General features: G+C 70.9%; 40 protein-coding genes. 14 read left to right on the forward strand and 26 right to left on the reverse strand.

Annotated features, from left to right (window positions below):
• Positions 1-106: 106 nt before the first annotated feature.
• Positions 107-2,683, reverse strand: a complete 2,577-nt coding sequence (gene pepN / locus ABD932_RS30020; protein ID WP_345017334.1) for an aminopeptidase N — start codon at positions 2,681-2,683, stop codon at positions 107-109.
• 120 nt (positions 2,684-2,803) lie between these two features.
• On the opposite strand from pepN (ABD932_RS30020), the gene ABD932_RS30025 reads away from it, so the two are divergent.
• The gene (locus ABD932_RS30025; RefSeq protein WP_345017336.1) at positions 2,804-3,280 is read left to right on the forward strand and encodes a DUF1203 domain-containing protein; all 477 of its coding nucleotides are present in this window, start codon (positions 2,804-2,806) and stop codon (positions 3,278-3,280) included.
• A gap of 8 nt (positions 3,281-3,288) precedes the next feature.
• On the opposite strand, the gene ABD932_RS30030 is transcribed toward ABD932_RS30025, so the two are convergent.
• Together ABD932_RS30030 and ABD932_RS30035 are read right to left on the reverse strand one after the other, a co-directional pair.
• Complete coding sequence (locus ABD932_RS30030; RefSeq protein ID WP_345017338.1) at positions 3,289-4,383, reverse strand: barstar family protein; 1,095 nt, start codon at positions 4,381-4,383, stop codon at positions 3,289-3,291.
• 83 nt (positions 4,384-4,466) lie between these two features.
• Positions 4,467-5,483, reverse strand: a complete 1,017-nt coding sequence (locus tag ABD932_RS30035) for an aspartate-semialdehyde dehydrogenase (protein WP_345017340.1) — start codon at positions 5,481-5,483, stop codon at positions 4,467-4,469.
• Positions 5,484-5,832: 349 nt separating this feature from the next.
• Between ABD932_RS30035 and ABD932_RS30040 the strand changes: the two genes are divergently transcribed.
• Both ABD932_RS30040 and ABD932_RS30045 read left to right on the forward strand, forming a co-directional pair.
• Complete coding sequence (locus tag ABD932_RS30040; RefSeq protein ID WP_175647408.1) at positions 5,833-6,384, forward strand: sigma-70 family RNA polymerase sigma factor; 552 nt, start codon at positions 5,833-5,835, stop codon at positions 6,382-6,384.
• Between the two features lies 1 nt (position 6,385).
• On the forward strand, positions 6,386-7,177 hold the full coding sequence (locus tag ABD932_RS30045) for a hypothetical protein (protein WP_345017343.1): 792 nt from the start codon (positions 6,386-6,388) through the stop codon (positions 7,175-7,177).
• Positions 7,178-7,228: 51 nt separating this feature from the next.
• On the opposite strand, the gene ABD932_RS30050 is transcribed toward ABD932_RS30045, so the two are convergent.
• A complete protein-coding gene (locus ABD932_RS30050) occupies positions 7,229-10,513 on the reverse strand; it encodes a S8 family serine peptidase (RefSeq protein WP_345017345.1) in 3,285 nt (1,094 codons plus the stop codon).
• A gap of 225 nt (positions 10,514-10,738) precedes the next feature.
• Here ABD932_RS30050 and ABD932_RS30055 point away from each other — a divergent pair, with 225 nt between their 5' ends.
• The 3 genes from ABD932_RS30055 to ABD932_RS30065 all read left to right on the forward strand — a co-directional run bounded on the left by ABD932_RS30055 (position 10,739) and on the right by ABD932_RS30065 (position 14,595).
• Positions 10,739-11,197: an NUDIX hydrolase gene (locus tag ABD932_RS30055; RefSeq protein ID WP_345017347.1), complete on the forward strand. Its 459-nt coding sequence runs from the start codon at positions 10,739-10,741 to the stop codon at positions 11,195-11,197.
• A gap of 230 nt (positions 11,198-11,427) precedes the next feature.
• Entirely contained in the window at positions 11,428-13,218 is a 1,791-nt protein-coding gene (locus ABD932_RS30060; RefSeq protein ID WP_345017349.1) for a TIGR03767 family metallophosphoesterase, read from the forward strand.
• Between the two features lie 141 nt (positions 13,219-13,359).
• Positions 13,360-14,595 (forward strand): serine hydrolase domain-containing protein, encoded by a 1,236-nt coding sequence (locus tag ABD932_RS30065; RefSeq protein ID WP_345017351.1) that lies wholly within the window; start codon positions 13,360-13,362, stop codon positions 14,593-14,595.
• A 21-nt stretch (positions 14,596-14,616) separates the two neighbouring features.
• Here ABD932_RS30065 and pdxR read toward each other — a convergent pair whose 3' ends face one another.
• Positions 14,617-16,026, reverse strand: a complete 1,410-nt coding sequence (pdxR, locus tag ABD932_RS30070; protein ID WP_345017353.1) for a MocR-like pyridoxine biosynthesis transcription factor PdxR — start codon at positions 16,024-16,026, stop codon at positions 14,617-14,619.
• Positions 16,027-16,104: 78 nt separating this feature from the next.
• Between pdxR and ABD932_RS30075 the strand changes: the two genes are divergently transcribed.
• A complete protein-coding gene (locus tag ABD932_RS30075) occupies positions 16,105-16,281 on the forward strand; it encodes a hypothetical protein (RefSeq protein WP_345017355.1) in 177 nt (58 codons plus the stop codon).
• A gap of 191 nt (positions 16,282-16,472) precedes the next feature.
• Here ABD932_RS30075 and ABD932_RS30080 read toward each other — a convergent pair whose 3' ends face one another.
• Positions 16,473-17,519, reverse strand: a complete 1,047-nt coding sequence (locus ABD932_RS30080) for a hypothetical protein (RefSeq protein ID WP_345017357.1) — start codon at positions 17,517-17,519, stop codon at positions 16,473-16,475.
• A gap of 209 nt (positions 17,520-17,728) precedes the next feature.
• Entirely contained in the window at positions 17,729-20,314 is a 2,586-nt protein-coding gene (pepN, locus tag ABD932_RS30085) for an aminopeptidase N (RefSeq protein ID WP_345017359.1), read from the reverse strand.
• Between the two features lie 156 nt (positions 20,315-20,470).
• Here pepN (ABD932_RS30085) and ABD932_RS30090 point away from each other — a divergent pair, with 156 nt between their 5' ends.
• Positions 20,471-21,109 carry a mycothiol-dependent nitroreductase Rv2466c family protein gene (locus ABD932_RS30090; protein WP_345017361.1) on the forward strand — a complete coding sequence of 213 codons (639 nt, stop codon included), beginning with the start codon at positions 20,471-20,473 and terminating at the stop codon, positions 21,107-21,109.
• A 23-nt stretch (positions 21,110-21,132) separates the two neighbouring features.
• Here the strand turns inward: ABD932_RS30090 and ABD932_RS30095 are convergent, their stop codons facing one another.
• The 10 genes from ABD932_RS30095 to ABD932_RS30140 form a co-directional block, all read right to left on the reverse strand.
• Positions 21,133-21,357 (reverse strand): hypothetical protein, encoded by a 225-nt coding sequence (locus ABD932_RS30095; RefSeq protein WP_345017363.1) that lies wholly within the window; start codon positions 21,355-21,357, stop codon positions 21,133-21,135.
• On the reverse strand, positions 21,354-22,424 hold the full coding sequence (locus ABD932_RS30100; RefSeq protein WP_345017365.1) for a glycerophosphodiester phosphodiesterase family protein: 1,071 nt from the start codon (positions 22,422-22,424) through the stop codon (positions 21,354-21,356). The genes ABD932_RS30095 and ABD932_RS30100 overlap by 4 nt, the downstream gene beginning before the upstream one ends.
• A 43-nt stretch (positions 22,425-22,467) precedes the next feature.
• A complete protein-coding gene (locus ABD932_RS30105; RefSeq protein ID WP_345017367.1) occupies positions 22,468-23,892 on the reverse strand; it encodes an FGGY family carbohydrate kinase in 1,425 nt (474 codons plus the stop codon).
• A 171-nt stretch (positions 23,893-24,063) separates the two neighbouring features.
• A complete protein-coding gene (locus ABD932_RS30110) occupies positions 24,064-25,092 on the reverse strand; it encodes a 2-hydroxyacid dehydrogenase (RefSeq protein WP_345017369.1) in 1,029 nt (342 codons plus the stop codon).
• Positions 25,089-26,171: an ABC transporter ATP-binding protein gene (locus ABD932_RS30115; RefSeq protein ID WP_345017372.1), complete on the reverse strand. Its 1,083-nt coding sequence runs from the start codon at positions 26,169-26,171 to the stop codon at positions 25,089-25,091. The genes ABD932_RS30110 and ABD932_RS30115 overlap by 4 nt, the downstream gene beginning before the upstream one ends.
• Positions 26,149-26,991, reverse strand: a complete 843-nt coding sequence (locus tag ABD932_RS30120; protein WP_126392242.1) for a DeoR/GlpR family DNA-binding transcription regulator — start codon at positions 26,989-26,991, stop codon at positions 26,149-26,151. The genes ABD932_RS30115 and ABD932_RS30120 overlap by 23 nt, the downstream gene beginning before the upstream one ends.
• A complete protein-coding gene (locus ABD932_RS30125; RefSeq protein ID WP_345017375.1) occupies positions 26,988-28,073 on the reverse strand; it encodes an ABC transporter ATP-binding protein in 1,086 nt (361 codons plus the stop codon). The genes ABD932_RS30120 and ABD932_RS30125 overlap by 4 nt, the downstream gene beginning before the upstream one ends.
• Positions 28,070-28,912, reverse strand: a complete 843-nt coding sequence (locus ABD932_RS30130) for a carbohydrate ABC transporter permease (RefSeq protein WP_345017377.1) — start codon at positions 28,910-28,912, stop codon at positions 28,070-28,072. Before ABD932_RS30130 ends, ABD932_RS30125 begins: the two co-directional genes overlap by 4 nt.
• The gene (locus tag ABD932_RS30135; protein ID WP_345017379.1) at positions 28,909-29,790 is read right to left on the reverse strand and encodes a carbohydrate ABC transporter permease; all 882 of its coding nucleotides are present in this window, start codon (positions 29,788-29,790) and stop codon (positions 28,909-28,911) included. The genes ABD932_RS30130 and ABD932_RS30135 overlap by 4 nt, the downstream gene beginning before the upstream one ends.
• 4 nt (positions 29,791-29,794) lie before the next feature.
• Positions 29,795-31,216, reverse strand: a complete 1,422-nt coding sequence (locus tag ABD932_RS30140; RefSeq protein ID WP_345017381.1) for an ABC transporter substrate-binding protein — start codon at positions 31,214-31,216, stop codon at positions 29,795-29,797.
• Positions 31,217-31,379: 163 nt separating this feature from the next.
• Between ABD932_RS30140 and ABD932_RS30145 the strand changes: the two genes are divergently transcribed.
• The 3 genes from ABD932_RS30145 to ABD932_RS30155 are packed head-to-tail and all read left to right on the forward strand — an operon-like array spanning position 31,380 to position 34,270.
• Positions 31,380-32,840 (forward strand): FGGY-family carbohydrate kinase, encoded by a 1,461-nt coding sequence (locus ABD932_RS30145; RefSeq protein ID WP_345017383.1) that lies wholly within the window; start codon positions 31,380-31,382, stop codon positions 32,838-32,840.
• Positions 32,837-33,478 (forward strand): histidine phosphatase family protein, encoded by a 642-nt coding sequence (locus ABD932_RS30150; protein ID WP_345017385.1) that lies wholly within the window; start codon positions 32,837-32,839, stop codon positions 33,476-33,478. Before ABD932_RS30145 ends, ABD932_RS30150 begins: the two co-directional genes overlap by 4 nt.
• A 12-nt stretch (positions 33,479-33,490) precedes the next feature.
• Positions 33,491-34,270, forward strand: a complete 780-nt coding sequence (locus ABD932_RS30155) for an SAM-dependent methyltransferase (RefSeq protein ID WP_345017387.1) — start codon at positions 33,491-33,493, stop codon at positions 34,268-34,270.
• A gap of 154 nt (positions 34,271-34,424) precedes the next feature.
• Here the strand turns inward: ABD932_RS30155 and ABD932_RS30160 are convergent, their stop codons facing one another.
• The 8 genes from ABD932_RS30160 to ABD932_RS30195 all read right to left on the reverse strand — a co-directional run bounded on the left by ABD932_RS30160 (position 34,425) and on the right by ABD932_RS30195 (position 43,211).
• Entirely contained in the window at positions 34,425-35,066 is a 642-nt protein-coding gene (locus ABD932_RS30160; protein ID WP_126392234.1) for a superoxide dismutase, read from the reverse strand.
• Positions 35,067-35,187: 121 nt separating this feature from the next.
• Complete coding sequence (locus tag ABD932_RS30165) at positions 35,188-36,594, reverse strand: amino acid permease (RefSeq protein WP_345017390.1); 1,407 nt, start codon at positions 36,592-36,594, stop codon at positions 35,188-35,190.
• Positions 36,595-36,715: 121 nt separating this feature from the next.
• Entirely contained in the window at positions 36,716-37,618 is a 903-nt protein-coding gene (locus ABD932_RS30170) for a TauD/TfdA dioxygenase family protein (protein ID WP_345017392.1), read from the reverse strand.
• Positions 37,619-37,629: 11 nt separating this feature from the next.
• Positions 37,630-38,973, reverse strand: coding sequence for an LLM class flavin-dependent oxidoreductase (locus tag ABD932_RS30175; RefSeq protein WP_345017394.1), 1,344 nt, complete (start codon positions 38,971-38,973; stop codon positions 37,630-37,632).
• Between the two features lie 198 nt (positions 38,974-39,171).
• Positions 39,172-39,906 carry an ABC transporter ATP-binding protein gene (locus ABD932_RS30180; RefSeq protein ID WP_345017396.1) on the reverse strand — a complete coding sequence of 245 codons (735 nt, stop codon included), beginning with the start codon at positions 39,904-39,906 and terminating at the stop codon, positions 39,172-39,174.
• The gene (locus ABD932_RS30185; protein ID WP_345017398.1) at positions 39,882-40,727 is read right to left on the reverse strand and encodes an ABC transporter permease; all 846 of its coding nucleotides are present in this window, start codon (positions 40,725-40,727) and stop codon (positions 39,882-39,884) included. The genes ABD932_RS30180 and ABD932_RS30185 overlap by 25 nt, the downstream gene beginning before the upstream one ends.
• Positions 40,728-40,732: 5 nt before the next feature.
• Entirely contained in the window at positions 40,733-41,800 is a 1,068-nt protein-coding gene (locus ABD932_RS30190) for an ABC transporter substrate-binding protein (protein ID WP_345017399.1), read from the reverse strand.
• Positions 41,801-42,008: 208 nt separating this feature from the next.
• Positions 42,009-43,211 (reverse strand): ROK family transcriptional regulator, encoded by a 1,203-nt coding sequence (locus ABD932_RS30195; protein WP_345017401.1) that lies wholly within the window; start codon positions 43,209-43,211, stop codon positions 42,009-42,011.
• Positions 43,212-43,675: 464 nt separating this feature from the next.
• On the opposite strand from ABD932_RS30195, the gene ABD932_RS30200 reads away from it, so the two are divergent.
• Together ABD932_RS30200 and ABD932_RS30205 are read left to right on the forward strand one after the other, a co-directional pair.
• On the forward strand, positions 43,676-44,257 hold the full coding sequence (locus ABD932_RS30200; protein WP_345017403.1) for a biotin transporter BioY: 582 nt from the start codon (positions 43,676-43,678) through the stop codon (positions 44,255-44,257).
• Positions 44,258-44,448: 191 nt separating this feature from the next.
• Positions 44,449-45,102: a DNA alkylation repair protein gene (locus ABD932_RS30205; RefSeq protein ID WP_425587535.1), complete on the forward strand. Its 654-nt coding sequence runs from the start codon at positions 44,449-44,451 to the stop codon at positions 45,100-45,102.
• 79 nt (positions 45,103-45,181) lie between these two features.
• Here ABD932_RS30205 and ABD932_RS30210 read toward each other — a convergent pair whose 3' ends face one another.
• A complete protein-coding gene (locus tag ABD932_RS30210) occupies positions 45,182-45,907 on the reverse strand; it encodes a hypothetical protein (protein ID WP_250088067.1) in 726 nt (241 codons plus the stop codon).
• Between the two features lie 277 nt (positions 45,908-46,184).
• On the opposite strand from ABD932_RS30210, the gene ABD932_RS30215 reads away from it, so the two are divergent.
• Positions 46,185-47,938 (forward strand): serine/threonine-protein kinase (locus ABD932_RS30215; protein ID WP_345017409.1); only part of this gene is annotated, 1,754 nt, incomplete at its 3' end.

Consider the following 47,938-nt stretch of genomic DNA (forward strand, 5'->3'; position numbering starts at 1 on the left):
ATGCCTCGGACGCCCCGCGCCGCGTCGCCGCCGACGCGGGGCGCCCGTGTGCGAAAGGGCGCCCGGTGTTGCACCGGGCGCCCCATCGACGTACGTACGACGACCGTTACTGCTCCGCCGCCGCGTCCGCCGCCTGGGCCCTCAGGGCCCGCTCGATGCCCGCTCGGGACTCCGAGACCAGGCGTCGCAGGGCCGCGTTCGGTTCTGCCGACGACAGCCAGGCGTCCGTCTTGCGCAGCGTCTCCTCGGAGACCTGGATCGCCGGGTACAGGCCGATCGCGATCTGCTGGGCGATCTCGTGGGAGCGGGAGTCCCAGATGTCCTTGACGACCTCGAAGAACTTGTCCGCGTAGGGGGCGAGGAGTTCGCGCTGGTCGGTCTGGACGAAGCCGCCGATCACCGCTTCCTGCACGGCGTTCGGGAGCTTGTCGGAGTCGATGACCGACGACCAGGCCTCGGCCTTGGCCTCGGGCGTCGGGCGGGCGGCACGAGCCGTGGCGGCGTGGCGTTCACCGGCCGCCGTCCTGTCCCGCTCGTACTCGCCCGCGATCTCCGTCTCGTCGAAGCGGCCCACTGCCGCCAGGCGCTGCACGAACGCCCAGCGCAGCTCCGTGTCGACGACCAGGCCCTCGATCTCCTGGGAGCCGTCCAGCAGGCCCTCCAGCAGGTCCAGCTGCTCCGGCGTGCGGGCCGTCGCCGCGAACGCCCGCGCCCACGCCAGCTGGTGGTCGCTGCCCGCCTCCGCCGCGCGCAGGTGGGCCAGCGTGGCGTCCGTCCAGCGGGTCAGCAGGGCCTCGCGGGCCGCCGGGGCGGCGTACAGCTCGATCGCCAGCTTCACCTGGCGCTGCAGCGACTGCACCACGCCGATGTCGGACTCCTTGCCGATGCCCGACAGGACCAGGGAGAGGTAGTCGCGGGTGGCGAGCTCGGCGTCGCGCGCCATGTCCCAGGAGGACGCCCAGGACAGGGCCCGGGGGAGCGAGGCCTCGAAGTCGCCGAGGTGGCGCGTCACGAACGCGAGCGACGCCTCGTCCAGGCGGACCTTCGCGTACGACAGGTCGTCGTCGTTGAGCAGGATCACATCCGGACGGGGCTTGCCCGACAGCTGCGGTACGGCCGTCAGTTCGCCGTCCACGTCCAGCTCGATCCGCTCGGCGCGCACCAGCTTGCCCGACGTGGCGTCCAGGTTGTACAGGCCCACCGCCACGCGGTGCGGGCGCAGCGTCGGCTCGCCCTTCGCGCCGGCCGGCAGCGCCGGGGCCTCCTGGCGGATCGCGAAGGACGTGATCACACCCTCCGAATCCGTCCCGATCTCGGGGCGCAGGATGTTGATGCCCGCCGTCTCCAGCCACTGCTTCGACCAGGTCTTCAGGTCACGGCCGGAGGTCTCCTCCAGGGCGCCCAGCAGGTCGGACAGGCGCGTGTTGCCGTACGCGTGCCGCTTGAAGTACGCCTGGACGCCCTTGAAGAACGCGTCCTGGCCGACGTACGCCACGAGCTGCTTGAGGACCGAGGCGCCCTTGGCGTAGGTGATGCCGTCGAAATTGACGAGCACGTCGTCCAGGTCGCGGATCTCGGCCATGATCGGGTGCGTCGACGGCAGCTGGTCCTGGCGGTACGCCCACGTCTTCATCTGGTTGGCGAAGGTGGTCCACGCCTGCGGCCAGCGCGACTCGGGGGCGTGCGCCTGGCAGGCGATGGACGTGTACGTGGCGAACGACTCGTTCAGCCACAGGTCGTTCCACCACTCCATGGTGACCAGGTCGCCGAACCACATGTGGGCCAGCTCGTGCAGGATCGTCTCCGCGCGGCCCTCGTACGCCGCGCCCGTCACCTTGGACCGGAAGACGTACTGGTCGCGGATGGTCACCGCGCCCGCGTTCTCCATCGCGCCCGCGTTGAACTCCGGCACGAACAGCTGGTCGTACTTCTTGAACGGGTACGGGTAGTCGAACTTCTCCTGGAACCAGTCGAAGCCCTGCCGGGTCACCTCGAAGATCGCGTCCGAGTCGAGGTACTCGGCGAGCGAGGGGCGGCAGTAGACGCCGAGCGGGACGGACTGGCCGTCCTTCTCGTAGACGCTGTGCACGGAGTGGTACGGGCCGACGATGAGGGCCGTGATGTACGTCGAGATGCGCGGCGTCGGCTCGAAGGACCAGACGTTGTCCTTGGGCTCCGGGGTGGGCGAGTTGGAGATGACCGTCCAGCCCTCCGGGGCCTTCACGGTGAACTGGAAGGTCGCCTTCAGGTCGGGCTGCTCGAAGGACGCGAAGACGCGACGGGCGTCCGGCACCTCGAACTGGGTGTACAGGTACGCCTGCTGGTCGACCGGGTCGACGAAGCGGTGCAGGCCCTCGCCGGTGTTGGTGTACGCGCAGTCGGCGACCACACGCAGGACGTTGGGGCCCTCCAGGAGGCCCGTGAGCGCAATCCGGGAGTCCTTGAAGACCTGGTCCGGGTCGAGCGGGTCGCCGTTGAGCGTCACCTCGTGGACGGTCGGGGCCACCAGGTCGATGAACGACTCCGCGCCGGTCGCGGCGACGTCGAAGCGCACCGTGGTGACAGACCGGTAGGTACCGCCCTCCTGCGCGCCGGAGAGGTCGAGATCGATCTCGTAGGACTCGACGGTGAGCAGCTGAGCCCGCTGCTGAGCCTCGTCGCGAGTCAGGTTTGTGCCAGGCACGCGGTCATCTCCTCGATATGTGTAGGTTCGGCGGTTCGGCCATCCTTCCACGTGACCTGCACGGAGCGCGATGTCCGTTTACCGCCGGTGGGCGGAGCACGAGCGCGTGAGGCTGAGTGCATGACGATCTACCACGCACGCCCCATCGATCCGACGGCCCTGAAGGAACTGCGCTCCGTTGACGACGCGGGACGCCGGATGGTTCCCGTGACCGACGAGGAGGGCGGGGCGCCCCTGCGCTGCTGTCTGCGCCGCAGTGCGGTGGGCGAGCGGATCGCCCTCGTCTCGTACGCTCCGCTGCGGCGCTGGGCCGCCGGGAACGGGGTCGATCCGGAGGCGTACGACGAGCAGGGGCCCGTCTTCGTCCATGCGGAGGAGTGCGCGGGGCCGGACGGGGAAGGGCTGCCCTTCACGAACGCCCACCGCACGGTGCGCCGCTACTCGGCCGACGGGCGCATCCTGGGCGGGCGGCTCGTGCCGGAGCACGGGGAGTTCGAGGCGGCGTTCCGGGAGGCGTTCGACGACGCGGCCGTGGCGCTCGTCCACGTCCGGGCCGTCGAGTACGGCTGTTTCCTCTATGAGGTGCGCAGGTCCTGACCGCCGGTTCACGCGAGGGTGACGTGCATCCCGCCCTCGGCCAGGACTTCGAGCACCAGGGCGAGCAGGTCGTACGACTCGCCCTCCGGCGCCAGGACGCGGGACAGGTGCTCGCGTGCTGCCGCCGCGTCCCGCCAGAGCAGGGATGCGGGGGCGGTGTGGCCGAAGTCGCCGCGCAGACAGTCCACGAGGGCGTCCAGGCAGCCGCCGAAGTAGCCGCCCGGCCCGTTCACGGCCTCGCCGAGAGCCAGATAGAGGCCCGGTTCATCGGTGATGTGCCGGCCGTCCAGCTCGTACGCCTGTCCGGGCGGCCGGTCCTGGTGCCCGATCCGGCAGCCCCGCTCGCGGACGAGATCGAGCCAGGCTCCGCGCTGCCGGGTGTCGAGGCCGGCCCATGCGCCGGGAGTCTCCGGAGGGCCGGTCAGCCAGCGGCGCCACGTGGGCCAGGCGTGTTCCGGTACGGGTTCGAGCTCTCCGTCGAGTTCCAGATCGATCAGATCCGTCCCGCGGGAGGAGGCGCGCCACGAGCGGATTCTGGGCCGCAGGAGTCGGTCGGTGAGCGGCTCGCCCCGATCGTCCCGTATCTCCAGCCAGGCCTCCTCCAGGTCCCGCGCGCGCCGGGTGCCCGCCGCCAGGGCCCGCCCGAGCCGGTCACTCGGGGCGAGCCCGCGCAGGACGAGCGGGGGCGGTGCGTGCTCGGGCGGCAGGACGCGGGCGAACTCCCGGCAGGAGCCCAGCCACCGGCGTCCGTCGTGCAGTCGGACGGGGCCCCGGTATCCCTCGGGCGGGCCTTCGTAGTCATCCAGGCCGGTGAGCACGAGACCGTCCGGTCCCGGGTACGGGGCGAGGCTCTCCGCGTCCTCCAGGAGCCAGGGATCGAGCGTCCGGTCGTCCGGCACCAGCCACACCCGGCTCCCGACCCAGCCGCGCACCTCGGCGCCCTCCGGAACCCAGCCGAACAGTTCGTACGTCCCGCGCCGGGGTTCCCCGAACAGTCCCTCCGCCTCGGCGCAGACGCCCCAGACATGGCCGTCTTCCGTGTCCGTCAGCCGGTACCGCCCCTGCCCGCGCTGCTCCCCGTCCTCATGCACGGTGATCATCATGCCCGGGCGAGGAGCCGTAGGAGGGCAGAAGGGGCGGGGCACCTTCGCAGTGCCCCGCCCCCCTCCCGTCGATGTCGCGGGCGTCAGCCCTTCAGCTCGGCCGCCACCAGCTCCGCGATCTGCACCGCGTTCAGCGCGGCACCCTTGCGGAGGTTGTCGTTGGAGAGGAAGAGGGCGAGGCCGTGCTCGACCGTCTCGTCGGTGCGGATGCGGCCGACGTACGACGGGTCCTGGCCGGCCGCCTGGAGCGGGGTCGGGACGTCGGTGAGGGCCACGCCGGGGGCGCCGGCCAGCAGTTCCTTGGCGCGCTCCACGCTGATCGGGCGGGCGAAGCGGGCGTTGACCTGCAGGGAGTGGCCGGAGAAGACCGGGACGCGCACGCAGGTGCCGGATACCTTCAGGCCGGGGATCTCCAGGATCTTGCGGGACTCGTGGCGGAGCTTCTGCTCCTCGTCGGTCTCGTTCAGACCGTCGTCGACGATCGAACCGGCCAGCGGCAGGACGTTGTACGCGATCGGCGCGACGTACTTGTTCGGGGCCGGGAACTCCGCCGCCGAGCCGTCGTGGGTCAGCTTGGGCGCGTCGTCGCCGACCTTCTTGACCTGCTCGAACAGCTCGTCGACGCCGGCCAGACCGGAGCCGGAGACGGCCTGGTAGGTGGCGACGACAAGGGCCTCGAGGCCGGCCTCGGCGTGCAGCGGCTTCAGCACCGGCATCGCGGCCATCGTCGTGCAGTTCGGGTTGGCGATGATGCCCTTGGGGCGGTCGGCGATCGCGTGCGGGTTGACCTCGGAGACGACCAGCGGGACCTCGGGGTCACGGCGCCAGGCCGAGGAGTTGTCGATCACCACGGCGCCCTGCGAGGCGACCTTCGGCGCCAGGGCCTTCGAGGTGGAGCCGCCCGCCGAGAACAGCACGATGTCCAGGCCGGAGTAGTCGGCCGTCGTCGCGTCCTCCACGGTCACGCCGTCCAGGACCGTCCCCGCCGAGCGGGCCGAGGCGAACAGGCGCAGCTCGGTGACCGGGAAGTCGCGCTCCTTGAGGATCCTGCGCATGACCGTGCCGACCTGACCGGTGGCTCCGACGATTCCGACCCTCACGGCGACTCCTTTTACGTGGCTTGCGTGGATTGTGTGTGACTGCTGCATGGCCGAGGTGTTTCCATCATGCGGTCAGCCTCGGTCCGCCTGTCCAATCGTTTGACCGGACAGCTCAAACATTGGGACGCGACCGACCCGGGCCCGGCTCCGGTTCTCCGGCTCTCACCCCGGCTGAGCTGGAGAAATTCGCCCTACGGCGGCCCCGCGCCGCAAGCTCGCCTGCCCGCCCGCCACCGGGCTACGCGGCGATGTGACGTACACCTCTGCGCGGCGGCGGAAAATCCCGCCGAACGCCGCCGAACGTTTTGGCCCACCCCGGCGTCATAGGCACAACACGGCGAGGGGAGGGGTGGCTGTGCTGCGCAGAAAGGCACGCCGCGGCCAGGGGGGCGGAGCCGTCCAGGACGTACTGGACGATCCGCTGGACGCGGCCCAGGAGCGTCGGGTGCGGGCGGTGCTCGCGCTGGGCGGGGTGCCGCAGGCGGACCTGCTGGACGGGGTACAGCAGGTCCGCCTGCGACTGCTGGAGCGGGCCGCGAGCGGGCGTGAGGCGCCGCGGGACGTGTCGGCGTGGGCGGCTGTGGTCGCCTCCAACCTCGCCATGGACTGGCACCGGGCCAAGAAGCGCCAGGAACGGCTCGGGGAGCGGCTCGCCGCCCTGCGCCAGCCCGCCGCACACCCCTCCGGCGAGGACACCAGCCTGCTCTCCCTCGCCGTCGCCCAGGGCCTGGACGACCTGCCCGACGCCCAGCGTCAGGTCCTCGTCCTGCGCTTCTTCGCCGATCTGTCGGTGCGCGGGATCGCCGAGGAGCTCGGCATCCCGGAGGGCACGGTCAAGAGCAGGCTGCACACGGCGGTACGGGCCCTGCGCGCCCGCCTGCACGAGGACGAGGTGGTGTGACGTGACCGCCGAGAACGAAAGCCGTAAGGATCGCGACGGACGCGACGGACGCAACGGCTACGACGGCCGCTCCGGCGCCGACGCGCTGATGGCCGCGATCACCGACGAGCCGCTCACCGACGAGGCCCGCGCGGATGCCGCCTTCATGGCCGAGCACCGCTCCGCCGTCGCCGACGTGGCGCTGCTGCGGGAGCAGCTCGGGATCATCGGGCACACGCTCGCCGAGCCGCCGGCACCGGCTCCGCAGCCCGAGCCGGCGCCCCGCCCCGCTCCCGTACGACGGCCCTCCCGCGCCCGGCGCCGCTTCTTCTCCGTCGCCCTCGGCTCCCTCGCCGTGGCCGCCGCCGGGTCGGTGCTGGTCGGCATGGGCTGGCTGCTGACGCAGAACGGGGGTGCCGACAACGACTCCGGGGCGAGCACCGCGGACAAGTCGGCCCCCTCGCTGGAGTCGGGCGGTGTCGCCTTCGGCAGCCCCGACTACCTCGCCTGCTCCCGCCTGGTCGCCGAGGGCACCGCCACCGAGGTGGAACGGCTCCCCGGGACCACGTCCCTGCGCGTGACCCTGCACATGACGCGCTACTACAAGCCGGAGGAGGGCGACGAAAAGCTGACCTTCGTGGTCGACGAGAACCTCGTCCCGGGTGTCCGCAAGGGCGATCACGTGCTCATCGGCATCCCGCAGGGCGCCCGCCAGCCCGATTTCTGGGCCGTCGGCGAGCAGAACATCGCCCTCGAACGGGCCTGGATCACCGCCTCGCTGCCCAAGTCGCGCGACAGGACCTGCGGCGGATGAAAAAGAGGGCGGGCGCCCACACGGACGCCCGCCCCACAGCCGTACCAAGGACTACGGCGTGACCTTCTCGATCTTCACGCTGCCCAGGCCCGCGACCGTGCCGCGCGCGTTCACCAGCCGCACCTGGCCGAAGAACTCACGGCCCTCCGGAGCGGCCGCCTGCGCGGTGACGCTGCCTGCGACCGTGGCCGACTCACCCGTGCCGAGCTTCACCGGCGACTCGTCCACCGTGACGGTGCCGAGCGCGGCGGAGAAGAACACGTCCAGGTAGTCGTACGCCGTCGAGCCGGCCGGCACCGCGTAGCCGATGACGTCGATCGTGTACGTCCCGGCGGCCGGGTTCGCGACCGAGACCGACTCCTCCGAGTCACCGTCGGCGGAGCTGCCCACCTCGGTGCCGGACGCGTCGTGGACGACCAGGTCGAGGTCGGCGGCGGCGTCGGAGACATTGCCGATGGTGACGTCGAGCGACGTGGCGCCCGCGGGCACCTCGACCGTGGTGGTCTGCGTGACGCCCTCGGCGATGGTCGGACGCGCCGTCTTCGAGGAGCCGAGCGGGCCGCCGGCCAGCTTGCCGTCGATCGCGGCGTAGTTGTTGGTCACCTTCCAGGAGGCGGCGGCCGGGGTGCCGACCTTGGCCTCGGGGACGGTCACGGTCTCCGGGTCGAAGGCCGCGCCCAGGACGGTGACGTCCAGCTTGAACGGGTTGTCGAGCAGCGGCGACGTACGGCGCGACTCGACCTCGATCTCCCAGACGCCGGGCTGCGGGTCGGCGTACGAACGCACGTCGGGCTTGCAGCCGTTGCCGGCGAGGTAGTTGTTGTAGCAGTTCGGCGTGCCGGTGGGGTCGGACGGGACGCCGTACGGGTGGATGGCGATGAACCGGGTCTGGCTCTTGTCCTTCAGCCCGCCGATCGCGACCTCCAGCGACTTCGCGCCCTCCGGGACGGTCACGAAGTACGACTTGTTGCTGTTGCGCTGCACCGAACCGGACGCCGAGTAGCTGTACTTCAGCGGCGCCGAGACCACGACCGTGTTGAGGACCTGCTTGTCGATGCCCTCGGTGCGCGGGTCGTCGACCTCCAGGATCGCGCTCTTGATGCCGGCCGAGGACGGCTTGGCGGCGACCTGGACGGTGACCGGCTTGTTCAGGCCGAGGCTGATCTCGTCCGAGCCGACGATCCGGAAGGTGTCACCGGCGTTGTTCTCGAGGTGCAGCTCGTGCCGGATCGCCTTGTCCGCGCCGGACGTACGCGTGATGGTGACGTCGTACGTCTTCTTCTGGCCGGCCTTGAGGCCGCCCTCGCGGTCGTAGACGCCGGTGCCGTAGCCCGGGGTCTTCAGGAACTGGTCGATCGCGGTGTCGACCGGCGCCTTGACCGTGTACTCGTGGGCGGTGGCGCCGTCGCGGATCGAGTCCCAGGCGTCCTCGATGTTGATGAGGCCGGCACCCTCCTCGTACGCCTGAACACCCTTGATGTGGTCGGCGGTCGAGGTCAGCGCGGTGCGCAGCTTCGCCGGGGTGAGGGCTATGCCCTTCTGCTTGGCGGCGCTCAGCAGCAGCGCGGACGCGCCCGCCGCCTGCGGGGACGCCATCGAGGTGCCCTGGAGCATGCCGTAGCCGGCCGGCAGCGTGTAGCCCGACTCGGCGACCGGGGCGCCCGGCAGCCAGGTCTGGATGGTGTTGATCGAGGCGCCCGGCGCGGAGAGCGTCGGGGTGAAGCCGCCGTCCTCACGCGGGCCGCGCGAGGAGAACGGCATCATCGCGTACGGCTTGGACACGACCGAGCCGTAGTTGGCGGCCCAGGTCTCCTTGGAGATGGTCGCGCCGACCGAGATGACCTTGGCGGCCAGGGACGGGTCGCCGATGGTGTTGGCGCCGGGGCCGGAGTTGCCGGCCGAGATGACGAGCTGGACGCCGTAGGTGTCGATGAGCCGCGTGTACAGCTCGGCACGGGCGTTGTTGCCGTCGTTCAGCGCCGGGAGACCGCCGATGGACATGTTGACGATGTCGACGCCGCGGTTGACGACGAGGTCGATCATGCCCTCGGTGAGCGCGACGTTGGTGCAGCCGCCGGTCCAGGTGCAGGCACGCGAGGAGACGAGCTTCGCGCCCGGGGCCGCGCCGTTCATCTCGCCGCCGAACAGGCCGTTCGCGGCGGTGATGCCGGCGACGTGCGAGCCGTGCTCGGACTCGATGACGCCGATGTTGACGAAGTCGCGCTTCTGGCCGACCCAGTCCCCGCCGAACGGGTCCATCGGGACGTCCTTGCGGATCTCCACGACGAACGGCTGCCGCTCGGCGACGTCGGTGGCCGGGTCGTCGGTGCCGAAGTACCCGATCTGGAAGCCGTCCTTGTACGGCTTCATCGGGGTGTCGTCACCGAAGTCGTTGTTGTTGTTGAGGTCGACCCGGACCGTGCCGTTCGCGGCGTCGTAGAGGACGCCCCACGAGTCGGTCTTGTCGCCGTCGCGGTTGGCGTCGCCCGCCGCGTCGCCCCCGGTGGTGTACGACTCCAGGAACGTGCTGATCTGGTACGAGCCCGCGGGCGCCGTCCAGGTCTTGCCGCCGAAGGTGAAGGTGGGCCCGGAGACCGAGGTCACCATCGGGCGCCAGGTGCGGTCGCTGTCGACGATCGGGTCGGTGGCCGTGACCCAGTCGACGATCTTCCGCTCGCCGGTGGTGGTCTTCTGCAGCGCCGGGTGGCCGAGGTCGACGCCGGAGTCGAGGATGCCGATGGTGATGCCGCGGCCGTCCGCCTTCGGGTGGTCCTCGACGAAGTCGACGGCGCCGGTCTCGAAGGACGGGTTGTACGGGTTCTCGGCCGGGGTCTTCTTGCTCGGCCCGGTGTACGAGGTCGCGGCGGCCGTCGACTTCTTGGTGTCGACGGCGGGGTCGTCCAGCGGTATCTCCTCGCGCAGGTCGATGCCGTGCACCGAGGAGAGCTTCGTGGCGGCCGCGATGGCCTTGTCGGCCTTGCCGGTGGGCACGGTGGCCCGGACGTAGCCGAGCTTGTCGTAGGTGCGGCCCACCGAGCCGACCGCGTCCAGCTGCTCGGCGACCTTCTCGGTCTGGCCGGGCGCGGTCGCGACCATCATCGTGACGTTCTTGTCGCCGTCGGCCTTGGCCTCGGCGAGCAGGTCGGCGTCGTTCGAACCGAGCTTGTCGTGCGCGGACTTGACGCTCGGGTCAGAAGCGGCGGGCGCGGTGTCCGCGGCGACGGCCATGGGTATCGGCCCGGCCGCGGAGAGCGCGGCGACGAGACCGGCGGCCACGGCTATGAGGGCCGCGCGTCTCGGGCCCGGCTTCGGATCGCGCTGGGGGGTGAGGGTCATCGGCATCCCTTGGAAGTAAAGGAGCATGGAGCGTCCGGTATGTGATCCCGGACGACCGCACAGCCTTACGCAAGGGAAGGATGTTTGGGAAGAGTTGACCGAATCGAAATGGACGGATGGGGAAAACCCGCTGTTCATTTGGGTCGGTAGGTGACAAAGAGGGCATGCCACGCGCAAGCCGAATATTCACCTGCCGATCCGGTCCCGGCGCTCTACTGTCCGTGTGTGCGGAAGAAGTTGAGGGTGGCGGCCTACGCCATTTGCGTGCGTGACGGACAACTCCTCCTCGCCCGGTCCCCGGCGCCCGGCGGAGGCTTCGAGTGGGTGCTGCCGGGCGGCGGCATGGAGCACGGCGAGGATCCCTACGACACGGTCGTGCGGGAGGTGGACGAGGAGACCGGCTATGTCGTCGAACCCGCCGGCCTGCTCGGGATCGACTCCTCCCGCCGCACCTTCCCGCGCCGCTTCGGCCGGAGCGTCGACCATCACGGCGTACGGCTCGTCTACGAGGCCCGGATCGTGGGCGGAGAGCTGCGCTACGAGGCGAACGGCTCCACCGACATGGCGGCGTGGCATCCGATGGACGACGTGCCGGAGCTGACCCGCGTCTCCATGGTCGACAAGGGGCTGTCGCTGTGGCGCGAGCGGCCGGCCGCGGGGCGGATCCACACCGCCGGGAAATAGCTTCACTACCCCGAAAGATGAACAGCGAGTGACCGCGTTCCGGCCGTTCGAGGAGCGGCCGTGAACGCGGAAGGTGGGCGAAGATCCACGTACGGTGATCGGCGCTGCGCGTTGCCGTCATGTTCATGCGCAGGTCATTCCGGGTGCCAACGATCCACAGTGAGCGGGACGTTCGCGTCAGCGACCACCCGCGACCACTGCCGACGCGTTCGCACTCGGGGAGATCGCGCATGTCGCGCATACGCTCTGTCGCCAGCTCCGCGCTGGGGGTCCACCGCCGCACCCTGCTCGCCGCCACCGGAGCGGTGACCCTCTCCGCGGGCGTCGGCTACGCCCTGCGGCCCACCGACAGCCAGGCCGCCACGACCACGGACACCGCGGGTACGACGAGCGCCGGCACGGGCGACGCCGCCGCCGAGGCCCCGGTCGGCGCCTCCCGCAAGGTGCCGGTCGCCCTCGCGCCGTACACCCGGGGCACCACGCTCACCAGCGTCGCCACCCCGCGCGGCACCTCCGGCTACCGCCGCCTCGGCGACGGTCCCGGCTGGAAGCGGGTCGTCCGCGAGAACCTGGCCGCGGCCAAGTCGGGCCGCGAGAGCCGGCGTACGGCGCTCGCCGCCTTCGTCCAGCTCACCGATCTGCACCTGATCGACGCCCAGCACCCGCTCCGCCTGGAATACCTGCGCTCGACGGACGTGCACGCCTGGCGGCCGCAGGAGGCGCTGACCGTGCCGGGCGCGGTGGCGCTCGTCGAGCGGCTCAACGCGCTGCGCGGCGGCCCCGTCACCGGCGCCCCGCTCCACTTCGCCATGACCACCGGCGACAACACGGACAACAACTGCAAGTCCGAGCTGGAGTGGTTCCTGACGGTGATGAGCGGCGGCCGCGTCACCCCGAACACCGGTGACCCGCGCCGCTACGAGGGCGTCCAGAACAGCGGCCTCAAGCTGTACTGGCAGGCCGACGACGCCGTCCGCGACGCCGACAAGCAGCTCGGCTTCCCGCACATCGAGGGCTTCCTGGACGCCGCGATCCGCGAGCTGCGCAGCCCCGGCCTGAACATCCCGTGGTACTCGACGGTCGGCAACCACGACGCGATGCCGCTGGGCACCTACGCCTCGCACAGCGACTCCTACCTCACCGACCTCGCCGTCGGCGGCAAGAAGCTGATGAACGTCTCCGCCGCGGACGCCAAGAAGCTCCAGGACTCCCTCAAGCAGGACAAGGACCCGAGGGGCACCGTCTTCAAGGACTTCCTCAAGGCCCACGCCCGCTCGATGCGCTCGGTCACGCCGGACGAGAGCCGGGCCCCCTTCACGCCCCGCGAATACGTACAGGCCCACCTGAACCCCGCCCACCGGGGTCACGGCCCGGTCGGCCACGGCTACTCGACGGCCAACCTGGAGGCGGGCACCCAGTACTACAGCTTCCGGATCGCCGACGACGTCATCGGCATCAGCCTCGACACCACCGACCCGGGCGGGCACTACGAAGGGTCCATCGGGGCGGCCCAGTTCAAGTGGCTGGACCGGACGCTGCGCGACAACAAGGACTCGTACGCGATCATCTTCAGCCATCACACCAGCGAGACGATGGACAACCTGCGCCGTGACCCGGCGCGCCCGAACGAGCGGCGGGTCGGCGGCGCCGAGCTGCTCCAGCTGCTCGGCAGCCACCGCAACGTCCTCGCCTGGGTGAACGGCCACATCCACAAGAACGTGATCACGCCGCACTCCGGCTCCGGCGGCCGCTCCTTCTGGGAGATCTCCACCGCCTCCCACGTCGACTTCCCGCAACTCGCCCGGATCATCGAGGTGGTGGACAACAAGGACGGCACGATCTCCCTGTTCACCACCCTGATCGAGTCCTCGGCCCCGCACCGCACCAGCTTCACGGACCTCTCCCAGACCGGTTTGGCCGGCCTCTACCGGGAGCTGTCGTTGAACGCGCCCGGAGCGCGCACGACCCTGGCGGGTGATCGGAAGGACCGGAACACGGAGTTGGTGCTGAAGAAGAGGTGAGACCTCTGCGTCCAACACGACGTGGAGGCGACTGGCTGAAACAGGGTCAACCACCGTACAGAGCCTCAACCTTCGCACCCGTACCCCGAGTCTCTCCCCCCGATCCCGCTCGACGTGAGCGGGCGGAACGGGGAGAGAGACATGAGCGTACGTACGATCCGTACGGCCCTGGTGGCGACGACGGCCATGGCGCTGTCCGTCGCCCTCGCGGCTCCCGCGATGGCGGCGGCGCCCGCCGGAACCGACCACGAGGCGACCCGGGAGGCCATCGAGGCCGCGGTCGCGGACGGCGTCCCCGGTGTGACGGTGACGGCGAAGGACGGGCGCGGCGCGTGGTCGGCGACGGCGGGGGTCGGCGATCTCCGGACGGGGAAGCCGCGTTCGGCGGACGACCGCTACCGGGTCGGCAGCATCACCAAGACGTTCGTCGCCACGGTGCTGCTTCAACTGGAGGCGGAGGGCAGGTTGTCGCTGGACGACACGGTGGAGAAATGGCTGCCGGGGGTGGTGCGGGGCAACGGCCACGACGGCAGCCGCATCACCCTTCGCCAGCTTCTCAACCACACCAGCGGCATCTTCAACTACACGGCGGACGACGAGTTCGGCCGCACGTACTTCCTGAAGGACGGCTTCTTCGAGCACCGCTACGACACAGTCACTCCCGAGGAACTGGTCCGTATCGCCATGGGACACAAGCCGGACTTCGCCCCGGGCACGTCCTGGAACTACTCGAACACCAACTACACCCTGGCCGCCATGGCCGTCGAGAGCGTCACGGGCAACCGCTACGGCGACGAGATCCGCCGCCGGATCGTCCAGCCTCTGCGGCTGCGCGCCACGCTCGTCCCCGGCACCTACCCGAAGCTGCCGAAACCGAGCAGCCGCGCCTACGGCAAGCTCGCCGAGACGGCCACGGGACCGACGTACGACGTCACCGAGCTCAACCCCTCCCTGGCCGCCGGGGCGGGCGACATGATCTCCGACTCCGGCGATCTGAACCGCTTCTACTCGGCCCTGCTGAAGGGCAGGCTCCTCCCCGCGAAGCAGCTCTCCGAGATGAAGGACACCGTCAAGGTCGACGCCATCCCGAACGCGGGGTACGGGCTCGGCCTGATCGAACGCAAGCTGAGCTGCGGCGTCACGGTCTGGGGCCATGGCGGCGGCATCCACGGCTCGACGTCGGAAGCGGTGACGACGGCGGACGGCCGCCACTCCCTGGCCCTCAACTTCAACGCGGACTGGACGGGGGACACCGACGCCGTGGTCGAGGCCGAGTTCTGCGGAAAGGCGCCGGTGGCGGCCGGTGACCGACCGGACTCGGGCACGCAGCAGCGGGTTCAGCCGGACGTGATGTCCGTGTCGCGCCTTGTCGGCTGACCCGGCGTCACGGGGGCGGCTTTAACGGCACTCCTCTACGGACTCGCGCAGCAGGCGGACCGCGTCGTCCACCACGCCGTCGGCGAGGTTGCCGTAGCCGAGGACCAGGCCGTGATCGGCGTGGTCCTCGGTGGCGTGATAGGCGGCGAGGTCGGCCACGCGCAGGGACCGGCCGGCCGCCGCCGTGACCACGGCCGCGGGGTCCACGGTGGCGGGCAGGCGCAGGAGGAGATGGAGGCCGGCCGCGACGCCGGAGACCGGGGCGTCGGGCAGGTGCCGGGCGAGCGCTCGGACCAGGGCGTCGCGGCGGTCGCGGTACCGCTTTCGGCAGGCCCTCAGGTGGCGGTCGTAGGCACCCGACTCCAGCAGCGCGGCGAAGGCGAGCTGGTCGAGCGTCGGGGGCTGGATCGCCGTCTGGTCGGCTCGGTGCAGGTCACGGGTCCAGCGTGGTGGTGCCACGATCCAGCCGATGCCGAGCGCCGGCGACAGGATCTTGCTGAGCGACTTGAACAGGACGACCCGGGACGGGTCCATGCCCTGCAGTGCCGCGACCGGGCGACGGTCGTAGCGGAACTCCGCGTCGTAGTCGTCCTCCAGGACGACGCCGTCCGCCTCACGAGCCCACCGCAGCAGGGCGGCGCGCCGCTCGGGGGCGAGCACGGTGCCCAGCGGGAACTGGTGCGCCGGGGTGGTCAGTACGGCCCGAAGCCCCGGGTGCCCGGCGAGGTCGTCGACGCGCAGACCGCCGCCGTCCGTGCGGACCGGCACCGGGTCCAGGCCCGCGGCGCGGATCACCTCGCGCAGCCGGGTCCAGCCCGGTTCCTCACAGCCGACCGCGGTGATGCCGTCGGCGCGCAGGGCGTGGCACATGCGCCGCATCCCGTCGGTCACGCTCGTGCACACCGTCACGTCCTGCGGGGTCGCCGAGACACCGCGGGAGCGGCCCAGGTACTCGACGAGCAGCCGCCTGAGCCGGGGGTGACCGCCGGGCGGCGGGTATCCGAGCTCCGCGAACTCCGCGGTGGCCGTCTGCGCGCGTACGGCTTCGGCCCACCGGCGGCGCGGAAACGCGCGCAGGTCCGGCAGCCCCGGGCCGAGGTCGAAGCGGGCCACGGGAGCCGGCCGGGACGCGGGGCGCCCGGAGCCCGTGTCCGGGGCGTTCGACCAGCACACCCGGGTCGCGGAACCGGTCTGCGCAGCCAGATATCCCTCGGCGATGAGCTGGCCGTACGCCTCGGTCACCGCCCAGCGTGAGCAGCCGAGGTCGGCGGCGAGCTGTCGGCTGGGTGGCAGGGCGGTGCCGACCTCGATCCGCCCCTCCCTGATGGCCGCCCGCAGCGCCCGCTTCACCCGCTCGTGCAGGGGGCCGTCGCCGGACCGTTCCAGGTGGAGCAGGAGATCCCCGGCCGGATTGGTCTGTGATTCCCGCATGCCATTGGACGGTAGCACCGAGCCATTGCTGGCTACCTTCGATCCATCGAGGAGTGCGTGGGGACGAAGGAGGACGTCATGGCCACTGTGCGGCGCTCGCTGCCGGTCGAGGCCCAACACCCGGTGTTCCGTGGGGTGTTCGAGGACTGGCACGCCAAGTCCGGTGCCCTGTCGGCCCGGCCGGACGCGCCGGTCGTGCCGGACGGGTCGCGGCGGGGGCGGATCGCGTGGCGTTGGCCGAGCAAACCGGAGTGATCACATCCGCTTCGTGGTCCGAGCCCGTACATTCGAAGCAACCCCCACGACGGCGTGCTGCGCAGCATCCGGCTGGTGGGGGAGCTGATCCCGGAGTTCGACGTGTGAGGCGGCGGCACGAGGAGGGGCCGCCGGTGCCAGGCCCCGACGGCCCCTCCTCTCCCCTCCTGGCGCTGCGTCCCGGTCCGTCACTACCGGGGCAGCACCACGACATACGCCGCCGGATCGCGGTCCGCCGCCGCCATCAACGCCGTACGGACCACCGCCGCCTGCTGCTCCATCGCGTCCCGCAGCTTCTTCGGGGTGATGTACACGACCGTGATGCCCAGGCGCTCCAGGTGCTCGCGCTTGCGGGCGTACTCGGACCACAGGGCGTCCTCGTCGTGGCGGGGCGCCCGGGTGTCCAGCTCCACCGCCACCGCCTGCTCCGGCCAGTAGGCGTCCAGGCCGCCGAGGTGGGGGCCGCCGGGCAGCCGTAGGTCGACGTTCCAGACGGGGTCGGGGAGGCCGTAGACGTGGACCATCTCGTAGAGGCGGTCCTCCGCGATCGCGCGGCCCTCGGCCAGCAGCGAGTCCACCGCGTCCACCACGTGCGGGCGGCTCAGCAGCTTCGCCTGGTTCAACTCCCTTACCACCGACGACGGTTCGCAGTGGCCGCCGCGGACGGCTTCCGTCAGCAGCCGGCGTACGGCGCTCGCGTCCGTCAGTTCGGCCACCGCGTCGGCCAGGGCGCGGGGCACCGGGGCCACCGGCAGGCCCGTCACCTGCTGCGGGGCGGGGAGCGAGGCGGTGCGCAGGATGCGGACGCAGCCCGTGGAGCGCAGCCGGCGCATGCGGGGGACCAGGACGTCGATCGTGTCCAGCGCGGTCAGCGGCGGCGTGGCGGAGAAGCCGTGCAGGGTCAGCGCCGCGAGGCCCGTGATCACCGCGTCGGGGTAGAGCGGGGAGTGGCCCTCGCCGGCGTTCGGCTGGGCCGGCACACCCGCAGAGCGTTCCCGCGCCGCGTACATCAGCACCGCGTGCAGGCGCTCCTCGCTGGTGGGCGGGCCGGGGTGGAGCAGGAAGACGCCGGGGAGGAGCTGCTGCCAGGGGCCGCCGGGGCGGCACTGCTCGTTCATCTCGGCGGCCGGGACACCGTGGGACTTCAGCTGCGCGGTCGTCATGACACGGCGGTGTACCTCGGAGAGGTGGCGCAGCGGGCGGGGGGAGAGCGGGGGGACCGGGGTGTTGTGGTTCATGACCCGGAGGTTCCCGCGTCCGAGCGGCTCGCTAACCGCTGTTACATGCCCGTCGACAAAAACGGACAACCTGGCACTAAAGGACGGATGTTCGGGTGCCGAGTAGGCCGGCAAAACCCCTGGTCCGTTCGGGTTGGACCAGGGGTTACGGCTGTTATTGCCTGAATTCCGTAACGGTCACGGAGTGCCCTGACCGTTGGCCAAAGGTCTTATGCGGTTGACGCCTCCGCGTCGCACGCCTGCCCCCGCAGCCCCCGCGCCAGATCGTCCCGCGCCTCCAGCACCAGCCGCCGCAGCGCCGGAGCCGCGTCCTCGTGGGCCGCCAGCCACGCGTCCGTCGCCTCCAGCGTGGCCTGCGACTGCTGGAGCGCCGGGAACAGGCCCCGGACCACGTCCATGCCGATCTGGATCGACCGCTCCTCCCACACCCGCTCGATCGCCGCGAAGTACTTCTCGGCGTACGGCGCCAGCAGCTCCCGCTGCGACGGCTGGGTGAAGCCCGCGATGGTCGCCTCGACCAGGGCGTTCGACAGCGCGTCCGACTCCACGACCTGCGCCCACGCCTGCGCCTTCACCGCCTCCGACGGCCGCGCGGCGAGGCAGCGCACCTGGTGACGCTTGCCGGACGCCGTGTCGTCCCGGGCCAGTTCGGCGGCCAGCTCCTTCTCGCCGACGACGCTGTGCGCCGCCAGGGTGTCCAGGAACGCCCAGCGCAGCTCCTGGTCGACAGCAAGACCCGGGAGGGTCACCGTGCCGTCCAGCAGAGCCGTCAGCAGCTCGAAGCCCGGCTCATCGGTCACACGCGCGAAGAACCGCGCCCACGCCAGCTGGTGTTCGCTGCCCGCCTCGGCGGCGTACAGCTGCACCGAGGCGCCCTGGGAGAGCAGCCTGACACCCTGCTCCCGCCACTCCGGCGCCACGTAGTGCGTCACCGCCGACTCGGCCCACGCGTGCAGCATCTGCAGCACACCGATGTCGGACTCCCGGTTCGCGAACCGCAGCACCAGGTCCACGAAGTCCCGCGCCGGCAGCAGCGCGTCCCGCGTCATGTTCCACAGCGCCGACCAGCACAGGGCACGGGCCAGCGGGTCGGTCATGTCACCGAGAGCGGCACGCAGCGTCGCCAGCGACGTCTCGTCGAACCGCGTCTTGCAGTACGTCAGGTCGTCGTCGTTGACCAGCACCAGCTCCGGAGCCTCGGCGCCCGCCAGCTCCGCCACGACCGTACGCGGACCGTCGACGTCCACCTCGGCCCGCGTGTACCGCTCCAACGCCCCGTCCGCGCCCCGCCGGTACAGACCCACCGCCACCCGGTGCGGGCGCAGCTCCGGGTGCGACTCGGCGGCCTCCTGCAGCACCGCCAGCTCGCTCACCCGGCCCTCGGCGTCCAGCAGCACCTGCGGGGTCAGCGAGTTCACGCCCGCCGTCTGCAGCCAGGACCGCGCCCAGGCGCCCATGTCCCGGCCGCTGGTCTCCTCCAGCACCGACAGCAGGTCACCCAGACGCGTGTTGCCGTACGCGTGCCGCTTGAAGTAGCGCCGCGCGCCCTCCAGGAACGCGTCCTGGCCGACGTACGCCACGAGCTGCTTCAGGACGGACGCGCCCTTGGCGTACGTGATGCCGTCGAAGTTCAGCTTCGCGTCCTGCAGGTCACGGATGTCCGCCGTGATCGGGTGCGTGGAGGGCAGCTGGTCGGCGCGGTACGCCCACGCCTTGCGGCGGTTGGCGAAGGTGATCCAGGCGTCCTTGAAGCGGGTCGCGCCGACGTTCGCGAACGTGCCCATGAAGTCCGCGAAGGACTCCTTCAGCCACAGGTCGTCCCACCACACCATGGTGACCAGGTCGCCGAACCACATGTGCGCCATCTCGTGCAGGATGACGTTGGCCCGGCCCTCGTACGACGTCTGCGTCACCTTGCCGCGGAAGATGTACTCCTCCCGGAAGGTCACCATCCCCGGGTTCTCCATCGCGCCGAGGTTGTACTCGGGCACGAACGCCTGGTCGTACTTCCCGAACGGGTACGGGTAGTCGAAGTGGTCGTGGAAGAAGTCCAGGCCCTGCTTGGTGACCAGGAAGACGTCGTCGGCGTCGAAGTACGGGGCCAGGCCCTTGCGGCACATCGCGCCGAGGGGGATCTCCAGGCGGGTGCCGTCCGCGAAGACCCGCTCGTAGGAATCGGTGACGTAGTGGTACGGGCCCGCCACGACACACGTGATGTACGTCGAGATCGGCTTCGTCTCGGCGAACCGCCACATCCCGTCGACGCGTTCACCGGCTCCGTTGCTCCACACCGTCCACTCCTCGGGCGCCCGCACCTCGAAGCGGAACGGGGCCTTGAGGTCCGGCTGCTCGAAGTTCGCGAAGACCCGGCGGGAGTCGGCCGGCTCGTACTGCGTGTACAGGTAGACCTCGCCGTCCTCGGGGTCGACGAAGCGGTGCAGGCCCTCGCCGGTGCGGGAGTAGGCGCACTGAGCGTCGACGACGAGCTCGTTGTCGGCGGCCAGGTCCTCCAGGGTGATCCGTGAGCCGTCGAAGACCTCGCTCGGGTCGAGGTCCCTGCCGTTGAGGGAGACGGCGGTCACGCTCGGCGCGATCAGGTCCGCGAAGCTGGTGGCGCCGGGCTCGGCGCAGCGGAAGCGGATCGTGGTGACCGAACGGAAGGTGCGCGGCGCCCCGCCCTCCGGGTCCGATGCGCCGACGGCGGAACGCACGTCGAGGGACACGTCGTACCCGTCGACGGACAGCAGGGCGGCCCGCTCCCGGGCCTCGTCACGGGACAGATTCTCACCGGGCACGGGTGGCACTCCCTGGGGTGGTGTTCAGTATGCGGACATGCGGACAGCCCCGATCCTGCCATGCGCTCCTGACGCACGGCACCGGGGAATGGCGGGGGGATCAGCGGCGTTCCCCCAGAGGTTCCGTTGAGACGCGCTTGCCTCCCGAGGAGAGACATGTCGGACAAGACCCCCGTCGACTTCTGGTTCGACCCGCTGTGCCCGTGGGCCTGGATGACCTCGCGCTGGGTGCTGGAGGTGGAGAAGGTCCGCGACATCGAGGTCCGCTGGCATCTGATGAGCCTGGCCGTCCTCAACGAGGACAAGCTGGACGACCTGCCCGAGCAGTACCGCGAGCTGCTGGAGACCAAGGCGTGGGGCCCCGTCCGGGTCGTCATCGCGGCGCAGGAGGAGCACGGCGCCGAGGTGCTCGGTGACCTCTACGCCGCGCTCGGCACCCGCATCCACAACAAGGAGGAGGGCCCCGGCAAGGAGACGGTCGCCGCCGCCCTGAAGGACGTCGGCCTGCCCGAGTCCCTCCTGGAGCACTGGGACGGCACCGAGTACGAGCCGCAGCTGCGCGCCTCCCACAAGGAGGGCATCGACAAGGTCGGCCAGGAGGTAGGCACCCCGGTCATCGCCGTCCCCGGCGCCGACGGCGAGCAGATCGCCTTCTTCGGCCCGGTCGTCACCCCGGCCCCCAAGGGCGAGGACGCCGCGAGGCTGTGGGACGGCACCCTCGCCGTGGCCTCCGTGCCGGGCTTCTACGAGATCAAGCGCACCCGCACCAAGGGCCCGGACTTCAGCAACCTGTAGGGGTCACTCCGAACCTGTAGGGGTCACTCCGAGGCGGCGGCCTCCTCCCGGAACTTCTCGGGGAGGATGCCGCCGCCCCGTGCGTGCAGGTGAGTCTGGTAGAAGAGGCAGCCCTGCGCGGTGCAGCGCCAGAGGTTGCCCACGAAATGGCGGGCCCCCTTCTCCTCCCGCACGGCGGCCTTCTCGTCGGGGTTGAGCTGCCGGAAGTCCTGCCAGCCGCGGCATGTCGGGCACCACCTTCGGATCACGAACCCCTCCTCGCCAGCACCGCCAGATCCGGGAAGTCGGTCACCACCGCGTCGACCCCCATCCCGTAGTACAGCGCGTACTCCGCGAACGCGTCCCCGAAATCGGTGGCTCCGGTACCGCGCCGCAGGTCCGCCGGCAGGAACTGGTTCTCCGCCCGGAAGGTGTACGGCCCCACCCGCAGCCCCGCCGCGTGGGCGTCCGCGAGGACGGACGTGCCGACGAGCGAGGACTTGTCCGGCCCGATCCAGTCCGCGTACGCGGCGATCCGCGCCAGCCCCGCCGGGGTCATCATGTCCTTGTACGTCGTCGGATCACCGGACGAGACCAGGTCGTACGGCCCACCCGTCGTCCCCAGCGCCTGCCACAGCGGCACGCCCAGCCGCTCGGCCGCGATCCGCCGCAGGCTCGTCGGCTCGAAGGACTGCACGACGCACTCGCGCCGGCCGAGCCGGTTGCGGCGGATCGTCGACGCCAGCTTCGGCTCCAGCGGCAGGCCGATCGAGCGGAAATACGTCGGGTGCTTGGTCTCCGGGAACACGGCGACGGTCCGGCCGTACGCCTTCGACAGCCCGCGCGCCAGGTCGACGACCTCCTGGAAGGTGAGGACCTGATCCCGGCCGTCGAACACGGTGTTGCGGTTGCGGACCAGCGGCAGCCGCTCCACCGCCCGCAGCGACTTCAGCTCCGCCAGCGTGAAGTCCTCCGTGAACCAGCCGGTCACCGACCGCCCGTCCACCGTCTTCGTCGTGCGCCGGTCCGCGAACTCCGGGTGCGCGGCCACGTCCGTCGTCTGCGAGATCTCGTTCTCGTGCCGGACGACCAGCACATGGTCCTTGGTCGGCACCAGGTCCGGCTCGATCCAGTCGGCGCCGGTCTGCACGGCATACGTGTACGAGGCCGCCGTGTGCTCCGGGCGCCAGCCGGCCGCGCCGCGATGGCCGATGACGAGCGGCCGGCCCGGCGGGCGGGAGTCGTCGGTCGCGGCCGCCACCGCTGTTGTCGGCACGGCAGCGGCCGCCGTGGTGCCGGCGGCCGCAAGCAGCAGGGATCTACGTCTCGGGTGCATACAACTTCCCTTCTTCTCAAGGATGTTCACGCGCGAAGGACGTTCACGCGCGTGCCCGGCCGCGTGCCTCCGCCAGGCGGGCCAGATGGTCCTCATACCCCTCCGTGTAGTACGCCGCCCGCCCGGCGTCCGGCTCGACGACCGCCGTCGGTCGCGTCCACGCCTCCGCGTCCAACGTCACCCCGTACCGCTCGGCCGCCGCCAGCACCGCGCCCCGCGCGCCCACCTCGCCCTCGACGACCCGTAGCGGCCGCCCGAGCACATCGGCGAGCAGCCGCATCCAGGCCGGGCTGCGGGTACCGCCGCCGCACACGGCCAGCGTCCCGGTGAGCCCCGCCGCCTGAAGGCAGTGCCGGGCCGCGTAACCGATGCCCTCGCAGGTCGCCCGGACCAGATCGGCGCGGGTCGACTCCAGGGAGACTCCGGTCAGTTCGGCGCGCAGGCGGGGCTCGACGAAGGGGGCGCGTTCGCCCGAGGGGGCGAAGTACGGGAGGACGCGTACGCCGTTCGCCCCCGGCGGGGTCTCGGCCAGCAGCCCGTCGACCTCCTCGTGCCGGACGCCGGTCGTCGACAGCACCCAGTCCAGCGCGGCCGTACCGACCATCGCGGGCATCGCGCGCAGCCAGTGCCCGGGCCGGTCCGTGTTGATGTACAGGCCGGCCGGCTCACCGGTCAGGTCCAGGTCGGTGGTCGCGACGAGGCTGGCCAGGCAGGTGCCGACGATGAGCAGACCGTCACCGGGGGAAGTCACCCCCGCGCCCAGCGCACAGGCCGGCAGGTCGTACGGCCCGTTCGCGATCCGGGTCCCGGCCGGAAGCCCCTGGCCGCGCGTCCGTGCGGTCGCGACCGGATCGCTTACGGGGGCGAGCAGGCCACGCCGGTGGGTCAGCCCCAGCAACTCGACGACCCCGTTGTCGTACGTGCGGGTACGCGGGTCGAGGAAGGGCATCGACGCGTCCGACACGTCGGTTGTCGGGCCCGCCCCCGTCAGTCGCTGGAACACCATGTCCTTGCAGTACAGGGCGGCCGTCGCCGCGTCGAGGGCCTTCGGCTCGTGGCTGTCCAGCCACGCCAGCAGCGGGCCCGGACACCCCGGGAACATCGCGCTGCCCGTCCGCCGGAACACCGTCTCGAACGTGCCGTCCGCCAGCCAGCGGTCGACCAGCTCGTGTGCGCGGCCGTCCATCCAGGAGGCGGCGGGGCGCACGGGGCGGCCCTCGGCGTCGATCAGCCATACGCCGTCGCCCTGGCCGGTCAGGCCGGCGAGCTCGACCGGTTCGGGGGTGTGTTCGGTGACCTCCTGGAGTACGGCGACGACCGCCCCGTACACCTCCTCCATGTCCTGCTCGACGAACCCGCCGTGCAGGGCGAGGGCCACCGGGCGGGACGCCACGGCCAGTTCATGGCCGGTGCTGTCGAACGCGGCCGCCTTCACCGTGGATGTGCCTACATCGATACCGACGTACATTCCAACCCACCTCTTTGGCTCGGTCGGCTGTGCCGTGCCTTCTGCAGTTGGCGTGCCGAATATCTGGCTCCGTTCGCCTCCGGGGCGCCCCTACGGCTCTCTCGCGGCCGGTGTCGTCGGCCCAGTGGAGGTTGGTGGGCTCTCACCCGGCCCCTCACCTGACCATCGCGCTCAGGTCAGACAGTGCGCCAGCTGCTCCCCGCGAGCCCAACGGCCCACCTCCTCGGCGGCGATGCGTGCCGCCTTCTCCGCCACCGCGCGGGACGCCCCGCCCAAGTGCGGGGTCAGGACGACGCGTTCGGCGAGGGCGTGCAGGCGTGAGTCCGGCGGGAGCGGCTCCTGTACGTAGGTGTCGAGGGCCGCCGCCGACACTTGACCGCTCTCCAGGGCGTCGCACAGCGCGTCCTCGTCCAGCAGCGGGCCGCGCGCCGCGTTCACGACCACCGCGCCCTCCGGCAACAGGGCCAGTTCGCGGGCGCCGATCAGGCCTCGGGTCTCGGCGGTGAGGCGGGCGTGGAGGGTGATCACCTGGGAGCGGCGCAGGAGTTCGTCCAGGGAGGCGACCCGCAGGCCGTGGATCTCGCCGTGGACGTACGGGTCGTGGACCATGACCCGCGCGCCGAAGGCGCACAGCACCCGCGCCACCCTGCTGCCCACGGCCCCGTACCCGACCAGCCCGACCGGCAGGTCCTCCAGCTCCAGGCCGCTGTGCTCGTAGGTGTAGTAGGTCGCCCCTGCCCAACTGGCCTGCCGGGCAAGGAGGTCATGGGCCTGCGGGATCCGGCGCAGGGCCGCCAGCATCAGGCCGACGGTGAACTCGGCGGTGGCGGCGGCGTTGCGGCCGGGCGCGTAACAGACACGGACGTCGTGCCGCTTGGCCGCGTCCAGGTTGACGTTCACCGGGCCGCCCCGGCACACGACCACCAGCCGCAGCTCCGGGCAGGCGTCGAGGACGCGTTCCGTCACCGGGCCCATCTGTGTGACCAGCACCTGGGCACCCGCGAGTGCCTCGATCAGCTCGTCCTCGGCGTCGCTGGCCTCTGTCACCTCGGCCACCGGCCCGAACGGCTCCAGTGGCCAGCCGAGCCGCAACTCGCATACGTCGTAGGCGAGTTCGCGGCCCAGTGCCTCTCTGATGAGCGACGGCAGGATGAAGTGGTCGCCGGCGGCCACCACGCGCACGCTGTTCCCGTTGGTCATCGGAGGGAGTCTCCCGTCTCGGCGTCGAAGACATGGGTGAGGTCAGGGTCGGCGGTGACGTGGACGCGGTCGTCGTGGGCGAGGCGGACCTCGGGGTCGGTGAGGACGACGAGGGGGCGTTCGACGCCGTCGAGGGCGAGGGTGGCGATGCCCGACTCCAGGAGGGGTTCGTGGGCCACGACGCGGGCGGCGATGCCGTCGTCCTCGCCGGTCAGTGTCAGGTCCTCGGGGCGGATGCCGACCACCACCTCCCGGCCCGCGACCACCGGCACCGGCAGTGCGAGCCGTGCGGAGTCGGAGAGGCGGGCGTGGCCGTCGTCCGTCGCCGTGCCGGGGAGCAGGTTGATCGCGGGTTCGCCGACGAAGTCCGCGACGAAGACATTGGCGGGGCTGTCGTAGATCTCGTACGGCGTGCCGAGCTGCTGGATCACGCCGTCCTTCATCACGGCGATCCGGTCGGCGAGGGAGAGGGCCTCCTCCTGGTCGTGGGTGACCAGGATGGTCGTATGGCCCAGGTCGCGCTGGATGCGCTTGAGTTCGCGGCGGGTCGTGTCGCGCTGGGCCGCGTCCAGGTGGGAGAGGGGCTCGTCCAGGAGCAGCACGTCCGGTTCGCGGATCAGGGCGCGGGCCAGGGACACGCGCTGCTTCTGGCCGCTGGACAGGCCCGCGGGGCGGGCGTCGAGGAGGGCGGTGAGGTCGACGCGGTCGGCGATCTCCTTGACCTTGCGGTCGACGTCACCCCGGTCGGCCCGGCGCCGCGCCTTCAGTCCGAACGCCAGGTTCTCCGCCACCGTCAGCGGCGGATACAGCGCGTAGTTCTCGAACGCGACCCCGATGTTGCGCTGCTGGGCGGGGCGAGCGATCACCGAGGAACCGCCGACCAGGATGTCCCCGCCGGTCACCGACTCCAGCCCGGCGATCATCCGCAGGGTGGTGGACTTGCCGCAGCCCGAAGGGCCGAGCAGGCCGAGCAGCTCGCCGGAGCGCAGGGCCAGGTCGATGCCGCGTACGGCGTCCACGGCCGGGCGGCCCCGCGCGGAGTAGGTCTTGCGCAGATCACGTAGCTCCAGCTCGGTCATCGCTGCCCTTCGTCACGGTCGGTGGCTTCGCGCACACTTCGTAGGTGACCTTGTGCTCGTCCAGGTCCCGCAGCGCCTCCGCCGACGCCCCGTCGTCCACGAGGAGCAGGTCGAAGCGGGAGAGCGGGACCACCCGGTGCAGGGCGACCCGGGCGAGCTTGGTGTGGTCGATCAGCAGGACGTTGCGGGCGGCCGCGTCGAGCATGGCCCGCTTCACCGACACGATGTGCTGCTCCTGGTGGTAGGCGTAGCCCCCGCGCACGGCCGACGTCGACGCGAAGCACACGTCCACCCGGAGTTGCTCGATCGCCTCGACGCAGGACACGCCGAGGAAGGAGGAGTGCAGCGGGTCGTAGTCGCCGCCGAGGGCCATGAGGTGGATGCCGCGCTGGTCGGAGAGGAGGTTGATGGCCTCCAGGAAGTTGGTGACCACCGTCAGCGGGGTCACCTCCCCGAGCCGCAGCCTGCGGGCTATCTCCAGGGTGGAGGTGGAGTCGTCCAGCATGATCGCCATGCCGGGCTCGATCAGCTTCAGCGCGCGGTCGGCGACGGCGGCCTTCTCGGCGCGCATGGTCTTGAGGCGGTACTGCACGTTCGACTCGAAGACCCCGGAGGGCTGCGCCGTCACCCCGCCCCTGGACTTCCTTACGATCCCCTGCCGTTCGAGCTCGTCCAGGTCCCGGTGGATCGTCATCAGGCTCACCCCGAACCGCTCGGCCAGCTCGGCGGCCGTGGCCGACCCCTCGGCGAGGACCTGCTCGGCCATGGCGGCCTGGCGGGCGGCGGGGCCCTGCTGTGCGTTGTTCAATCCCGGGTTCATGGTCCGATCCTTCGTCCTGGACGCTTCGGCCGGTCGGCCTCGAACAGGAGCAGGTTCTCAGGCCGGACCGACAGCCGTACCGGATCGTCGGGACGCAGACCGGCCGCGTCGCCGCGCGGGGCGACCAGGGACACGTGCTGCTCGCCGAGCCGGACGGTGACCTCGACGGACCGGCCGAGCACCTCGGTGACGTAGACCGTGCCGGTGAGTTCGTGACCGGGACCCTCGCCGAGGGTGAGATCGCGGGGCCTGACGCCGATCAGCACCTCCGTGCCGGGAGACGCCTGCGCTCCGATCGGCAGCTCGACCTTGCCGTCCGCCGACCGGAAGCCGCCGTCGGGCGCGACGGCCCCGGGGAGCAGATTGATCCGGGGCCGCCCGAAGGCCCGCGCGACCTCCGTGTCGTACGGCCGGTACCAGATCTCCTCCCGCGTCCCCGTCTGCACGATCCGCCCGTCCCGGATCACCCCGATCCGGTCGCCGAGCGCCAGGGCCTCGACGGAGTCATGGGTGACGTAGAGGGTGGTCGTGCGCCGCACCGCGCCGATCGCCTTCAGCTCGGCCCGCATCTGCTGGCGCAGCTTGGCGTCGAGGTGGGAGAGGGGCTCGTCGAGGAGGAAGGCGCGGGCCGGGCGGACCAGGACGCGGCCGAGGGCGACGCGCTGGCGCTGGCCGTTGGAGAGCTGCCCGACCGGGCGGTCCAGCAGGGCGGAGATGCCGAGGAGTTCGGCGGTCTCACCGATGCGCTCCCGCGCTTGCACGGCGGGGAGGCGGTGGCGCGGGGAGCGCAGCGGCGAGGCCAGATTGTCGTACGCCGACTTGTGTGGATAGAGGGCGTAGCTCTCGAAGCACATCGCGACGCCCCGGTCGTACGGTTCGACGCCGTTCATGTCCTTGCCGTCGAGCTCGACCGTGCCGGAGTCGGGCTGTTCGAGCCCGGCGACGGTCTTGAGGGTGGTCGTCTTTCCGGCGCCGGACGGGCCGAGCAGACAGAAGAACTCGCCCTCCCGGACCTCGAGGTCGAGGTCGTCCAGGGCCGTCGTCCTCCCGTACGTCTTGCTGATGCCCCGCAGCACGATCATGACTTCACCGCCCCGAACGACAGCCCCCGCACCAGATACCGCTGGATGGTGAGGGCCAGCAGCAGCGGCGGTACGACGGAGACGAGCGCCGCCGCTGCCGTCAGGTTGTACTTGGGGCGGTCCCCGCCGAGGAAGGACAGCGCGCCCACGGTCACGGTCTGGGCCTCGTTGGAGGTCAGGATGAGGGGGAAGACGAAGTTGTTCCAGGCGAAGATGAAGGCGAGGAGTGATACGGCCGCCACACCCGGCTTGACCAGCGGGAGTGCCACCTTCACGAACGCCTGCTTGCGGGTGTAGCCGTCCAGCAGCGCCGCCTGCTCCAGCTCGGGCGTGAGGTCGGCGAAGTACGACCGCATGATCCACACGATCAGCGGCAGCGTCACCAGCTGGAGGACCCAGATCATGCCGACGTACGTGTCGAACAGGCCGAGCTTCTGGTAGAGCACGAACAGCGGGATGATCACGGTCAGTTCGGGCGCGAACCGGAACGACAGCAGCGTGAACATCAGGTTCTCGGAGCCCTTGAACCGCCAGCGCGCCGAGGCGTACGCGGCCGGCAGGCCGACCAGGAGCGACAGCACGACCGCCCCCACCGACACCACCAGGCTGTTGACGAAGAACCGCACGAACGGGATGCCCTCGCTGTCGCCGAGGACGGTGCGGTAGCCGTCGAGAGTGGGGGAGAAGGAGAAGTAGGTGGAGAAGAGCTGGTTCGTGGGCTTCAGCGACAGGATCACCATCCAGGCGATGGGGAACAGCGCGAAGACGAAGTAGAGGATGAGGGCGGCGTCGGCCAGCCACCCCAACAGGCGCTTCTTGATGGTCGTTTTGACGGTCATTTCACCTCGGCCGCCTTCCGCTGGATCTTCCCCAGGTGCTTCACCAGCACCATCGCGGCGAGATACACGACGGCCCACAGCACGATCGTGTAGCTGATCCCGAACGAGTACCGCTGGAAGCGGATCGCCTCCAGATAGGCCCGGATCTGCAGGACGACGGTCGAGTCGCCGGGTCCGCCCTCCGTCAGGGCGTAGATGATGTCGAACACCTTCAGCGAGTCCATGAACCGGAAGATCACCGCCACCAGGACGTACGGCCACAGCATCGGCAGCGTCAGCCGCCGGAAGGTGTACCACCAGCCGGCCCCGTCGACGGCCGCCGCCTCGAAGGGCGAGGTGGGCAGCGAGCGCAGCCCGGCGAGGGCGAGGATCGCCACGAACGGGGTGTAGACCCAGACGTCCACGGCGATCGACGACAGCAGTGCGCCGGTGGGGGTGTCCGTCCACTGGACTCCCCCCAGCCCGAAGGGTTTCAGCAGGTGGTTGATCACCCCGACCGACGGCTGGAGCATCAGCTTCCAGATGATCGCCGCGATCACCGGCGCGATCATCAGCGGCAGGATGAGGATCTTCTCCAGCACCCGCCCGACCAGCGACGACCGGTGCAGCAGCAGGGCGACGGCGACCCCGAGGACCGTCTCCACGACGGCCGCCCCCACCGCGTACAGCACCGTCACCCACGCCGAGTTCCAGAAGGCCTCCTGCGTGAAGACGGTCTCGTAGTTCTCGAACCGCACCATGTCCGGCTGCGGTTTGCTCGCCGAGAAGTCGAACAGCGTGTAGTAGAGGCCGAGCCCGAACGGGTACAGGATCCCGCAGGTCAGCAGCAGGGCGGGGACGATCAGGACGTACGGGCGAAGGGCGAGCCGCCATCCCATCGCGCTAGCCCACCTTGTCGGCGAGGTCCCCCGCCAGCCCGTCGAGCACCGACTCGGCGCCCTGGCCGCCGTAGATCTCCTGCAGGGCGGCGGCCCAGCTGGTGGTGGCGTCGAAGAACTGCGCCTGCGGGGTGAACTGGATCTTCGTCTGGTCGACGACGGCCTCGAAGGTCTCGATGAAGCCCGGGAGGTGCCGCATCTTGTCCTTGTAGGCGGCGGCGTCGGCGATGGACTTGCGCACCGGGTCGATGTGGTTGTGCGTGACGGCGCTCTTGAGCAGGTGCTCCTTGCCGGTCGCCCACTGGAGGAAGAGCCAGGCGGCGCTCTTCTTCTTGCTCTTGGCGTTCATGCCGAGCGACCAGATCCACATGTTGGTGGCGAGGGACCCGTCCGGTCCCTTCGGGCCGGGGTGGAAGGCGATCTTCCCGGAGGCGGGACTCGCCCCCTCGACGGCCTGGAAGTAGGCCGCCGTGTCCGCGTCGAACAGCATCCCGGCCTTCTTCGCACCGAGGTCGCTGGAGCACTGGTACCAGGTGTACGACGTCCAGGACGGCGGCCCGCCCTGCTTGACCATGCCGGCCCAGTCCTCGGTGAAGGCGACGGCCTCGGGGCTGTTCATGGCCGGTGTGAGCTTCCCGCCCTCGACCGTGAAGTCCTTGAGCCCGTTGCGGGCGTACATGGTCATGAAGCCGGGGTGGATGGTCGCCCAGCTCCTCGACCCTCGTACGGCGATCCCGTACATGCCGTCGAAGCCGGCACCCGGAGCCTTCTGCTTGATGGCCCCGGCGGTCTCGCGCAGCTCGTCGAAGGTCTCGGCGGGCTTGAGACCGAGCTTCTTGAAGACGTCCGTGTTGTAGGCGACGACGTTCGTCTCCCAGCCCCACGGCAGCGCGTACTGCCCGCCCTGCCCGAGCGGCGCGCCCGCCTTCAGGGACCACTGGTCGGCCTGGAGGAGGTTCGGGAAGAAGTCGGCCTGGTCCCATTCGGCGCCGGTGGCCGAGGAGTTGCGCATCCACGGGCCGAGGTCCTCGAGCCAGCCGGGCGGGCCGTACTGCCAGACCATGTAGGCACCCAGCATGAAGACGTCGTACGAGGCGCGACCGCTGGACAGGTCGACGGTGAGCTTGTCGAAGTAGTTGTCCTCGGGGAAGACGTCGTACTCGACCTTGATGCCGGTCTTCGCGGTGAAGGACTTCAGGTCGGCGATCAGGGCGTCCGTGTACGGGTGCTTGTTGAGCAGCGCCTTGACGGTCGTCCCCTTCTCCCGCTTCCAGTCGAAGGAGCCGGTGACGTCGTCCGCCCCCGAGCCGTCGCTCTTGTTGTCGTCGCCGCCGAATCCGGCACCGCAGGCCGAGAGGAGGGGCGTGGCGGCCAGGGCGGCGCTCAGCGCCAGGAACCGTCGGCGGTCGTGCGCGTGCGTGTCCATCCGTGACCTCCACGTGGGGCTCGGTCAATTGCTCGGGTTAACACGGCGAGTCGACTCGTTAACAGAGGGTGGAACGGCGGAAGTTGGGCGTCAATCCCTCGCGCAGGGGAAAATCTCAGGGCAGAGTGTGAAGTTCACGGATCCAGATGTGCGGGAGGTCCGGATGACGCATGAACAGGACGCGTGGCTCGGGATCGACCTGGGGACCCAGAGCGTCCGGGTCCTGCTGGTCACCGGGGACGGCACGGTCCTCGGCAGCGGCTCGGCGCCCATCGCGGGGCGGCGCGAGGGCGTGCGGCACGAGCAGGATCCGGCGCAGTGGTGGGACGCCCTGTGCGCGGCGTCCCGTGCCGCGCTCCAAGGGCGGTCGAAGACGCGCATCGGCGGGCTCGCGGTGTGCGGGACGTCCGGGACCGTGCTGCTGACGGACGGGGCGGGGCGGCCGATGAGCCCCGCGTTGATGTACGACGACGGGCGGGCGGCGGCCGAGGCGGCCCGGGCACGGGCGGCGGGACTCGGCGTGCAGAACACCTGGGCGTTGCCGAAGGCACTGTGGCTGACCGAGACCTACGGCCACGGCAGGGTCACCCACCAGCCGGACCTCGTCGTCTCCCTCCTCACCGGCGCCCTGCCTCCGGCCGACTCCAGCCACGCCCTGAAGACCGGCTACGACCTGGAGCGCGACGCCTGGCCGTCCCCGCTGCCCCGACTGGGCCTGCCCGACACGGCGTTCCCCGACGTCGTACGCCCCGGCACCCGGCTCGGCGAGGTCACCTCGACCGCCGCCGAGGCCACCGGCATTCCCGCCGGCACCCCCGTCATCGCCGGGATGACCGACGGCTGCGCGGCCCAGATCGCCTCCGCCGCCCTGCGCCCCGGCTCCTGGAACTCGGTGCTCGGCACCACGCTGGTCCTCAAGGGCGCGTCCCCGACCCCGGTCCGGGACCCGACCGGCGTGGTCTACAACCACCTGGCGCCGGACGGGAGTTGGCTGCCCGGCGGTGCCTCCAGCGTGGGCGCGGGGGTGCTCACGGCGGCGTTCCCGGGCGCCGACCCGTCGGCCATGGACAAGGCGGCCGCCGCGTACGAGCCGTCCGGCGCGATCACCTACCCCCTGGTGTCACCCGGTGAGCGCTTCCCCTTCCTCGCCCCGGACGCCTTCGCGCTGGTCCTCGGCGAACCGGAGTCGGAAGCCGACCTGTGGGCCGCCCTCCTCCAGGGCGTCGCCTTCACGGAACGCCTGTGCCTGGACTACCTGCACCACCTCGGCGCCCCCCTCGACGGCCCCCTGACCTTCACCGGCGGCGCCGCCCGCAGCCCGTACTGGAACCAACTGCGCGCCGACGTCCTGGGCCGCCCGGCACGGGTGCCCGAGCAGACGGAACCGGCCCTGGGGATGGCGGCGTTGGCGGCGTACGGGGCGGGCGCGGCGCCGCGGCTGGCGGAGGCCGCGGAGGGCATGGCCGGCATCGGCACGACCGTCGAACCCCGCCCCGACCGCACCGCCCGCTTCGCCGAGTCCTACGCCCGCCTGATCGACGAACTGACGGCCCGGGGCTGGCTGCCCTCACCGGTCGCGGCGCACGCGCACGCCCGCCTGGACGTGGATACTGCGGATTCATGAGCACGAGTACGAGCACGAGTGCGACGCTGCTGCTGGCCCGGCACGGGCAGACGATCTGGCACGCCGAGAACCGCTACGCCGGCGTCAGCGACGTGCCCCTCACCGACACCGGCCGTGCCCAGGCCGAGGCCCTCGGCCGCTGGGCAGCCGCCCATCCGGTCGACGCGATCTGGACCTCGCCCCTGTCGCGCGCCGTCGCCACCGCCGACCCCGCCTGCCGGGTCCTCGGCCTCACCCCGCACCGCGAACCCGGCCTGCGCGAATGCGACTTCGGTGTGCTGGAGGGCCGTACGCTCGCGGAGTTCGCGGCCGAGGACCCGGCGGCCGCGGAGGCCTTCCGCGCCGACCCGGTGGCCCACCCGTTCCCCCGGGCGGAGAACCCGTCGGCCGCCGCCGAGCGCGGTGCGGCCGCCCTGCGCCGCATCGCCGCCGCCCACCCCGGGGACCGTGTCCTCGTGGTCGCCCACAACACTCTCTTCCGTCTGGTGCTGTGCACGCTGCTGTCGATCCCGGCCGGGGAGTACCGCAGAGTGTTCCCGAGGTTGCGCAACGTGGCGATCAGCGAACTCCGCATGAACACCGACGGATACGCCGCACTTCTCTCCCTCAATGTGCCCTGCGACCCGGACCTGCCGTAGCACCATGGGCGCATGACGGAGATCGACACCTCGGTACCGCACTCGGCCCGGATCTGGAACTACTGGCTGGGCGGCAAGGACAACTACCCCGTGGACGAGGCGGCCGGCGACGCCTACACCGCCGTCTTCCCCGGCATCGTCACCATCGCCCGCGGCAGCCGGGCGTTCCTGGGCCGCAGCATCCGGTACCTGGTCGCGGAGGCGGGCGTACGCCAGTTCCTCGACGTCGGCACCGGGCTCCCGACCGTCGACAACACCCATGAGGTCGCCCAGCGCATCGCGCCCGAGTCCAGGATCGTCTACGTCGACAACGACCCGCTGGTGCTGGCCCACGCCCGCGCCCTGCTGACGTCGACTTCCGAGGGCGCGACGGCGTACGAGGACCTGAGCCTGTACGAGCCGGAGAAGATCCTGGAGGCGGCCACCAGGACCCTCGACCTCTCCCGCCCCACGGCCCTGATCCTCAGCGGCATCCTCGGCCACGTCGCCGACCACGACCAGGCCCGCGACATCGTCCGCCGCCTCCTGGCCGGCCTGCCCTCCGGCAGCTACCTCTCCCTCAACGAGGGCTCGCGAGGCACCGACCCGGCCTACGAGCAGGCCCAGGACGCCTACAACGAGACCGGCGCCGTCCCCTACTTCCTGCGCCCGGTCGACCAGATCGCCGCGTACTTCGAGGGCCTCGACCTGGTCGAGCCCGGCCTCGTCTCGGTCCCGCTGTGGCATCCCGAGCCGGGCGACGACGACCCCCTGCCGATCGGCCAGCACGGCGCCCTGGGCCGCAAGCCCTGACGCCCTACCGGCACCGGGAAGCCCCCGCGAGTCAGGTCCTCGCGGGGGCTTCCTTCATTCCGCCTGCCGTTCGTGAAGGGTGAGAAGACGATCACGAGGCAGGACGACTGTCAGCGGCTACCAGGGCCGCTACGGCTGCTACGGCCTCTCGCCGTCACGGCGCGAGCAGCAGCACGTCCGCACGGGACTTGGCGGCCTCGTAACGCCGGGCCACGTCCTGCCAGTTGACGACGGCCCACATGGCGTCGATGAAGTCGACCTTCTGGTTGCGGTACTGGAGATAGAAGGCGTGCTCCCAGGCGTCGAAGACCAGGATCGGAGTGGCGCCCTGCCCGACGTTGCCCTGGTGGTCGTAGACCTGCTCGACGATCAGCCGCCCGCTCAGCGGCTCGTACGCCAGCACACCCCAGCCCGAACCCTGCGTCGTGGCCGACGCCTTGGTCAGCTGGGCCTTGAAGCCCGCGAAGGAGCCGAAGGACTCGGCGATGGCGTCCGCGAGCTCGCCCACACCGTCGGCGGCGAGCGGCTCGCCACCGCCGTCGCCGGTCATGTTCTGCCAGTAGATGCTGTGCAGGATGTGCCCGGACAGATGGAACGCCAGGTTTTTCTCCAGGCCGTTGATCGACCCCCACTGCTCCTTGTCCCGCGCCTCCGCGAGCTGCTCCAGCGTGTCGTTCGCGCCCTTCACATAGGCCGCGTGGTGCTTGTCGTGGTGCAGCTCGATGATCTCGGGGCTGATCACGGGCGCGAGCGCGGAGTAGTCGTAGGGCAGTTCCGGGAGTGTGTAGACGGACATGAAGGGTTCCCCTCAGAGCTCTTATTGCAAGTAGCTTGCAACAACAAGCTAACAGCAAAAAGCCCCCGTGTGGATCACACGGGGGCTTCGGTGCGGTGGGGAGGCGTTGTCGGACCTGCTGTCAGACCTTGGCGCGCGCCTTCTGCCAGGCGTATCCCACGACCGCCAGGAACACCGTCATCCCACCGGTCGAGTACAGCTGCACCCGCGTGTCCGGCTCCCGGGCCATGAGTACGAAGATCGCCGCCATGCCCGCCAACGCGACCCACGTCAGCACCGGGAACGCCCACATCCGCACGACCAGCTTCTCCGGTGCCTCACGCTCCAGTCGGCGCCGCAGCCGCAGCTGGGAGACGGCGATGAAGATCCAGACGACGAGGATGACCGCGCCGATCATGTTCAGCAGCCAGGGGAAGACGTCGTCCGGGCGCCAGTAGCTCAGCACCACGCAGACGAAACCGAAGACCGAGGAGGCGAGGACCGCGATGCGCGGGACGCCGCCCGACACCCGGCCCAGCGCCTTCGGGCCCTGTCCGCGCTGGACGAGGGAGTAGGCGATGCGCGAGGAGCCGTAGATGTTGGCGTTCATGGCGCTCAGCAGGGCGACCAGGACCACGACGTTCATGAGCTGGCCGGCGCCGGGGATGCCGAGGTGGTCGAGGGCGGCGACGTACGGGCCCTTCTCGACGATCTCCTCGGAGTCCCAGGGGACGAGGGTGACGACGACCGCCATGGAGCCGATGTAGAAGAGGGCGATGCGCCACATGGCCGTGCGCACCGCGCTCGCCACGCCGCTGACCGGGTTCTCCGACTCGGCCGCGGCGATGGTGACCGTCTCCATGCCGCCGTAGGCGAAGACCGAGGCCAGCAGGCCGATGATCAGTCCCTCGGTGCCGTTCGGGAGGAATCCGCCCTCACCGGTGAGGTTGGCGGTGCCCGGGGCGTCCGTGCCCGGCAGGACGCCCGCGATGGCCAGCCCGCCCAGCACCAGGAACAGCGCGATCGCGCCGACCTTCAGCGCCGCGAACCAGAACTCGAACTCGCCGAAGTTCTTCACGGCGGCCAGGTTCGCGCCGCAGAACACGACCATGAACAGCGCCACCCACGCCCACTCGGGCGTATGCGGCAGCCAGGTCGTGACGATCTTCGCGGCGCCGATGCCCTCCAGGCCGACGGCCGTGCACAGCAGCACCCAGAACGACCAGCCGGCGGTGAAGCCCGCCCAGGGTCCGATCGCCTTCTCGGCGTGTGCGGAGAAGGAACCCGACGACGGATACGCGGCGGACATCTCGCCCAGCATCCGCATCACCAGCATCACGAGGAGGCCGGAGAGGACGTAGGCGATGACGATCGAGGGACCGGCGGCGGCGATTCCGGCACCGGAACCGACGAACAGGCCCGCGCCGATGACACCGCCGAGGGCGATCATCGACAGATGGCGCTGCTTGAGGCCGTGGTTCAGGCCGGGGTTCGGGCCGGGGGAGACGGCGTCCGCGGTCGCGGGCGTCTCCGTTGAACTGTTCTGCATGGGCGCGGCTCGTCCAATGCGTGAGAGGGCAAAAAACGCCCACAGTCTGGGCAGCCTCTCCGCTCAGAAGGAGAGGCTGCCCACTATGCGGACACTCGCCGCACTGTATGTGACGCCCAGGTCACGCGGCGACGGGGGTGGCGACCGTCGTGTAGTGCGAGGCGTCCCCCTCGATCGAGTAGCTCTCCTTGCCCTCGATGCCGACCGGCACGTCACCGGCGACGGTCACCCGGTGCAGGCGGCGCGGCAGGCCGTCGTAGTTGTCGATGGCGTAGTGCTGGGTGATGCGGTTGTCGAAGACGACCAGCTGGTTCGGGGACCAGCGCCAGCGCAGGACGTTCTCGGGCCGGGTGACGTACGACTGGAGCAGGTCGAGGATCTTGCGCGACTCGCCGACCGACAGGCCGACGATCCGCTGGGCGAACCCGCCGATGAACAGCCCGCGCTCACCGGTGAGCGGGTGGACGCGGACGACGGGGTGGGTCGTGCGGTACTTGATCGAGGTGAACTCGGCGCGCTGCTCGGCCTTCTCCGCGTCGATCTCCTCGTCCGGCACCGCGTAGTCGTAGTCGTTGGTGTGCTCGGCCCACAGGGTGTCGGCCAGCCGGCGCAGCGGCTCGGGCAGGTCCCGGTAGGCGGCCGCCGAGCTGGCGATCAGGGTCTCGCCGCCGTACGGCGGGATCGTGATGCTGCGCAGGGTGGTGGCCTGCGGCGGGTTGAGGACGAAGGTGACGTCGGTGTGCCAGTGGTTGGCCCGGCCGCGCTCGCTGTCCACGGGCAGGACGTTCGCGGCGCCGTCGACGGCGGACACCGTCGGGTGGGCGGTGGTGATGTCGCCGAAGTGGCGGGCGAAGGCCTGGTGGCCGGCGTCGTCGAGGTTCACGTCGTCGAAGACGAGCGCCTTGTGGACGTTGAGGGCCTCGCGCAGAGCGGTGACCGTCTCCTCGTCGAGGGGCTGGGAGATGTCGACGCCGGAGACACGGGCACCGATGTTGGCGGTGACCTTCTGGATGTCGAGGGACATGAGCGGTCCTTTCAGACGAGGGCGGGTGCGGACGGGCTGACGTACTGGTTGGCGGGGCGCGGGAGGCCGTAGCGCTCGCGCAGGGTCTGGCGCGGGCCGTACTCGCCGCGGAGCAGGCCGCGGGCGCGCAGGATCGGGACCACGTGGTCGACGAAGGCGTCGAGGCCGGAGGGCAGCACCGGCGGCATGATGTTGAAGCCGTCGGCGGCGCCCTGCGTGAACCACGTCTCGATGGCGTCGGCGACCTGCTCGGGCGTCCCGGCGAAGGTGAGATGCCCGCGGCCGCCGCCGAGCCGCCCGATGAGCTGCCGGACGGTGAGCCGCTCACGCCGGGCCAGCTCCACCACGAGCGTGTAGCGGCTCTTGGCGCCCTCGATGGCGTCCTCGGAGGGCAGGTCGGCCGGGAGCTCGGCGTCCAACTCCAGAGCCCCGGGCTCCAGTTGCAGCAGGCTCTCCAGCCGGCCCACGCCGTGCGCGTACACGATGTGGTCCTCCAGGACCTGCTCGGCCGCCAGCGCCTCGGCCTGCGTCGAGCCGATCACCGGCACGATGCCGGGCAGCACCTTGATGTGGTCGGGGTCGCGGCCCGCCTGCGCGGTACGTGCCTTGAGGTCGGCGTAGAAGGCCCGCGCGTCCTCGATCGTCTGCTGCGCGGTGAACACCGCCTCCGCGTACCGGGCGGCGAAGTGCTTGCCGTTCTCGCTCGACCCCGCCTGCACGAGCAGCGGGTAACCCTGAGGCGTACGCGGCACGTTGAGCGCGCCCTCGACGCTGAAGTACGTCCCCCTGTGCCGCGGGGGATGGATCTTGGCGTCGTCGCCCCACACACCGGCCGCCTTGTCGGCGACGACCGCGTCGTCCTCCCAGCTGTCCCAGAGCTTCTGGGCGACGTCCAGGAACTCGGCGGCGCGGGCGTACCGCTCGGCGTGCGCGGGCTCCGCGTCCAGCCCGAAGTTGCGGGCGGCCTCGGCACCGGCGGTGGTGACGATGTTCCAGCCCGCCCGGCCGCCGCTGATGATGTCGAGCGAGGCGAACTTGCGGGCCAGGTTGTACGGGGAGTTGTAGGAGGTGGACGCGGTGGCGATCAGGCCGATGTGCTCGGTGGCCGTCGCCAGCGCGGTGAGCAGGGTGAGCGGCTCCAGGGCGCCGGCCGGGCGCTGGGCCAGGTTGTTCCACAGCTGCGGACCGTCGGCGAGGAAGAGGGAGTCGAAGGTGCCGCGCTCGGCGATGCGGGCGAGGTGCACGTAGTGGGCCAGGTCGACGTGCGCGTACGGGTCGCTCTCGGGGAGCCGCCAGGAGGCCTCGTGATGGCCGGTGCTCATGAGGAAGGCGTTGAGGTGGAGCTGTCTGGGCATGGGTGTCCCTTGGCTTGGGCAGGTGGGGAGGCCGTTGTGGACTGGTTGGGCGGGGGGACTGACGAGCGCCGGTCAGCGCACTTCAGCCCGTCCGGCGTTTGAGGACGAGGCCCTTCGGGCCGAAAGCGGGGGTCTGGGGGTGGCAGCCCCCAGGGACGGGACGGGTAGGGGCGGCGGGGGCGAAACCCCACCCGGCGCTCACCCGACGTCCTCGGTCACACCCAGCGCGCCGAGCAACCGCTCCCGGTACTCCCCGAGCAGCGGATCCCGGTACGACCGCGGATGTGGCCGGTCGATGGTCAGGTCGAGCCCGATACGCCCCTCCTCCAGTACGAGCACCCGGTCCGCGAGCACGATCGCCTCGTCCACGTCATGGGTGACCAGCAGCACCGAGGGCCGGTGGCGCACCCACAATTCCCTGAGCAGGGCATGCATCCTGATCCGGGTCAGCGCGTCCAGCGCCCCGAACGGCTCGTCCGCGAGCAGCAGTTCCGGCTCCCGCACCAGCGACCGCGCCAGCGCGGCCCGCTGCGCCTCGCCCCCGGACAACTCGTTGGGCCAGGCGCGTTCACGGCCCTTCAGACCCACCTCCTCGAGGGCCTCCCGGCCCTTGCTGTCCGCGTCCTTGCCGTCGAGCCCGAGGAGTACGTTGTCCAGGACCCGCCGCCAGGGCAGCAGCCGGGAGTCCTGGAAGACGACGGACACCCGGTCCGGCGCGGTGAGCTGCCCGCTGCCGGCCACCGCGTGGTCGAGGCCCGCGACGGCGCGCAGCAGGGTGCTCTTGCCGGAGCCGCTGTGTCCGAGCAGGGCCGTGAACTGCCCGGCAGGGAGGTCGAGGTCGATGCCGTCGAGGACCGTACGGCCCTCGAAGGAGCGGGTCAGGCCCCTCAACTGCACGGCGGGACGGGTCAGTTGCTCAGTGTGCGGCGCCACGACAGCACCCTCCGTTCGATGATGCGGACCGTGCTGTCGGAGATCAGGCCGAAGATGCCGTAGACGACGAGGCCGACGAGAATGACGTCCGTCTGGCCGTAGTTCTGCGCCTGGAACATCATGTAGCCGAGCCCGCTGGTGGCGTTGATCTGCTCCAGCACGACCAGGCCGAGCCAGGAGCCGGTGACGCCGAGCCGGAGTCCCACGAAAAATCCGGGCAGCGCCCCGGGGATGACGATCTGCCGGATGAACTGGAAGCGGTTCAGCCCCTGCACCTCGGCGAGTTCGACGAAGCGGCTGTCGATGCCGGACAGCGCGGCGTGCGTGTTGAGGTAGATCGGGATGTAGACGACGATCGCGATGATGGCGATCTTGAAGGTCTCGCCGATGCCCAGCCAGAGGATGAACAGCGGGATCAGACCGAGGGTCGGGATCGCCCGGTTGAGGTTCACCGTCCCGTCGATCAGCGCCTCCCCGGTCCGGCTGAGCCCGGAGGCCAGTGCGAGGGCGATCCCGGCGGTGAGGCCGATGACGAACCCGGTGCCGGCGCGTTGCAGCGAGGTCAGGATGTCGTCGGGCAGGGTCCCGGCGGACCACAGGTGGACGCCGGTGTCCACCACCGTCCAGGGCGCGGGGATCGCGCCGGGATCGAGAGCCTCCGCCGCGGAGGCGACGGCCCACAGGACGACGAGGAGGGCGGGCCCGGCCAGGCGGGCGGCGGGGACGCGTTTGCCGGGGGCGAGGGAGCGGCGCCGGCGGACGCGGTGGTCCGGTTCCCGCTCGGTGAGGGGTGCCGGGGTACTCACGGTCGTGGTGGTCATGGCCGTCACTTCCGGTATGCAGCGGGTACGGACTTGGCCGCGATGCCTTCGAAGCGGTGGTCGAAGAGCTCGCTGACGTCGAACTTCTTCACGAAGCCGCCCTCGGCGAGCAGATCCGCGGTCTCCTGCTCCCACTTGATGGCCTCGTCCCAACTCGGCGGGAACAGCGGCTTGTTGGCGAGCTCCGTGATCGCCTCGGCCTGCGCGAGGGTCAGGTTCTGGGTCTTGACGTAGAACTCCCTGTTCCAGATGTCGGGGTTCTCGTACGTCCACACCTGACCCTTGGCCCAGTACGGGATGTACGCGGCGATCGCGGCGGCCTTCGCGGGGTCGTTCAGCACGGAGACCGGCGCCCACAGCAGGTTGAGCAGGTCGACGACGTCGGTGGTGATGGTGCGGGCGCCCTTGGACTCGTACTGCGCCAGATAGGCCGGCGCCTGGGTGTTGCCGAGCGGGGCGATGTCGACCTGGCCGGACTGCAGGGCGGTCAGGAACTGGTTGCTGGTCAGCGGGACCAGCTCCACCTCGTCGTACTTCAGACCCGCCTTCTTCAGCGCCCGCAGCAGGACGACACCCTGCGCCTGGCCCTGCGAGAAGGCGAGCTTCCTGCCCTTGAAGTCCTCCACCGACCGGATGTCGCTGCCGGGCTTGGTGGCGAAGAGGTAATTGGGCTTGCGGGTGATGTTGATCGCGACGATCTTCGCGTCGAAGCCCTGGTAGTACGCCTGGATCGGCGGAATGCCCGCGTTGTTGGCGAGGTCCAGGGACTTGGCGCGGAAGGCGTTGATGACATCGGGACCGGCGCCGATGTTCAGCCAGTTGCTGACCTTGAAAGGAGGGTCGCCCAACTTGGCCAGTCTGAACTGGAGTTGCTGGGAGTTCTGGAACGAGGCGATCTTCAGGCTCGTACCGGCGGGCACCTTCTTGGCCAGCGGGGCGGCCGAGGCGCCCTCGCTGCCGGCGGCCGCGCTGCTGTCGGCGCAGCCGGAGAGGCCGGCGGCCGCGGCGGTGACGCCGAGCAGCGAGGTCAGGAAGAGACGGCGGTCAACGCCCGGGGCAGGCAGAGATGGCATGGCAGGACTCCGTAAGCCAAAGTGATGGGAATGCATGCGGAATTCCGGGCAGGAGAAAGCCAGGGAGGGGGAAATTCACGCAGGAGGAAATGAGCGCTTCACGCGTGGCGGTGGGTCAGCAACAAAGGGTGCGACAGCTCACGAACAGGCTCATGAGCAGGATGTTCCTGGACATCGGCGATCCCTGTCAACATTCCGAGTTTCTGAATTAAATAGCCTCAGGTGACACGGCCAGCGGATCCCGGTAGAGCACGTCGAGGGCCACCGAGCCACCGGCCACGGCAAGCACGGAATCCGGAAAACTCGTCGGCACGACGGCCGCCGCGCGCCCGTCGCCGACCCCCGAGCGCAACGCGGCGAGGCAGTCCTCCCGGTGAATGACACCCATCTCGGTCACCACCACCGTCTCCGGATTGAGGACGTCGAGCAGCAGCCGCACCGCCCGCCCCACGGCACTCGCCCGCTCCACGAGCAGCCGTACGGCCTCCCGGTCGCCGGCGGCCGCCGCCGCGACCACATGCACGGGGTTCACCCCCTCGATGACACCCGCCGCACGCGCCCGGCGGCACAACGTCCGCTCGCTCAGCTCGACCTGCAGGCAGCCGACCCGACCGCACTCGCAGGTCTCCGTACCGCCCGGCACCGGCAGATGGGCGATGGCGCCGGCCTGCGAGCGAGGTCCGTGGTGCACCTCGTCATGGGTGGCGAACGCCGCGTCGACCACGTTGCCGACGAACAGATGCAGCACGCTCCCGCTGCCGCGCGCCCGCCCGAACAGCCGCTCCGCGTTGACCAATGCCCGCGCGTGCCCGTCCACATGGACCGGCAGCCCCGTGCACGCGCCGAGCACTTCCCGCACCGGCACCTCGCGCCAGCCCAGGAGCGGGTGGGCGACGACGGTCCCGGAGTCGCGGTCCACCCAGCCGCCCGCGGCGAATCCGACGCCGAGCGGCCTGCTGCCCGGCGTCTCGTCCAGCAGCGCGGCCAGCCCGTCGGCGGCCCGGGCCAGCACGCCGTACGGCTCGATGTCCCCCGAGTGCTTCAACTCCCGCTCGGCGACGACCCGTCCGCGCAGATCGAGCAGCGCGACCGTGGTGTGGGGCACGGCCACGTGCACCCCGCACACCACGAACCGCGAGTCGTCCAGGTCGACGGGCACGTGCGGTCTGCCGACGCCCTTGGCCTGCCGGGGCGCGGCGGACTCCCGGATGAGCCCGAGTTCGGTGAAACGGGCGCAGTAGTCGGTCACCGAGGCCGGTGACAGCCCGGTCAGCCGGGCGATGGTGCTGCGGGCGACCGGCCCGTGTTCCAGCACGGAGCGCAGGATGACGCTGGCGCTGGTCCGGCGCCGGTCGCGGTCGGCGATACGGGGGACGGTGGACGTAAGGGTGGGTGCCGCGGTACGGGGCATGGGGAACTTCCTCGGGAGCCGGTCCGACACTGCGCCGTCTGAGGCGGCGAGTCGTACCGGGTCACCGGAGCCGACTCACCTCGTTCGGCGACAGGCGGCCGCGCCCACGCGTCGCAGGTCGACGTGGCGACGCGACGAGAAGTTCCGGGACTGGGCGACCATGCGCTCGAAGCTAGCAAAACGGCCCACCCGCTGCCCAGACGGCGACCGACGGGCGAGACGGCCTCTTCTCACGGGGGCACCCCGATTGGCGAATCCCTACAGCCCGCCCCTGGCCCGGTATGTGAGTTGAACGTCCCGGCCTCAGTGACCGGCATCACCCCGTACCCGGTGTAACACCCACCGTTTGTCCGGAGCCCACCAAGCCCGTGAACGCGCCTTTGTCGACCACTGACGGTGATCGGCTCGCACACGCCGGGATACGGTCACAGCGTCCCGTACCGTCCTCACCTCGCGGAGTCCCCATGAGCACCGCTGCCGCCGCCCCCGCCCGCCCGGGGCAGGTCCTCGCCGACCTGCTCCCGGCCTCCCGCGTCCGCGACATCGCGCTCGTCGTCGGCGGCGCCGCGTTCACCGGCCTCGCGGCCCAGATCTCCGTGCCCGTGCCGGGCTCCCCGGTGCCGGTGACCGGCCAGACCCTCGCGGTGCTGCTGGTCGGCACGGCCCTCGGCGCCGGTCGCGGTTTCCTCTCCCTCGCGCTGTACGCGCTGGCGGGCATCGCGGGCGTGCCGTGGTTCGCGGACGGCACCTCCGGCGCCGCGGCCCCGTCCTTCGGCTACATCCTCGGCATGATCCTCGCCTCCACCGTCGTCGGCGCCCTGGCCCGCCGCGGCGCCGACCGCACCGCCCTGCGCACGGCGGGCGCGATGCTCCTGGGCGAGGCGATCATCTACGCCATCGGAGTCCCGTACCTGGCTCTGGCCCTCGACACGTCGGCGTCCACCGCGATCGCACTCGGCCTCACCCCGTTCCTGATCGGCGACGCACTGAAGGCGGCCCTGGCGATGGGCGCGCTGCCCACCACCTGGAAGCTGATCAACCGCTGACGCGGCAGTTCCCGCGGAAGAGGCTCGCCGGGTCGTGCGACGACGACAGCCCGGCGGGCCTCTTCCGTCGCTCGCGGGTGGGGCAGAGGGCCGGCACCCCTCGTAGGCTGAGACGCGCATGTGACGGACGGGAGGCCGGGGAGGCCGAAGTGGCCGGGACGACGCCGATCGAGACGACGGTCGCCGAGGTGATGGCCGAGCTGGCCGGGCTCGACGACCCGAAGACACGCGCGGTGAACGAGCGACACGGTGACGATCACGGGGTGAACCTCGGCAAGCTGCGCGCGCTCGCGAAGCGGCTGAAGACCCAGCAGGACCTCGCGCGCCGGCTCTGGGAGACGGACGACACCGCGGCGAGACTGCTGGCGCTGCTGATCTGCCGTCCGAAGGCCTTCGAGCGGGACGAGTTGGACGTCATGCTGCGCGAGGCGCGCACACCCAAGGTGCACGACTGGCTCGTGAACTACGTGGTGAAGAAGAACCCGCACGCCGAGGAGCTGCGCGTGTCCTGGTCCGCCGACCCGGATCCGGTCGTCGCGAGCGCCGGCTGGGCGCTCACCACGGAACGCGTGGCGAAGAAACCCGAAGGCCTGGACCTCGCCGGGCTGCTCGACGTCATCGAGGCGGAGATGAAGGACGCCCGGGACCGTCTGCAGTGGGCGATGAACCACTGCCTGGCCCAGATCGGGATCGAGCACACCGAGCACCGCACCCGCGCGATCGACATCGGTGAGCGTCTGCAGGTACTCAAGGACTACCCGACGTCCCCGGGCTGCACCTCTCCGTTCGCGCCCGTCTGGATCACCGAGATGGTGCGGCGACAGCAGGACGGGGGCCCGGCCTGACAGCCGCCGTCAGGTCTTCTAGCGAAGAAACGGGGTGCGGCAAGTAACCGCACCCCGTTCGGTGTTGATCCGGTGCCGCTCAGCCCTGCGGCTGTCGCGGCCGCCGCAGCTGCGACCACCACAGCCCGGCCGCGCCCGCCGCGATCAGCGTCGCGCCGGCCGCGCCCAGCGGCAGGACGTCCCGGCCGAGGCCGGTCTTGGGCAGCTCGTCGGCGCCCGGCGCGACGGGCTTGTTGTCGGTGCCGAGGAGCAGCGGGGTGGCCGGGGCGTCGGGCGACGGGTTCGTCGTACCGAACGGGACCGGGCCCTGCTGCCAGTACGTCTTCTTGCCGTCACCGGTCTGTACGGGCAGGCAGATCTTGCCGGTCTTGCTCAGGTCGTACGTCGCGTCGACGGCGTACGACTTCGACTCACCGGCCGGCAGATTGTCGATGGCACAGCTGAAACCGCTGTTCGAGCCCTCCGGAAGACCGCTTTCCTCGATTGCTGAACAACCCTCGACATTCTTGACGGTAAGGCCGTCGAAACCGACGACCAAAAGCCTGATCTCTCCGCTGTCCTTGGTCCCTTCATTCTTCACCGTGGCGGTGATGTCGGTCTCCTGTGAACCGTTGTCCACCGAGATCTTCTCGGGCAGCAGAGTGGTGAGCTTCACCCCTGCCGGCGCCTCGTCGATGACCTTTCCCCCCTTGTTGCTTCCGGGCCCCTGGTCATCCGCGCCGGCAGTGGCGGAAAGGATCAGCACTGCCGAGAAAGATGCCGCGACCAGCGATCCCGCGATGGCCGTCGTGCGACGAGAACTCATGTTCGTCCCCCTTGCCTGCGCCTGAATTCGCAGTACTTGAAGAGCTACCACAAGATTTCTCCGCACTATGCTGGTACGGCACGAAGTGTGACCATTGTGTTTCAATGGCGGATGTCCGATGCGGCTTCGAGGGGGGTGCAGTGGATTGCCGGGAAATACGGGAAGCGCGGGAAATTCTGGAAATGCGGGGAGCGCGGGAAATACGAGGAGCGGTGGGCTTCCAGGGTTACTGGTGACAGGGCGCTACCGGCTGGTCGAGAGTATCGGCCAGGGGGGAATGGGGCGCGTGTGGCGAGCCGTCGACGAAATACTCGATCGGCTGGTCGCCGTAAAGGAGATGCGCATCGACGGCCTCGACCCGGAGGACACCCGCACGCGCCGTGAACGCACCCTGCGCGAGGCGCGGGCCACGGCGCGGATCGACCACCCCAACGTCGTACGGGTCTACGACGTGGTCGACCAGGGCGAACGCCTGTGGATCGTCATGGAGTTGGTGGCCGGCCGCTCCCTGGAACGGATCATGGCGGAAGGGGGCCCCCTCGGCCCGCGCGACGCGGCCCGCATCGGCCTGGGCCTGGTGGCGGCGCTGCGCCAGGTCCACGCCCGCGGTGTCCTGCACCGGGACATCAAGCCGGGCAACGTCCTGGTGGAGGCAGAGGCGACGAACGGGCGGGGCCGGGTGGTCCTGACGGACTTCGGCATCGCGGCGATCCAGGACGCGAAGGCCCTCACCATGGTCGGCATGCTGGTCGGCTCGCCCGACTACATGGCCCCCGAGCGCGTCTCCGGCCGCCCCCAGGGCCCACCGTCCGACATCTGGTCCCTGGGCGCCACCCTGAGCGCGGCCCTCGCCGGCCGCTCCCCGTTCTCCCGCGACACCACCCTGGCGACCCTGCACGCCGTCCTCTACGAGGAGCCCGAACTCCCACGGACAGCAGGCCCGTTGCACGACATCCTCGCCGCCCTCCTGAACAAGGACCCGTCGAGCCGCCCCGACCTGGACGACCTGGAGACGACCCTCCACCCGGTGGCGTTCCCACCGGCTACGCCGACGATGCCGGGGACCGGGGGAGGCGAGTCCGCGTCGGTCCGGGGGGAGCCGCGGGGTGCGGAGACCGTGAGGAATGGCCCGGGAGAGGCGGAGGGGGAACCCGCCCCCGGGCGCTGGGGTGCGGGGGTCGCCGGTTCCGGGAGTGGTACGGGGTTCACGTCCGAGTCGTCGCGGGTGGGCGGGGGGTTGGACGGGGCGGTGAGCGGGCCGACGGGTGGACCGGTGAGCGGGGCGACGGGTGGACCGGCGGGTGGACTAGCGGGTGGGTCGGCGGGTGGCCAAGGGCCCGCGCGAGGGCCCGGTGCCCAGGCCGAAGCTGTAGGCGAGCCTGAGCCCAATCCCGGCCCAGGTCTTGTCGCTGGCTCCGGTTCTGGCTCCGGCCCCGGTTCTGGCTCCGGCCCCGGTTCTGCCCCCGGCCTCGGCTCCGGTCCCGGTTCTGTCCCTGGCTCCGGCGCCGGTTCTGGTTCTGGCTCGGGTTCCGGTTCGGGCTCCGACCTTGGCCCCGGCCTCGGTTCCGTCCCTGGCTCCGGCTCCGGCTCTGGTTCTCGTCCTGGTTCTGTCCCTGGCTCCGGCCCTGGTTCTGGTTCTGGCCCCGGTCCCGGCTCTGGCCTCAGCCCCGGTTCTGTCCCTGGCTCCGGTTCTGGCTCCGGCTCCGGCCCTGACTATGGCTCCGACCCCGGTTCTGTCCCTGGCTCCGATCCCGGCCCTGGCTCCGGCTCAGGCCCTGACTACGGCTCCGGGCCCGCCTATGACTCCGGCCCCGCCTGTCCACCCAGCCCCGCCCTCGACCCAAGGCATGCCCCAGGCCTCGCGCATGCCGCCGGGCCCGGCCAGGTACCGCCGCCCACATCGGCGCCGGATCTCGCGACGGCACACGCCCCCACTCCCCGAACCCTGCCCACCCCGCCCCCGCCCCCGTCCTCGGACCCGGACCCGAACCCCGCCCCGTCCACTCCGGCACCCCCGCCCCCCGGCGAGTC

Origin of the sequence: Streptomyces shaanxiensis (assembly GCF_039537145.1) — a bacterium.
GTDB classification, from domain to species: Bacteria; Actinomycetota; Actinomycetes; order Streptomycetales; family Streptomycetaceae; genus Streptomyces; species Streptomyces shaanxiensis.

Bases quoted from the DNA above. Each gene is read 5' to 3' on its own strand.
- ABD932_RS30025 (WP_345017336.1), top strand. From the start codon at position 2,804: ATGACGATCTACCACGCACGCCCCATCGATCCGACGGCCCTGAAGGAA.
- ABD932_RS30100 (WP_345017365.1), bottom strand. From the start codon at position 22,424: ATGCACCCGAGACGTAGATCCCTGCTGCTTGCGGCCGCCGGCACCACG.
- ABD932_RS30140 (WP_345017381.1), bottom strand. From the start codon at position 31,216: ATGGACACGCACGCGCACGACCGCCGACGGTTCCTGGCGCTGAGCGCC.
- pdxR (WP_345017353.1), bottom strand. From the start codon at position 16,026: ATGCGGGAATCACAGACCAATCCGGCCGGGGATCTCCTGCTCCACCTG.
- ABD932_RS30125 (WP_345017375.1), bottom strand. From the start codon at position 28,073: ATGATCGTGCTGCGGGGCATCAGCAAGACGTACGGGAGGACGACGGCC.
- ABD932_RS30130 (WP_345017377.1), bottom strand. From the start codon at position 28,912: ATGACCGTCAAAACGACCATCAAGAAGCGCCTGTTGGGGTGGCTGGCC.
- ABD932_RS30205 (WP_425587535.1), top strand. From the start codon at position 44,449: ATGGCCGAGCTGGCCGGGCTCGACGACCCGAAGACACGCGCGGTGAAC.
- ABD932_RS30030 (WP_345017338.1), bottom strand. From the start codon at position 4,383: ATGATGATCACCGTGCATGAGGACGGGGAGCAGCGCGGGCAGGGGCGG.
- ABD932_RS30200 (WP_345017403.1), top strand. From the start codon at position 43,676: ATGAGCACCGCTGCCGCCGCCCCCGCCCGCCCGGGGCAGGTCCTCGCC.
- ABD932_RS30170 (WP_345017392.1), bottom strand. From the start codon at position 37,618: ATGTCCCTCGACATCCAGAAGGTCACCGCCAACATCGGTGCCCGTGTC.
- ABD932_RS30155 (WP_345017387.1), top strand. From the start codon at position 33,491: ATGACGGAGATCGACACCTCGGTACCGCACTCGGCCCGGATCTGGAAC.
- ABD932_RS30175 (WP_345017394.1), bottom strand. From the start codon at position 38,973: ATGCCCAGACAGCTCCACCTCAACGCCTTCCTCATGAGCACCGGCCAT.
- ABD932_RS30210 (WP_250088067.1), bottom strand. From the start codon at position 45,907: ATGAGTTCTCGTCGCACGACGGCCATCGCGGGATCGCTGGTCGCGGCA.
- ABD932_RS30115 (WP_345017372.1), bottom strand. From the start codon at position 26,171: ATGACCGAGCTGGAGCTACGTGATCTGCGCAAGACCTACTCCGCGCGG.
- ABD932_RS30105 (WP_345017367.1), bottom strand. From the start codon at position 23,892: ATGTACGTCGGTATCGATGTAGGCACATCCACGGTGAAGGCGGCCGCG.
- ABD932_RS30150 (WP_345017385.1), top strand. From the start codon at position 32,837: ATGAGCACGAGTACGAGCACGAGTGCGACGCTGCTGCTGGCCCGGCAC.
- ABD932_RS30135 (WP_345017379.1), bottom strand. From the start codon at position 29,790: ATGGGATGGCGGCTCGCCCTTCGCCCGTACGTCCTGATCGTCCCCGCC.
- ABD932_RS30065 (WP_345017351.1), top strand. From the start codon at position 13,360: ATGAGCGTACGTACGATCCGTACGGCCCTGGTGGCGACGACGGCCATG.
- ABD932_RS30110 (WP_345017369.1), bottom strand. From the start codon at position 25,092: ATGACCAACGGGAACAGCGTGCGCGTGGTGGCCGCCGGCGACCACTTC.
- ABD932_RS30195 (WP_345017401.1), bottom strand. From the start codon at position 43,211: ATGCCCCGTACCGCGGCACCCACCCTTACGTCCACCGTCCCCCGTATC.
- ABD932_RS30145 (WP_345017383.1), top strand. From the start codon at position 31,380: ATGACGCATGAACAGGACGCGTGGCTCGGGATCGACCTGGGGACCCAG.
- ABD932_RS30060 (WP_345017349.1), top strand. From the start codon at position 11,428: ATGTCGCGCATACGCTCTGTCGCCAGCTCCGCGCTGGGGGTCCACCGC.
- ABD932_RS30090 (WP_345017361.1), top strand. From the start codon at position 20,471: ATGTCGGACAAGACCCCCGTCGACTTCTGGTTCGACCCGCTGTGCCCG.
- ABD932_RS30050 (WP_345017345.1), bottom strand. From the start codon at position 10,513: ATGACCCTCACCCCCCAGCGCGATCCGAAGCCGGGCCCGAGACGCGCG.
- ABD932_RS30075 (WP_345017355.1), top strand. From the start codon at position 16,105: ATGGCCACTGTGCGGCGCTCGCTGCCGGTCGAGGCCCAACACCCGGTG.
- ABD932_RS30080 (WP_345017357.1), bottom strand. From the start codon at position 17,519: ATGAACCACAACACCCCGGTCCCCCCGCTCTCCCCCCGCCCGCTGCGC.
- ABD932_RS30190 (WP_345017399.1), bottom strand. From the start codon at position 41,800: ATGCCATCTCTGCCTGCCCCGGGCGTTGACCGCCGTCTCTTCCTGACC.
- ABD932_RS30160 (WP_126392234.1), bottom strand. From the start codon at position 35,066: ATGTCCGTCTACACACTCCCGGAACTGCCCTACGACTACTCCGCGCTC.
- ABD932_RS30185 (WP_345017398.1), bottom strand. From the start codon at position 40,727: ATGACCACCACGACCGTGAGTACCCCGGCACCCCTCACCGAGCGGGAA.
- ABD932_RS30120 (WP_126392242.1), bottom strand. From the start codon at position 26,991: ATGAACCCGGGATTGAACAACGCACAGCAGGGCCCCGCCGCCCGCCAG.
- ABD932_RS30165 (WP_345017390.1), bottom strand. From the start codon at position 36,594: ATGCAGAACAGTTCAACGGAGACGCCCGCGACCGCGGACGCCGTCTCC.